The sequence below is a fragment of the Pseudorhodoplanes sp. genome (genome assembly GCF_059499825.1).
The window spans coordinates 164,685-218,204 of record NZ_JCABZI010000019.1 but is presented as its reverse complement, the minus strand read 5'-3'; the positions used below and the strand labels follow the sequence as shown (position 1 = coordinate 218,204).

Below are 53,520 nucleotides of genomic sequence, written 5' to 3'. Positions count from 1 at the left end.
GTTCTAGGGTCGATAGCGGATCGGAGCGGGGACGCAGGCATTGGCCTGCATCCCCGGATCGTCGTCGATTACTGCCCGGTCGCAGTTGCGGCGCGGCCGGCTTCGTACAGGAACCACACCCGCTTCTCGGCCTGGTCGATGTAGTTTTCCAGCAGGCTTGCGGTCGCCACGTCGCCATGCTCGTCGCAGATTTCATGCACCTGCCGCATCGCCTTGATGGCGGTCTGGTTGTCTTCGCGCAGTTCGGCCAGCATGTCCTGCGCATCGACGAAAGGCGCATCATTGTCGGAGATGCGCTGATGCTTGGCGATGTCGCCGATCGAACGCAGGGTGGTGCCGCCGATCTTGCGCACCCGCTCGGCAATCTCGTCGGTCATTGCGAAGAGCTGGTCGCCGTGCTCGTCGAACATCAGGTGATAGTCGCGGAAATTCGGCCCGCTCACATGCCAGTGGAAGTTCTTTGTCTTCAGGTAAAGCGCGAAGGTGTCAGCGAGCAGGGCGTTCAAGGCGCCGCTGATATCCTTGGTGGCGTTGCCGCCGAGATCGGTCGGGGTGGCGAGGCGGGCTCTGGTCTTTTCGGCGCTCATGGAAGGTCTCCAGGAAGGGGTGACGGCCTGACGTGACGGTCGCGGCCATAGATACCGACGGAAGTTGACACCCGGTTACATAATGCGGGTCATGCTCCCTGGAAATTGACCGAAAAGCGTTTGCGGCAGGTTTTCCGTGGTCGGAGCAATTTGTGCTAAGTCGCTCGGGTATGGAGTGAATTCATGCTGACATCGGGTCTCCGCCTGATCATCCTGCTGGGCCTGGCGGCTGCCTTGACGGGGCTGCATGCCTCGCAGGCCGCGGCGCAGACCCGCCGCGCGCTGGTGATCGGCGCCGACGACTACCGCAATGTCTCCAAGCTTCAGAAGGCGGTCGGCGACGCCCGTGCGATGAAGGCTGTGCTGGAGAAGACCGGTTTCGCCGTCGACCTGCTGATCAATCCGGACCGGTCCGCCTTCAATGCCGGCATTTCGGAATTTACCGCCAAGCTCGCTCCGGGCGACGTGGCGCTGATCCATTATTCCGGGCACGGCGTCGCGCTGGATGGTGAAAACTATCTGCTGCCGGTGGATGCGCCGCGGCCGGACCGGGTCGACAAAGAGGGGCTGAAGCTTGAATCCTTCGCGCTGATGCCGCTGATCGAACGCGTCCGCGCCACCGGCTCCAATGTGCAGATCGCCATCGTCGATGCCTGCCGCGACAACCCCTATGCCCAGAGCGGCACCCGTTCGGTCGGACGGCGGGGCGGACTGGTCGAGCCATCGCGGCGGCCGGCCAAGGGGCAGGGCGGCTTCTTCATTCTGTTCTCGGCCGGTTTCGGCCAGACCGCCGCCGACCGGCTGGATGACAACGACCGCGAGCCGACCTCGGTCTATACCCGCACCCTGCTGCGGAAGATTGCGGTGGAGGGCAAACCGATCACAGATCTCGCCCGCGAGGTGCGCGAGGATGTCGAGGAACTGGCCTCGACCGTGAACCATGAGCAGCGGCCGGCCTATTACGACGAATTGTCGGGACCGCTCTTCTACTTCGTGCCGCCGCGCGGCGGCGGTGTTGTCGCCAGCGCGCCGGCGCAGCCGCAGATCCAGCCGCAAGTGCCGCAGCAGGTCGCACGTCCCGAAACGCCGCGGCTGCCGCAACAATCAGCGCCGGCCACGCTGGATGTGCGGCAGCAGGCGCTGGCCGCCGTCACGCCGAGCTTCGATTGCACCGCCGACACCAAGCCGGTGGAGCAGGCGATCTGCAGCGATACGTCGCTGTCGGCGCGCGACCGCAAGCTGTCCGAAAGCTATTACCGGCTGGCCGACGGCCTGTCCTCAGGCGATCGGATGGCGCTGCGGGACCAGCAGCGCGACTGGATCCGGCGGCGCAACGCCTGCGGCAACCAGGCGCCATGCATCGCGCAGGCCTATGACCAGCGGATCGCACAATTGCAGGCGATGGCGGGCGGACCGCCGCAGCAGGTCGCGGCCGTTGCTCCACCGCCGCAGCGCAATGTCGGCGCGCCGGTGACCCCGAGTTTTGCCTGCAGCGGCAAACTCACCCGCATCGAGCAGGCGATCTGCGACGACCCCGCGCTGGCGCAGCGCGACCGCGATCTCGCCGCGCTCTACCAGACGGCACGCACGCGACCGGGCATCGCCGAGGGCCAGCGCGCCTGGATCAGGATGCGCAACGCCTGCAACGATGCGCCTTGCGTCGCGCGCGCCTACGACCAGCGCATCGGCGAATTGCGGGCGGCGCTCCGATAACACCATGAAAATCACCCTCGATCTGTCGAAGCTGGTCGAAGACGGCAAGCTCACTGCTGCCGAAGCCGAACGCCTGAAGGCGCTAGCCGCGCAGGAGACCGGCCATCTCGGCCTCAACATCCTGACCGGCTTCGGCGTAATCGCTGCGAGCGCCGGTGCGGTCGCGATCCTGCTGACTGCATTCCAGTTCACAGCCGGCTCGGCCGCGATCATCGGCGCCTGTGTGTTCGTGATCGGCCTGGCGCTGCTCGGGATGCGCGGCGAGGTGATGAGCCTGCTGTCGCAGACGCTGATCATCATCGGCGCGCTGACCGGGGCGGGGGGCCTGCTGATTTACGACGACGGCTCGCTGCGGGCGGCCCTGTTCGTCACCGCCGTCTTCACCGGCACCGCGATCCTGGCGCGCTCCAGCCTGATGGCGGCGCTGGCGGTGGTGTCGCTCGCCGGCTGCCTCGGCGCGCGAACGGGCTACGTGCACGCGATGTATTCGCTGTCGATCCAGGAGCCGACCCTCACCATCGTGATCTTCTCCGCGCTGGCGCTCGCCCTCTACCTGATCTCGCTGCGGGTGCGCGCCGACTACGAACGGATCGCGCTGATCGCCGCGCGGATGGCGATCGTGCTGGTCAATTTCGGCTTCTGGATCGGCTCGCTGTGGGGCGACCGGCTGCGGCTGTGGCGCTACATCACGCTCAACGACCCGCAGGGCGGGCCGAATTTCACCGCCCGCGGCGCGGTGATCCCTGATTGGGTGTTCTCGATCGGCTGGGCGATCGCGCTGATCGCCGTCGGCGTCTGGGGCGTGCGCGCCGGGCGGCGCTGGGTGGTCAATGCCGCGGCGGTGTTCGGCGGCATTCACTTCTATACGCAATGGTTCTCGATCCTCGGCGCCAACGCGTTCTCGGTGCTGCTCGCCGGGGTGATCCTGATCGCCATCGCGATGGGGCTGCGCGCGTTCAACAAGGCGGCGCTTCCTAACCCTCCCCCCGCGTAGCGGTGGGGAGGGTCGATCGACTGAGCGATAGCGAAGGAGATCGGGGTGGGGGGCCGTCGTGCTGTAACGTCGCCCCCCACCCCGACCCCTCCCCACCATTTCGCTTCGCTCATGGGGGGAGGGGAGTCAGTGACGCCCGTTCCCGGCCCGTGCTATCCCTTGTCCCGGCCGGTTTCCAGGCACGGGGACACACTTGAAAGACATCATCGAGAAGCTCGACCTCCGCCGCAAGGACGCCAAGCTCGGCGGCGGGCAGACCCGCATCGAGGCGCAGCACAAGCGCGGCAAACTCACCGCGCGCGAGCGGATCGAACTCCTGCTCGACAAGGGCTCGTTCGAGGAATTCGACATGTTCGTGGAGCACCGCTCCAACGACTTCGGCATGGAGAAGCAGAAGATCCCCGGCGACGGCGTGGTCACCGGCTGGGGCACCGTGAACGGCCGCACCGTGTTCCTGTTCTCCAAGGACTTCACCGTGTTCGGCGGCTCGCTGTCGGAGACGCACGCGCAGAAGATCGTCAAGGTGCAGGACATGGCGCTGAAGGCGCGCGCGCCGATCATCGGCCTGTTCGATGCCGGCGGCGCCCGCATCCAGGAAGGCGTGGCGGCGCTCGGCGGCTATGGCGAAGTGTTCAAGCGCAACGTGATCGCCTCGGGCGTGATCCCGCAGATCAGCGTGATCATGGGCCCGTGCGCCGGCGGCGACGTCTATTCGCCGGCGATGACCGACTTCATCTTCATGGTGAAGGACACGAGCTACATGTTCGTCACCGGCCCCGATGTGGTCAAGACCGTGACCAACGAGGTGGTGACCGCGGAAGAACTCGGCGGCGCCTCGGTGCATGCGACCAAGTCCTCGGTCGCCGACGGCGCGTTCGAGAACGATGTCGAGTGCCTGCTGCAGATGCGCCGGCTGATCGACTTCCTGCCGTCGAACTGCACGGCCGGCGTGCCGGAATGGCCTTCGCTCGACGATCCCGACCGCATCGACAATTCGCTCGACACCCTGATCCCCGACAATCCGAACAAGCCCTACGACATCAAGGAGCTGATCCTGAAGGTGGTGGACGAGGGCGACTTCTTCGAAATCTCGCCCACGTTTGCCAAGAACATCGTCACCGGCTTCGGGCGCATCGCCGGCCGCAGCGTCGGCTTTGTCGCCAACCAGCCGATGGTGCTGGCGGGCGTGCTCGATTCCGATGCGTCACGCAAGGCCGCGCGCTTCGTGCGCTTCTGCGATGCGTTCGAAATCCCGATCGTCACTTTCGTGGACGTGCCGGGCTTCCTGCCGGGCACGGCGCAGGAATATGGCGGGCTGATCAAGCATGGCGCCAAGCTGCTGTTCGCCTATTCGCAGGCGACGGTGCCGCTGGTGACCGTCATCACCCGAAAGGCGTTCGGCGGCGCCTATGACGTGATGGCGTCCAAGCATGTCGGCGCCGACCTCAACTATGCCTGGCCGACCGCGCAGATCGCGGTGATGGGGGCGAAGGGCGCAGTGGAGATCATCTTCCGCGGCGGCGACGCCGACACCATCGCCGCGCGCACCAAGGAATACGAGGAGCGCTTCCTGTCGCCGTTCGTCGCCGCCGAGCGCGGCTATATCGACGACGTGATCATGCCGCACTCGACAAGGAAGCGCATCGCGCGGGCGCTGGCGATGCTGCGGACCAAGAAGGTGGAGATGCCGGCGCGCAAGCACGACAATTTGCCGGTGTGAGGGGCGATGTCTGATTTTCGAACTTACGAGCCAAAGGAGTTTTTCGAGAAGTTGGTTAAGCCAACTTATGATGAATATCTAGCCGATCCCCTGATGCATCATCGAGTGAAAAACGCTGTTGCTCAATTGGACACTATGGCTGAAAGGTCTTGGCATTGGTGGTCTAAGGCGGACCCGCAACGAATTGCATTTACTAATTCGCCGAGGGCTTATCGGCAATATCTAGTGGATACTGAATGCCCGGATTATCAGTTTGTTTGGGACATACATGATGGTCATAAGCACGTCGAGCTTTCGAGGCCTAATCGCAAAGTGACGAGTTCATCTCAGACGGGCGTTGCATTGGTTGGTGGCGCATTTAGCGCAGATGCTTTTCAGCACGATGCATTCGATGTGGGTATTGGAACGTTTTTGGTTAAACTCGACGATGGCTCTGAAAGGGAGATGGCGAGCGTACTCGCAAGTGTTTACGAAATGTGGGCGCGGATCGCGACTTGATTGTTACGCATGACTTGATTTGCAAAATCGTGCCAATGCCTCCGATTGTCATCCCACCATTTGTTGCCAACTCTTGGTGACGTCGTCGGGAGCACGTACACATTTGTTGGGCCAATTGTTCCTTGGAAGCCAAACGCAACGCGGTGTCCAAACATCGCTTTTCCAGCTGTTTTGCTGGTAAACGCCAAGAATTCTGGACGAAATTGTTCGATAGTGGACCTTAGCCGTTCGCAGTTGACGGCCGCTATTGGCAGTTCATCATCGTTGCCGCTGGCAAATTTGCAAAGATCCGTGAGGCCAAAGCCAAATTGACCTAGTCGCGAAAATTCTTCCGGCTTTAGCAAGGTGGGAGTCAGCTTGGTCGCGTGAAGTATGTGCCAGAACCGATTTAGTGGATGGGCATAGTATGCCCCGAGTCGCGCTGAGGTGTTGCCTGCGGCGGTTCCACAGAAGATGATTTTCAGATTATCTCGCAAAACGTCCGGAAGTATATCGTTGCTGACGTTTGTCATGTTGATTTGGCTGATTGAGCGGATGTGGCTGAGTCGGAGGCTTTATCTTGTCGCTTCTATCGCTGGATCGAATGTAGAATGAAGAGTTTAATGGGACCCATGGCGTTATAGAGTAAAATGGAGCGAAGTGTTCAACCCGAATTCCGCTGCGCTCCATGCGGGGTACAGTCTCACCATCCGACGCACCCCATGCACCTCATCCTCCTCGCCATCCTCTTCATCTCCGTCCCCGCGCATGCGCAGCTGAAGAGCGAGAACCTGCTGGTCGCCATGCCGGACGGCTATGTCGTCGGCTTCCAGGACAAGAACAATAACCAGCAGATGACGGAGATGGTGCCGCGCGGGCAGTCGGTCAAAGACTGGACCGAGATGGTCACCGTGCAGATCTTTTTCAACATGACCAACGTGACGCCGGAGGCCTACAAGCAACGGCTCGAAAAACTGTGGGTCGAAAACTGCAAGGGCGCGCAGTCGAGCCCGATCGGGCAGGGCGAGGAGCGAGGGCTTCGGGTGATCGTGTGGCTGCAATATTGCCCGCTCAACAAGGACACCGGCAAACCCGAAGTCACGCTGCTGAAGGCGATTGCCGGCAAGGACAGTTTCTATGTCGTGCAGAAGGCATTCCGGTTCCAGCCCGACAAGCCGCAGGTGGAGCAATGGTCGCGCTATCTGCGCAACGTCTCGGTGTGCGACTCGCGCGTGCCCGACCGGGCGTGTCCGACGACGCAGTGACCGCAGCCCGGATGGAGCGCAGCGCAATCCGGGACGCTCGGCCGCGCGAATCCCGCATTCCGCTTTCGCTCCATGCGGGCTACGATGGCCTCGTCTCGTACTCCGACAAGGCCTGTGCCATGCGTTCCTGTTTCCGCGTCCTGCCTCTGGCTCTCTTTGCCGCGCTGCTGACGCTCGCCGGCTGCGCCGGCACGCCCGATCCGGCCGTGCCCGCCGCGCCGCCGGTGCCGCAAATGACCACCACCACGCCGTCCGGCCTGCAATATGCCGATACCGTGCCCGGCAAGGGCCGCGCGCCGCGGCGCGGGCAGACCGCGGTGGTGCATTATACCGGCTGGCTCTATGTCGACGGTGCGCGCGGCAAGAAGTTCGATTCCTCGGTCGACAAGGGCACGCCGTTCGAATTCAAGGTCGGGCAGGGGCAGGTGATCAAGGGCTGGGACGAGGGCGTCATCACCATGAAGACCGGCGGCAGGCGCACGCTGATCATCCCGCCCGGGCTTGGCTATGGCGCGCAGGGCGCCGGCACCGACATTCCGCCGAACGCGACGCTGATCTTCGATGTGGAACTGATCGCGGTGAAGTGAGGCGCATCAGAGCGGGCACGCCTTCACATCGGCAGGCCTGGTCCGCGCCTGCGCCGACGGCGCCTCGAACACCACGAAATTCCCGAGGTTTCCGGACAAGGCCGTGAATGACACCTCGCGATAGCCCACGGCCGCGAGTTCGCAGCGCATCAGGCCGGGCGGCGTGCCGTGAAATTGCGTCGGCCGGTCCGGATCGAGAATGCCGACAAGGCCGCCGGGCTTCATGGCGAGGCCGAGATTGTGCAGGAACGCATAGGGCTGCGCGATCTCGTGATACATGTGGATGAGCAAAGCGGCATCGATCGAATTCGGCGGCAGGCGCGGGTCATGCGGCTCGCCGCGCGCGATCACCACATTCGCGAGCTTCGCCTTGAGCACGCGCGCATTCAGCATGCTCAGATAATTCGGCGTGATGTCGTTGGCGTAGACCTTGCCGTCGGGACCGAGCAGCGTCGACAACCGCATCACGTAATAGCCCGAACCCGCGCCGATATCGGCGACGCTCATGCCGGGCTTCAGCTTCATCAGCGCGAAGACCTGCTCGGTTTCCTTCGCCGCGTCGCGATTGGCTTCGGTATCGAAGATCGGGCTGATGATTTCGGCGACCGGCCGGGCCGGATTTGGAAACGCGCTGGCCGGTGCGCCGGGCGGGGCGAGATATGCGTCCTGCGCGAGCGCGACGGACGTCATCGCCATGATTGCCGATAGCGTCAATGCAGCGGCGCGTCTCATGTTGGTCCTGCACTCAGTTTGCTGTGGTCGTGGTGGTAACACTGCATCAACGCGTCCGGAACGCACAGGTTGCCGTCGCAGCGAGGCGATCACAAAATCGGGGGACCCGGAGCCGGGTTTGGTGCCTGCGCGCGCCTGGCGCCGGGGATCGGCTTGCTGAAAAAGCCATCATCCCGACACAAGCCGCGGCCAGAAGTCCGCGCCCCGGCCTTGTCCTCGCGTCTTGCGCTTCGCCCGCAGCGGGTTACAAGACGCCGGTATCGATCAGGGAGAAACGACCGATGCGCGCTTTTTCACGACGTCACCTGATGGCTGCCTGCGCCGCCATCGCAACCGTAAGCATCGTGTCCACAGGAATTCTGAGCATGACTGACGACGCCTCCGCCCAGTCCGCCAAGCCGGTCACCACCTCATCCGGCCTGCAGATGATCGATACCCAGGCCGGCACCGGCGCGTCCCCGAAAGCGGGGCAGACCGCGGTGGTGCATTACACCGGCTATCTCAACGACAACGGCAAGAAGGGCAAGAAATTCGATTCGTCGGTGGATCGCGGCTCGCCGTTCGAATTTCCGGTCGGACAGGGTCGGGTGATCAAGGGCTGGGACGAGGGCGTCGCCTCGATGAAGGTCGGCGGCAAGCGCACGCTGATCATCCCGCCGGATCTCGGCTATGGCGCGCGCGGCGCCGGCGGCGTGATCCCGCCGAACGCGACCCTGATCTTCGACGTCGAATTGCTCGGCGTGAAGTAAGGTTCTGTTTTGCGTCGGGTGGGTTGACGCCCAACGGGTCCGCGCGAAGCGCGGCCCGATGACAGGCTCAGGCGCGCAACCCGCCCGGTCGCGCTACCTATCTCTGCAGATCCTTGAGGGTCTGCGCATTCGGACAATATTGGTCGAAATTTCCGGCCGCGCGGCCATGGCCGATTTCATCGGCGCAATGCAGCTTGGCGATGCAGGACGCGCAATTGCGCTCCAGTTCCCGGGTCATCGACTGCGATAGCTTCTGCGCGTCGACGCCGGTTACATCCAGCATATGGGGCAGCATTTCGGTCGAACCGGGTTCGCGCCCGACCAGCCAGCGCAGGTCTTCGGGGCGTCCGCGCACATGCGCGCGCATCCGCTCCATTTCCTCGCCACGGGCGTGCTCGAGAAATTCGAGATCGCGCTGATATGGGCTCGGGCTCAGCCAGTCCCGGAGCTTCTGCATGATCGGCCATTGCGCCTGAACGGATGACATCGGGTGTTCCTTCCGTATTCGATATCGGAAGGAAGTCTGTCAGGACCGCGATTCGACGCCTTGATCCGGATCAAGCCGAGGACGTCCAGCTAGCGCGCCGAATCGGATTCGACCACGCCCGGCTTGACCTGATGCGGCACCGGCTCCGTGGCCGGGATCTGCTGCGGCATCTCGCCAGCGGGCGCGACGTTCTCTCCGTCCGGTACGCTGGCGCCGGTCTGCGGCGCGGCTGGGTCCGCTGCAGGTTCGGCCGGGGCCGCAGCGCCGGTGGTCTCCTGCGCCGGGGGCGACGAGGCCATAATATCGCCGTCGGTCGCGGACGGACGCCCAAGCCCGTACACGGTGATGCCGACGATCATGATGCAGGCGAACGCCACCGCCGCGATCTGCAGGACGCTCGCGCGCCCTTCGGACAGTTGCAGTTGCGGATCGGCCTGAACCGGCTCTGGATTGAGCGGCCGCTCGCGGATGGGCTCGTCACTATGGTCCTCGGGTCGATTCATGGCGCACTCCTCTGTCGCAAGGACAACGGGATGGCGGTGAGCCGGTTCCTCTATCGGGACCATCAGGAGAACGACAGATTGACACGGCTCAAGGCGCGCGAGCGAGCGTCATATTCAATTGCGCGAAAGTATCTGCGGCGCGACAATGCCATCAAGGCTGCGCTACTGCGAGAGCGTTCAGTCCAAACCAGTCGAACAGGGAGCCAACGTCATGACCCGTGCAACATTCCGGTCCGTCGCAGCTATCGCGGTCTGCGCTGCCGTTACCTCGGCGCAGCCGGCTGCCGCGCAGGAAGCGCTTGTCACGTACAAAAGCCTCAGCCCCGAAATCGCGCTCGATCTTGCGCGCGCGACCCTTGAGGATTGCCGCAAGCGCGGCTTCCAGGTTGCGGTAGCGGTGGTCGACCGGTTCGGTCAGACCCAGGTCATGATCCGCGACCGCTTTGCCGGACCGCATACGCCCGCTACTGCCGCCGGCAAGGGATGGACCGCCGTCAGCTTCCGCACCAACACCACCGACCTGATCGGCATCAGCGAGCCCGGCATGCCACAGGCGGGCCTGCGCGATCTGCCGGGCGCGGTGATCCTCGGCGGCGGCGTGCGGGTCGAGGCGGCCGGCGTTACCGTCGGTGCGGTCGGCGTATCGGGCGCGCCCGGCGGTGACGCCGACGACGCCTGCGCCAAGGCCGGGATTGCTGCGGTGCAGGACAAGCTCGATTTCTAGCCAGACGGTGCCGCATCGGTTCTACTTGCCGGTCCGGCACGGCAAGCGCAGTCTTCCGTTAACGCCGCAACAAGCGGCGAGCGGAGGAAGTCCATGTCTGAACGCTTGATGTCTGAACGCTCGATGTTTGCTCGATTGCTATCGGCACGTTCGCTGCGCGCGGTGACGTCCGCGATCGCCTTGCTCGGTGTTGCCATCGCGTCGCCCGCATTGGCGCAATATCCCGAACGCAATGTCACGCTCATCGTGCCGTATGGTGCCGGCGGCGGCACCGACATCACCGCGCGCATGCTCGCGAAAGATCTTGAAGCCGTGCTCGGCAAGCCGGTGACAGTCGAGAACCGGGCCGGCGGCGGCGGCTGGGTCGGCTGGGGCGGCCTCGCGAAGGCGGCTCCCGACGGCTACACCATCGGCTATCTCAACGTGCCGTCGATGTATGCCGGCTATCTCGACCGGCAATACAACCGGTCGGAATCGCTCGACAGCTTCACGCCGCTGATGAACCACGTGCTGGATTACAATGTCTGGGCGGTGAAGGCGGATTCGCCGTTCAAGTCGGTGAAGGACATCGTTGAGGCCGCGAAGAAGGCGCCCGAGACGATCAGCGTATCCGCATTCGGCGCCGGCTCGGACGATCATCTCGCCATCCTCTCGATGCAGAAGGAGAACGGCATCAAGTTGATCACCGTGCATCACAAGTCGACCGCCGATGCGAAGACCGGCGCGCTCGGCGGACATATCCAGGTGCTGGGTGCCAATATTTCCGAAGTCGCCGAAGAAGCGCGCGCGGGCACTATCCGCATCCTGGGCGTGATGGCGCCGGAGCGCTCGCCGTTCCTGCCCGATGCGCCGACCTTCAAGGAACTGGGCTTCAATCAGGTGTGGTCGGTGTCACGGGGGATCGCGGCGCCTGCAGGGCTGCCGAAGAACGTGCAGGATGCCTTGACGGCGGCGCTGGAAAAGACGCTGACCTCGCCGGAGCACCAGCAGAAGGCCAGGGCATTGTCGCTCGAGCCGCGTGTTATCAAGGGCGACGACTACAAGAAATTCCTGAAGGACAATGAAGTCAGCACCAAGACGCTGATGGGATGGTAGGAGCGGTGATGATTGGCGAGGTCGATTCAGTCGAGATACAGGTCCTCGTCGATAACGCGACCGACACGCTGTCCTCGACGCCTTCGCATGTGGAAAGCGAGGGCGCCGGCCTGATGCGGCGCGGCGTGCGCATGATGGGCGGCAAATGCCTGTGCTGCGCCGCGCACGGACTGTCGTGCCTCATCACCATCGAACGCGCCGGCATGCGGCGGACCATGCTGTTCGATACCGGCCCGGAAGAATACGCCTTCGAGCGCAATGTCACGCGGCTCGGCGCCGATCTCGCGCCGGTCGAGGCGATCATGCTGTCGCATGGTCACTGGGATCATGCCGGCGCCATGCTGCTGGCGCTGACCATGATCCGAGCCCGGAACGGCGGCAAGGAGATTGCCTTCGACGCGCATCCCGACATGTTCCACACCCGTGCCGTCCGGATGCCGAATGGCGGCTTTCGCCAGATGGAGGATGTCCCGGGTATCGACGACCTCACCGCCTTCGGTGCGAAGGTGATGGAGAGCCGCGAACCGCATGCGCTGCTCGACGGCATGATCCACGTCAGCGGCGAAATTCCGCGGGTCACCGCCTACGAACGCGGCTATCCCGGCCAGGTGCGCCGCACCGCCGACGGGCAAGACTGGGAGCCGGACGAACTGCTGATCGACGAGCGCTGGCTCGGCATCCATGTGAAAGGGAAGGGGCTCGTGGTGCTGTCGGCCTGTTCGCATGCCGGCATCGTCAATGTGCTTCACCACGCGCGCGCGAGCTTCCCCGACGTGCCGCTGCACGCGATCATGGGCGGGCTGCATCTGTCCGGCGCCAATGAAGCGGTCATCCCGCAGACCGTCGGCGATCTGAAACAGTTTGGCCTGAGCACGATCGCGGCCGGGCATTGCACCGGCTGGCGCGCGATGACCGCGCTCGCCAATGCGTTCGGCGACCGGGTGCTGGCGCCGACCGCCGTCGGCAAGCGCTATTCGTTCTGAGCTATTTCGACCCGCATACCGATCCGATGGCGCCGGTCCCGCGACGGCGGGGCGTAAGAGCCGCCGTCGACTGATCCGCTTGCGCGGGACTGAACGGAGACGAACCTACCGCTTCGCCACGTTGACCTTTTTCGGCGGCTGCTTCTTGGCGGCGGCGCTGACGTTGTTGGTCTTATTCGTTGCCTTTGCGGTCTTCACGTCCTTTCCGCCCTTCTTGTTCTTGGCGGTCTTTTTCTTCTTCAGCGACGCTTCGTATGTCTTGCACTCCTCGTGCTCGGACTGTTCGAGCGCGCGGCGTTCGGCGCGTGTGGCCTCGCGGAAGAATTCATGCCGCCCGACCTGCACCACCGGCACGAATTCCTTGCGGAAGCGGCAGGCATTCTTCGGCGGCGTCAGCGACGCATTCATGTAATAGCGCAGCAACCGGTCCTCGAGCCCGCTGCGGCCCTCGATCTCGTCGCGCGCGATCTCCATGGAATAGCGCCAGGCCTTGCCGCCGCGCACCGTGCGCTTTTCGATCGCGAGGCAGGCAAAGGAAAACTGGCAGACCTTGCCGCGCTTGTAGAATACGACGTCGCAGATCCTGTTGCCGCCCCAGATCTGCCGGTTGGCCTTTGCGCGTTCGACCACGACATGGGCGATGTGGCGCTGGCCTTCTTCGGTTTCGTCGGTCGATCCGCCTTCGAAATACACCGCAAGCGCGAGACAATAGAGATCGGTTTCGTAGGCGATGTCGCGGCTGCGGTTGATCGGGTCACCGAGCGCGACTTTGATTTCCTCGACCGGCGCCTGATACGCGATGGCCGGTGTGCCGATGACGGTTGCTGCGATAGTTGCGCATGCAAGGTAGAGCGATGCGATGATGCCCCGCATAAGTCCCCCCAAAATAACTTGCCGCAAAAATCGATACGCAAATTGCGACGCTACAAAACGCAGGACCCCCGTCGCATGCGTGAGAGTTCGCTTTGAAAATGTGGCGGTCGAAGGGCAAAAGGTTAACAGACACCGCTGTTTTCACAGCCTGCTTCATGGCGCGGCGGCCCCGAAGCCGCTTAAGATGCTGAATTGTCAGCGCGAAACGCGCATTGCGCCCTTGTGACGACGGGCCACAATGTCGCACACTCGTTAACCATGTGCGTGCCCGGCATTGTGCTGCGCACACCTGATCCGGAAGCCCTATGCCGACATCTCCGATTCAATACGAAGACGCATCAGCCGAAGTCCGCGCGGTGTTCGACGACATCAAGGCGTCGCGCAATGTGCCGGACGTCAACAATTTCTGGAAATATCTCGCCCGCGATCCGGCTGTGCTCAAGCGCACCTGGGAAAGCGTGAAAGAGGTGATGGCGCCAGGCAGCCTCGATCCGCTGACCAAGGAGATGATCTATCTCGCGGTCAGCGTTACCAATGGCTGCGGCTATTGCATCGCAAGCCACACCGCCGCGGCGCGCAAGGCCGGCATGACTGACGCGATGTTCGGCGAGGTGATGGCGGTCACCGGCATGGCGAACGAAACCAACCGGCTGGCGAATGGCTATCGGGTGCCGATCGACAAGATGTTCGAGTAGGCGATGACTACCATTCTTCCGGGCAGGGCAGCAGCATCGACCAGAGATCGGGGCCGTTCTTGACCACCTTCATCTCCGGGGTGAGACCGCCATTGCGGTCGATCCAGTCGAGCACCGGTTCGGAATAATACGTGAGCAGGTCACGGGTCCCGGCCGCGTGGGCGACCTTCTTGCGGATCGGCCATTCCACCATCGTATAGGCCTGGTGGAAGCCCAGGCTGGCGCGCGGCGTCACGCAAATCTTGTTGCGCGGCACGATCCCGATCACCAGCGTGCAGGCCGAATTGCAGATTCCGTCGATGATGACGCGTTCGCCGCGTTCTGCGATCCGCTTGTATTTCGCCTTGTATTTCTCGACTTCGCCGCCGTGATCGCGCGTGATGCGCAAATCGGCGAAAGCCGACAGGGTCGAAACACACAAGATCGCAACAGCTACCCCCAGCCGCCGCATACCCACCCCGATTTCAATCCAGACGCGTGACAAACTGGAGGCCGGGAAGGGCCTCAGCTAGGCAAGACTTTGGCGAAATCCGGTTTTCAATTGGTTAAGGATGCGGCGGTTTTAACCATGTGCAAGTGGAACCGCGACCGGCAGTTCCACTGGTCACACGCCGCTGGCGATCCGCCGCACCGCGAGATGATCGTTCACGCCCCGCACGCCCGGCGTCTCCTCGACCAGCACCCGGACGGCATTGCGTTCGGTCGGGGACAGCACCATTCCCCACAGCTCGACGACGCCATCGGTGACGATCGGATTGATCAGGCTCGGATGCGCCCATGACTGCGCCGTCAGGCGATCGGTGATGGTGTCGCGCAATTCGGCATCCGACGGCTGCGCCGCGACGGCCTGCGGCTTCGCACTGGCCAGCGCCTGCAGCAGGTTGGCGCGGCTGACCACGCCGATCACCAGATCGCCCTCGACCACGGGAACCCGCTTGATGCGGTTGTCCTCGAGCAGGCGCGCGACCTCTCGCAGCGGGGTATCGGGCTTCGCAACCACCACGTCCTTCGACATCACATCCGACACCTTGGTGCCGTGCGCCTTGATGAAATCATAGGCCTGCTGGTCGGCGCCGGAGATGAAATTGAGCCACCACGACGACTTGCGTTCGGTTCCGGTCTCGGCGCGCCGCACGAGGTCGCCCTCGGAAATGATGCCGATCAGAGCGCCGCGCTTGTCGACCACCGGCAGCGCGCTGACGCCGCGCTCCAGCATTAGTTTTGCGGCCGCCTGCACGGTCGCGTCCGGTTCGATCGTGACCACGCGGACCGTCATCACATCGCTAGCGTTCATTTGGCTTCTCCCGGTTTTTCGGGTGCAAGCCTAGCTGTGGCCGCGCGCGGGCAATTTGACGTCAGTCAAACCGGTGATGTTTTGCGAAGGACGTTCTGCAGGGACGCTCTGCAAGCGACACTTCGCAAACCGGTTCCCGCGATGCCGACGCCTGCGACACATGCGCATTTGCGCGATTAACATCCCGGCAACCTCTCCAATTTACTCGAAGAGACTGGGAAATCGGGTGTGGAATGCAATTGGCCGCAAATGGCCGCTGGCTGGACGGCGGAATCATCGCTCTGCTGCTGGCCGCAGGGATCCTCGTACAAACCGGTGCGGTTGCGAAACCTTCGGCGCCCGACGGTAGCCGGGCGGTCGCGGTGCTGTTCGCGCCGTGGGTCGATGCCGGCAGCGCGTTGCAGCGCGTGGGCGACGCGGGAGCACGCATTGTCGGGCAGGGCGCATTCCCGTTCATCGTCGTGGTCGAACCCGACCGGCCGGATTTTGCCGCCCGCGCCGCGGCGCACGGCGCCGTCCTGCTCCTCGATCTGCGCGCGCTCGCTGCCTGCTTCACCCTGGGGCGCCCATGATCACGCCAATCAACAGCCTTGCGAGCCTGCAGCGCACGGTTGCCATCGCGCTCACGATCCTTGCCTTCGTGCATGTCCCCGTCCTCATCGGACTGGCCAGCCTGCGCGGCTACGGCATTGCGGGCGTGGCGGGTCTCTCGCTCGTGCTGGCCGCAGCGCCGGCCTTGCTGCTGATGGCAGGGCGTCCGGTTGTCATCGTCGGAGCGGCGCTAGCGGTGGCGCTGGTCGCGCAGACCTCGCTGATGGTCTATCTGATGGAAGGCCATCCCTGGCAGGTCGAAACCCATTTCTACTACTTCGCCATCCTGGCGATGCTGTCCGGATTTTGCGATCTGCGGATTCTGATTCTCGCTGCGGGGTTGATCGCCGTGCAGCATCTCGGCTTCAATCAGATGCTGCCGGCCGCGATCTATCCCGGCGGCACCGATTACGGGCGCGTTGCGTTGCATGCCTTCGTGGTGGTGATCGAGACCACGATGCTCGCCGGCATCGGATGGACGATCCGCAACGCATTCCAGCAGGCCCAGACCCAGCGCGAGACCGCGGAAAAGGTGGCGGCGAAACTTGGCATCGTGCTCGACGAGCGCAGCCATGAGCTGAGCGCGACCAACGATCGCGTGCAACTCGTCGAGCAGACCTTGCAGGCCTTCAAGCTTGAAATGGCGCAGGCGGTGAGTGTGCTGCACCAGACCGCGACGGCGCTTCACACCAATGCCGACAAGCTCAATGCCGCTTCCGCCCAGTCGAACGCGCAGACCTCCACCGCAATCCTCGTCGCCGAGGACACCACCGCCCGGGTGAAACTGGCCGCGCATGCCGGCGACGAACTGGCCGCGACGATCACCGAAGTCGAAAGCAACGCCACCCAATCGCTGCAGCTTGCCAGCACCGCGGTGGAGCAGGCGCGGCGCGCCAGCATCACGATCGACGATCTTGCCGAAGTTGCGGCCGAGATCGGCAAGGTGACCGACCTCATCAGCGCCATCGCCAGCCAGACCAATCTGCTGGCGCTCAATGCCACCATCGAAGCGGCGCGGGCCGGCGATGCCGGCCGCGGCTTCGCAGTGGTGGCGCAGGAAGTAAAGGCACTGGCGGCTCAGACCGCAAATGCGACCCAGGAGATTTCGCGCCGGATCGCCGCCATCCAGCAGACGACCGGCCGTTCGGTCGAGGCGATCGGGTCAATCAGCGAGAGCGTACTCGCGCTCGACGCCTCGCATGCGCGGATCGCAAGCGCCGTGCAGCAGCAGGCGGTGGCGACGCGCGAGATCGCAGGCAACGTCAATTCGGCAACCTCCGGCGTCGGGCGTCTGGCGGCGTCGGTCTCCGAAATCGAACGGGTCACGGCCGAAGGCGCAATCGCCATCGCGCAATTCAGCGAAGCGGCAGCCGAGGTGACGCGTCAGGCCGGTACGATCCGTGCGCGGGTCCACGAATTCACCCGGCAGATCCAGCATCTCGAAACCGACAGCGGCAGCAGCGTCACCGCTGCTGCCTGAGGATGCCTTCGAAGCGCGACACCGACCGCGCTAATAGACCACCACGCTGCGGATGCTTTCGCCCTTGTGCATCATGTCGAAGCCCTTGTTGATGTCCGACAGGGGCAGGATGTGGGTGATCATCGGATCGATTTGAATCTTCTTGTCCATGTACCAGTCGACGATCTTCGGCACGTCCGTGCGGCCCCTGGCGCCGCCGAAGGCCGAGCCCTTCCAGACCCGCCCGGTCACCAGCTGGAACGGGCGCGTCGAAATCTCCGCGCCGGCGGGCGCAACGCCGATCACCACCGAGACGCCCCAGCCGCGATGGCAGGCTTCCAGCGCCTGCCGCATCACCGTGACATTGCCGGTGCAGTCGAAGGTGTAGTCCGCGCCGCCGATCTGGTCGGCCGGCGTCTTGGTCATGTCGACCAGATACGGCACGAGGTCCTTGCCGATCTCCTTCGGATTGACGAAGTGGGTCATGCCGAACCGCTCGCCCCAGGCCTTGCGGTCGTTGTTGAGATCGACGCCAATGATCATGTCGGCGCCTGCGAGCTTGAGGCCCTGGATCACATTCAGGCCGATGCCGCCAAGCCCGAACACGATCGTCTTCGCGCCGATCTCGACCTTCGCGGTGTTGAACACGGCGCCGATGCCGGTGGTGACGCCGCAGCCGATGTAGCAGATCTTGTCGAACGGAGCGTCCTCGCGCACCTTGGCCACTGCGATCTCCGGCAGCACGGTGTAATTGGCGAAGGTCGAGCAGCCCATATAGTGATAGAGCGGCTTGCCATCGAGCGAGAAGCGCGAGGTCCCGTCGGGCATCAGGCCTTTCCCTTGAGTGGCGCGGATGGCGGTGCACAGATTCGTCTTGCGCGACAGGCAGGACGGGCATTGCCGGCATTCCGGCGTATAGAGCGGGATGACGTGGTCGCCCTTTTTCACCGAGGTTACGCCCGGACCGACATCGACCACTACACCCGCACCTTCGTGACCCAGGATCGCGGGGAAGATGCCTTCCGGGTCGTCGCCGGACAGCGTGAAGTCGTCGGTATGGCAGATCCCGGTCGCCTTGATCTCGACCAGGACCTCGCCGGCCTTCGGGCCTTCGAGCTGAACTGTCATGATTTCAAGGGGCTTACCCGCCGCCACCGCCACTGCCGCACGCACATCCATGTTTCGGTCTCCAGATCCGCCGCGGACCGGTCCGCAGCATTTTTAACCTCCCACTCATGCACCGGATGGCGCGAATCGCGCAATGCCGCACTGCGCCATGGCTTCCCGGGCACCGGGGCGGGCGCCTCCGGAGGCAGCTTTTTCTTGAAACGCGGCATATCCCTGAGGCGCGAAGTGCTTTACAAAGGGGGTTCTACCCACACGGCACCGGAGACTTTAAGTGGCTACAGGCACTGTTAAATGGTTCAACGCAACCAAGGGATACGGCTTCATTCAACCGGACGGCGGCGGGAAGGATGTGTTTCTGCACATCTCGGCTGTTGAGCGCGCGGGTTTGAGCTCTGTTCCGGAAGGCGCGAAGGTCGAATACGAAATCGTGTCCGACCGCGGCAAAGAATCCGCTGGAAACCTCAAGATGAAGTGACGCTGCGGCGTTGCTTCTAACCTGAGTGTGCCCCGCTTCGGCGGGGTTTTTTTTGTGCTGCAGGAGACGCTGCGAGCGTGCAGGCGCTGTGAACATGAGACGCCTGCGCCGGATGAATTTGTGCCGCCCGCATCTTGTGCGTTAGAGACCGGCCGCCGGGATTGTACTTGTGAAAACCTCCGTCACCGACATCGCCATTCGCGCTGCGCCGATGACTTTCGTGCTGCTGTGGTGCACGGGATTCATCTCGGCCAAATACGGCATGCCCTATGCGGAGCCGCTGACCTTCCTGTTCGCGCGGATGGGGCTGGTGGTGCTGGTGCTCGCCGCCATCGTGGCGGTGATGCGGGTGCCGCTGCCTGGTCCGGTCGATGCCTGGCACAGCCTGGTGGCGGGCTTTCTGTTGCAGTCACTCTATCTCGGCGGGGTGTTCGTGGCGCTGTCGCAGGGCGTGCCGGCCGGCATATCGGCGCTGATTCCCGGCCTGCAGCCGATCCTGACCGCGACACTCGCCGGGCGGTTTCTCGGCGAACGAGTCACGCCGGTGCAGTGGGGTGGTTTCGCGCTGGGGCTGGTCGGCGTGCTGCTCGTGCTCAACGACCGCAATGTCAGCATGACCGGGACGCCGATCGGCTGGACCGCGAGCGTGATCTCGCTCCTGGGCATCACTCTCGGCACGCTCTATCAGAAGCGCTATTGCGGCGCGATCGACTGGCGCTCGGGCAATCTCGTGCAATTCGCCGGCGCGACATTGTTGTTCGCGATCGGCTCGTGGGCGATCGAGACCCGCCCGATCGACTGGACCCCGCAATTCATCCTCGCGCTCGGCTGGTCGGTCATCGTGCTGTCGGTGCTGACCGTCGCGCTGATGTATTGGCTGATCCGGCGCATCCCGGCGTCGCGGGTGGCGAGCCTGTTCTATCTCGTGCCGGCAACGACGGCTGTGATTGCCTGGCTGATGTTCGGCGAGACGCTGAACGCTTTCGCCATTGCCGGCATGGTGCTGTGCGCGGCCGGGGTGTTCATTGTGAACTACAAGCTCGCGCCAAGTCCTAGTCCCTGATGAAATCCCAACCCCTGATCGAGTCCTAACCCTTGATCCTGTCGAACGCGGCGAGCGCGCGCTTGCGCGCCATGTCGTGATCGACCATCGGGTCCGGATAGGTCTTGCCGAGCGCGACCTTGGATTCTGTCAGTTCGAGGGGCGTCGCCATCCACGGCTTGTGGATGAAGCGGTCGGGCAGGGCAGCGATTTCCGGCACCCAGCGCCGCACATAGTCGCCGTGCGGATCGAAGCGTTCGCCCTGCAATATCGGATTGAAGATGCGGAAGTAGGGCGCCGCATCGGCGCCGGAGCCCGCGACCCATTGCCAGCTTGCGGTGTTGTTGGCCGGGTCGGCATCGACCAGCGTGTCCCAGAACCATTGCTCGCCGAGCCGCCAGTCGATCAGCAGATGCTTGATCAGGAACGACGCCACCACCATGCGTACGCGGTTATGCATCCAGCCGGTGTGCCAGAGTTCGCGCATGCCGGCATCGACGATCGGATAGCCGGTCTGTCCGCGTTGCCACGCTCTCAGCGCGTCGTCGTCGGTCCGCCACGGAAACGCATCGAAGCGCGATTGCAGGTTCACGGTCGCGAGATCGGGAAAATGATGCAGCAGGTGATAGGAGAATTCGCGCCAGCCGAGTTCGCTCAGGAATTTGTCGACGTCGCGTGATGGGGCGCCCTGATCCGCGGCGAAGCGCGCGGCGTGATAGATTTGCGTGGCGCTGATTTCGCCGAAACGCAGATAGGGCGACAGACGCGAGGTTGCCGGCTTGTCCGGGCGGTCGCGCTCGTCGGCATAGCCGCGGATGGTATCGAGGAAGTCGGCCAGCCGCTCACGCGCCGCCGCTTCGCCAGCAACCCAGGTCTCGCGCATGCCGCCGGCCCAGTCGGGTTTCGTCGGCTCGAGGTGCCAGTCTTCAAGCGTCTCGGAGGCCACGTCGGCCGGCGGCGGCAATCGCGTCGGCGCCGGCACCGGCTGGCGGGGATCGCCGAGCGCCAGCACGCGCTTCCAGAACGGCGTGAAGACCCGCAGCGGTCCGCCATCCGCGGTGAGCACCTTGCCCGGCTCGACCAAGAGATTGGCGGGGAAGGTGCCGCCGGTCACGCCCTGCGCTTTCAGCGCCGCGATCACCGCGTCGTCGATCGCGATCCCGGCTCGGTCGCTGCGCCGGTTGAAGTAGACTTGCGTGGCCTTCGCTTCGCGCGCCAGACGCGGGATCACGTCCGCCGCCTTGCCGCGGCGCAGCACCAGTCGCTGCCCAAGTTTTCGCAGATCGCGGTCGAGCGCCCGCAGCGACTGCGCCAGCCACCAGCGCGACGCGCCGCCATGCGGACGCAGGCCGGAACTGTCCTCGTCGAGGACATAGATGCAGGTCAGTTTGGCGGCCTTGGCGCCGGCGGTCAGGGCCGCGTGATCGGCGAGCCGCAGATCGTCGCGAAGCCAGACGAGTGCGGAGAACTCCGCCGACGATTGCAGATGGTCTGCCATAACAGATGCCGACATTCCTGTTTTGACGGTGCTATTTGCCGAACTTGCCGGCAATCACGAGCTGGGTCTGGGTCACGATCGCGGCGAGCTTGCCGTCGCTGGCGCGGGTGATGCGGGTCTGCCAGACCATGGTGGTGCGGCCCTTGTGCAGCGCAATGCATTCGGCGCGGGCGGTGTCGCCGACATGGATGGCGGCGAAGAAATTCGTTTTGCTTTCGATGGTTGCGGTGGTCGCACCGTCCGGCAGATTGACGATGGTGGCGGCGCCTCCGAGGTCGTCGGCGAAGGCCATGACGGCCCCGCCATGCATGTTTCCGTTGCGGTTTCCGAGGTCGGGCCGAACGCTGAGCTCGGCCTCGATCCGGTCCGGCGTGTTGCTGATCACCTTGATCCCGAGCATATCGGCGAACGGCGGCTGGGTGTCCTGGCGCATTCTAAAAGTCCTGCAAGATCGCGGGAAAAGTCCGCTTGCCATAAACCGGTGCCGGTGAGAAGCGGACCAAAAGCCGGGACGGCCGGTGAAACCATTGGGGGCTGTCAGGCGTAACTAACGACTGTCATTCATCGGGAATTGCCATGAAACGCGCCGTCATTCTCTATTTCACGACACTGGTCGTGATGCTGCCGCTCGATTTCCTGTTTCTCGGCGTGATTGCCAAGAATTTCTTCCAGTCGCAGGTCGGTCCGCTGCTCGGTGACGTACGGATCGTGCCGGCTGCGATTTTCTATCTGGCCTATCCGATCGGCATCGTGATTTTCGCGAGCTACGCCGCCGGGCAGAACTGGCAGCACGCGCTGCTCTACGGCGCGCTGTTCGGGATGTTCTGCTACGCAACCTTCGATCTTACCGCGTTGGCTCTGATCAAGGGATGGACCTGGCCGGTGACATTGGTCGATATCACCTGGGGCACCGTGGTGACCGCGACCTCGGCGACGCTTGGTCTGCTGCTCGCCAATCTGGTCCTACGTCCCGACTGATCCGGACATCCGCTTCAGCCAGGCGTGGGCGAAGACCAGGTCCTGTTGCGTCAGGGCATGTCCCGCCGGCAGCAGTTCAAGCGTGACTTCGGCGCCGGCCTCGCCGAGCAAGGCCGCGAAATACGGCGGCCGGTCGGCGGGCACCAGCGGATCGTCCTTGCCGGATAGCAGCAGCACCGGGAAACCGGTCAGGTCTGGCAGCGGTCGCGGATCGAAAGGCAGCGTCGCCCGCATCAGCAGCGCGCCGGCGATCAGCGACGGATCCTGGCGCATCAGGTTCCAGCCGATATTGGCGCCGTTGGAGAAGCCGAGCACGACCGGGGGCGGCAGGCCGTAGGCCGCGCGGGCGCGCATGACGAAGTCTGCCAGTTCCACAGTGCGCGCGTTGAAATCGTCGAGGTCCCAGGCGCCATCTTCGTCACGGCGGAAGAAGCGCAGGACCGAACCTTCCTCGAGCACCTTGCCGCGCGGCGACAGCAAGGCAGATCCGGGCGACAGCATCTCCCCGAGCGGGATGAGATCATTTTCGTCGGCACCGGTGCCGTGTAGCAAAAGCAGCGGCGGGCGGGTGGCGTCCGTCGCGGGGATGTAACGATGGATGAAGCCGAGATCGGGTGCCTGTGCCACGGTTCATGATGGCACAGGCTCGCCGCTTCGCGAAAGGTGCTACTTCGGCTGGGGCACGATCCGGATGTAGGGCTTGGGCGACTTCCAGCCCTGCGGAAACAACGTCTTGGCGTCGTCGTCCGATACCGAGCCTGCGATGATCACGTCGTCGCCCTGTTTCCACTGGGCGGGCGTCGCGATCTTGTGCTTGGCGCCCAGCTGGAGGGAATCGATAACCCGGAGCACTTCATCGAAGTTGCGGCCGACCGTCATCGGATAGACCAGGATCAACTTGATCTTCTTGTCCGGGCCGATGATGAAGACGTTGCGGACCGTCTGGTTGTCGGCCGCGCTGCGCTTGGTCGGATCGCCCGAGATCGCCGCCGGCAGCATGCCGTAGAGCTTCGATACGTTGAAATCGGTATCGGCGATCATCGGATAATTGGGCTCGAAGCCCTGTGTCTCGCCGATGTCCTTCGCCCAGTCGGCATGGCGGTCGACAGGATCGACCGAGAGGCCGATGATCTTCACGCCGCGCTTGTCGAATTCCGGCTTGATGCGGGCCATGTAGCCGAGTTCGGTGGTGCAGACCGGGGTGAAGTCCTTCGGATGGGAGAACAGCACGCCCCAGGAATCGCCAAGCCAGTCGTGAAAGCGGATCTTGCCCTGCGTGGTTACGGCTTCAAAATCGGGGGCGGTGTCGTTGATCGCGAGAGCCATGTTGGTCCTCCATGGGTCGCGCCTCCGGGACGGGACGCGGCATTGCTGGGGTCAGAGAATGAGCGGGCGCCGGATCGCGTCCGGCGGGTATATACAGCCTTCGAGGAACAAATATAAGACGCCGGATGTTTCGGATTTCGATTGATCGAGAGATGATTTTTCCGGCCGTTCCTGGTTCGCAGCAAAACCTTTCTGGCTGCACGCGAGATCGGGCCCGATTGAAATGGATATTACAGACCTGCTCTCGCATTTTGCTGTGGCGCTCGGAATCGGGCTGCTGATTGGCATCGAGCGTGGCTGGCGCACCCGCGAGGAGAAGCCCGGCAGCCGTACGGCGGGGGTCCGCACCTTTACCATCATCGGCATTCTGGGCGGCACCACGGGCGTGCTTGCGGAGGCGGCCGGCACCCCGTTGACGATCGCTGGATCCCTCATTCTCGGATTGGGCTTCGTTGGCTTTGCCGTGACCTTCGCCTTGATGTGCCGCGAAGAAAATCGGGCGGACAACAGTTACTCTGCGACCACCGCGATTGCCGGCATGCTGACCTTCGCGCTGTCGGCCTACGCCATGATCGGCGACATTCGGGCCGCAGCCGCCGCTGCGGTGGCGACGGTCGGTGTACTCGCCCTGCGAGCGCCCTTGCATGCTTGGCTGACGAAAATCGAGGAGCGCGAGATCCGCTCTTCTCTGATCCTTCTCGCCATGACCTTCATTGCACTGCCGCTCATACCCGATGAGCCGATCGGTCCGTTCGGCGGGGTCAATCCGCGCGAAATCTGGTTGATCGCGATTGTTCTCGCGGGCGTGTCGTTCGCAGGCTACGTCGCCGTGAAGGTGCTGGGCTCCCGACACGGCATCATGCTGGCCGCGGCCGCGGGCGGTCTGGTTTCGTCGACTGCAGTGACGGCTTCAAACGCCAAACGCGCAGCGGCCGGTGAGGGTGCGCCGCATCTGCTCGCGGCCGGTGTGGCGCTCGCGACCGCGGTGTCGTTTGCGCGGGTGCTTGTCATCGCCGGATTTCTGAAGCCGGAACTTCTGAAGCTGCTCGCGCCGCCTCTCATTGCGGCGATCGCGGTGGCGGTGGGTTGGGCCTTTATTTCCGTCTATGGGCGCAAGGCAGACGACAGGGAGGAGCAGACCGTCGAATTCAAGAACCCGTTCGGATTCTGGTCGGTCATCGGCTTCGCCATCTTGCTGGCGGCCATTGTCATGCTCGGTCGGGTGCTCGGGGAAAATCTCGGCGCCACGGGCGCCATTATCGGGGCGCTGGCACTGGGCCTGGCCGATGTCGACGCGGTGACCGTGTCCATGTCGCGGCTTGTCCCCGACACGTTGTCGCTGAATGCAGCAGGGCTGGCCATTCTGGCTGCCGTGGTCTCCAACAATGTCAGCAAAACCATGATCGGAGCCGCAGCCGGGCGAGGGGCCTTTGCAATTCAGATCGCGGCCATGACCGCATTATGCTTCACGGCCGGGGGTGTCGCGTACTGGCTCGCCACCCTCATGACCCCCGCCTGAATCCGAATTGACATTTTTGTTGCAGCGCCGAAAAGTCTGTCTGTTGAGGGGGCGGGCGCCGTATGTTCAAGCGTATCCTGATTGCAAATCGCGGCGAGATTGCTTGCCGGATCATAAAGACCGCGCGGCGTATGGGTATTTCCACGGTGGCGGTCTATTCCGACGCCGACCGCGACGCGCTGCATGTTGAGATGGCGGATGAAGCCGTTCACATCGGCCCTCCGCCGGCGGCCGAAAGCTATCTGCTGATCGACAAGATCATCGCCGCCTGCAAGGCGACGGGCGCGGAAGCCGTCCATCCCGGCTACGGCTTCCTGTCCGAGCGCGAAGCCTTTCCGAAAGCGCTGGAAGCCAACGGCATCGTCTTCATCGGGCCGAACGCCAAGGCGATCGCCGCCATGGGCGACAAGATCGAATCCAAGAAGGCGGCCGCCGCCGCAGGCGTCTCCACCGTCCCCGGTTATCTCGGCGAGATCGCCGACGAGGCGGAGGCGGTGAAGATCGCTAACCAGATCGGCTATCCCGTGATGATCAAGGCCTCCGCGGGCGGCGGCGGCAAGGGCATGCGGATCGCGTGGTCGGAAAGCGAAGTCGCCGAAGGCTTTGCGCGGTCTAAGTCGGAAGCCAGGTCGTCCTTTGGTGACGACCGCATGTTCATCGAGAAATTCATCGTCGATCCGCGCCACATCGAAATCCAGTTGCTGGGCGACAAGCACGGCAACGTCATCTATCTCGGCGAACGTGAATGCTCGATCCAGCGCCGCAATCAGAAGGTGATCGAGGAGGCACCGTCGCCGTTGCTGGATGAGACGACGCGCAAAAAGATGGGCGAGCAGGCGGTCGCACTGGCCAAGGCGGTCGGCTACGACTCGGCCGGCACCGTCGAGTTTGTCGCGGGCCAGGACCGCTCGTTCTTTTTCCTAGAAATGAATACCCGGCTGCAGGTCGAGCATCCGGTGACCGAGCTGATCACAGGCATCGACCTGGTCGAGCAGATGATCCGCGTCGCCGCGGGCGAGGTTCTCTCGATCAAGCAATCCGATGTGACGCTCACCGGCTGGGCGGTCGAGAGCCGTGTTTATGCCGAGGATCCCTATCGCGGCTTCCTGCCGTCGACAGGCCGGCTGGTGCGTTACCGTCCACCGGCGGAGTCGCAAAGGGACGGCATCACCGTCCGCAACGACACCGGCGTCTACGAGGGCGGCGAGATTTCCCTCTATTACGATCCGATGATCGCAAAGCTCGTGACCCATGGTCCGGACCGGTTATCGGCGATCGACGCGCAGGCCGATGCGCTGGATGCCTTCTATGTCGGCGGCATCCGCCACAATATTCCGTTCCTGTCGGCGCTTATGGCGCATCCGCGCTGGCGCGCGGGAACGCTGTCGACCGGTTTTATCGCCGAGGAATTTCCGGATGGCTTTCACGGCGTGGCACCGGAGGGCGAAACCGCGCATGTGCTGGCGGCGGTCGCAACCGCGGTCGATCATGTGCTGGGCGAACGAAAGCGCCGGATTTCGGGTCAGATGACGCACCGGCTGGTGACGCGCGAGCGCGAACGCGCGGTGTGGCTGAACGAAACCGAATACAAGCTCGAGGTGACCCGCGCGAACGGCAGCATCGAGATCGCGTTCAGGACCGGTGCGGAGCATGTGCACAAGCTGGAATCGGACTGGAAGCCCGGTGATCCGGTCTGGTCGGGGAGGGTCGATGGCAAGCCGGTGACCGTGCAGATCAATCCGGTGCCGAACGGCTTCGATCTGGCGTACCGTGGCGTGCAGGCCAGGGCCTTTGTCTATACCGCGAGCGAAGCCGCCTATGCGCGCCTGATGCCGGTGAAGAAGGCGGCCGATACCGGCAAGTCGCTGCTGTGTCCGATGCCCGGACTTGTGGTCTCGATTGATGTGAAGGAAGGGCAGGAGATCAAGGTCGGCGAAACCCTCGCGGTCGTCGAGGCGATGAAGATGGAAAACGTTCTGCGCGCCGAGCGGGATGGAACCGTAAAAAAGATCCACGCGAAAAAGGGCGACAGCCTCGCGGTCGATGCCGTGATCATGGAATTCGCCTGACCGGATTTGTTGCGCGGAACTTCCAGACCCTTCATGCCGTTTCCTCCGCGCAACAAGCCGGAGGGACTATCATGGCGGACAACGAAAAAGCTCTGGGCAAGAGCGACCTCCCGGACGATCTGCGCCGGCACGATGCTCGTCCCGATCGGCCGGATTCCCTTCCGGAGATTGCGGACGACACGGCCCATGCCGGCATCAGCCCGCCGCCGGACGGCGGCAATCCCGAGCACCCGATTCACGACGAGGACATCGAGGATCTCGGCCCTGAGGATTTCGAGGAGATGATCGACAAGGGCGAACCCCGTCCGGTCGACAAGGTGATGCCGAAATAGACGGTATGCGTCACAACGCGCGCAGATTGGCGTTCGCGGGCCGCCATGCGACCATGCGCGCATGAATATTTTCGAATCGCTCGTCCCGTCCGGTGATCTGGAACAGGGGCCTTACACGCGGGCACTGGTCGGCCTCCTGATCGGTGCCGTGCTGTCGAACATGCTGAGCGCACCGGTGGTGACCGCGTCGTTCGGAATCTGGCCGTTTGTTGTCACGCAATTCGCTCTGCTCTGGTTCTGGTTCGCGCTTACCGCAAAGCGGCTGCGTAATGCGGAGCGCAGCGTGCTCGGCGTGACTGCGGTCGCCATGATCGCGCTGATCGCGGTGGTGCTGCTGGCGGTGATGCTGGCGTTGCAGGCGAGCGACCTCGAAGCTGGCACGGCAGCCCCATTCATACCGGCATCGATCGGCACGCTGATCTATCCGTTCGTCTTCCTTTTCAATCTCGCCACCGGACCGTCGGCCAATGCGCAGGACCTGACGATCGCCGTGCTCGCGACCTTTACGGTGGCACCGTTGCTGCTGATGACGTGGTATTCGGCCTGGGCCGCGCTGCAACCGTCCGAATTGCACGCGAGCGAGCCCGACGCGTGAGGCTCTATTTCGCCTATGGCTCAAACATGAGCCGCGGGCCGATGCGCGTACGCTGTCCGACGGCGAAGGAGGCCGGTGTGGCGATCCTGCGAGACTATCGCTTTGTCATCATGGCAAATGGATATGCGTCGGTGGTGCCGGCGGCGGGACAGGACGTGCACGGGCTCGTCTGGCGGATCGGCCCGCAGGATCTCGCAGCGCTCGACGACTATGAAGATGTCGCCGGCGGGCTTTACCGCCATGCGACGCTCCCGGTCCTTCAGGACGGCCGGCCGACCGATGCGCTGGTTTATCTCGGCTGCGAAGCGCGCGAGGGCCGCCCGAGCGCGGCCTACATGGCACTGGTGGTCGAGGCCGCGCGCGAATGCGGCCTGCCCGCGGATTATGTCGAGAAGCTCGCGCGGCTTGCACCGGGAGCCGGGTGATGGGTGAGCGTGCGATCCGCCGCGTCGTCATTCATGGCCGGGTTCAGGGCGTGGGTTACCGCGACTGGACACGGCATGTCGCGCGCGGGCGCTCGATCGAAGGCTGGGTGCGCAACCGCACGTATGGCAGTGTCGAGGCCTTGTTTGCGGGTCCGGCCGAGGCCGTCGCCGGCATGATCGAAGCCTGCCGGACGGGGCCGCCAAGTGCCCGGGTGGAGCGGATCGACGAGCAGGATGCGGCGCCGTCGGACCTCGATCTCCGCCGGCCGGGCGAAAGCTTCAGCGTCCTCGGGACCGTGTAGAAACGTTACGCGGTCGCTGCCCGCGGCGACCGTCGACGCAGCTTTCGGCGCCCCCAGACAATCAGCCCGGTGGCTAGAAGCCCCACGAAGGCAATCGAGATCAGGACATTGACGAGCGCCGATGTGATCCCGAGCCAGTTCCCCTCATGCAGAAGCCGCGGCCAATTGCGGGGTGTCGGGGTCAGCCCCTGGCCGGTGATGGCGAACACGCGCATTTCGCCGCCGTCATTCAGCCGCACCAGCAACCTCGGTCCGATCGACCGGATCCATATCACTTGGCCGAGATCGTAATCCTTCGCGACGCGTTGCACCGCCTCGCGCAGCGGCAAGGGTCTGCCCTCCGGAGCGGAAGGGGCGGGCCCCGCAAACGACATGCCGAATGCCAAAAACAGGCCGGTGAGCGGACTAAGGATCAGGAGCGGCAGCAGGAACCAGCCGATACCCTTGTGCCAGCCGGATACGGTGTTTCGGAGCCGCGGCCATCCCATCGCGATCCCGATGGCGATCAGCATCAGCAGCGCGATCGTAGACGCGGTGACCAGCCATCCGAGATCGAGCAGCAGGGTCTCGTGCAGGCGTCGCGAAATCGCAAATGTCTCGGCCATGGCGCCCGGCGAATCAACGCGCTCGTTGGTCGACAGAACGACATGAGTTGCGTCACCCCGGCGGGCACCACCGATTGAAACGATGCCTGAATAGCCTCGGACGACAAGCGAGCGCGCGGCGCCGGTCGGATCGTGTTTCGCAAGGACCGCATCGACCGTCTCAGCCGTCAAGGACCCGCGTGCATTGTGTTGGACGATCGGCTCGAACGATAGCATCAGTCCGGTGACGATCAGCACGGCAAGCGGAATCGACAATGTCAGCGTGATCCAGCGATGGAAGCGCAAAAGCCAGAGCTGCAGCATGGTTGGTACGTCCTGGAAACGGACCGCGACCGTATCGCACGGCAGCCCGGACGACGATTGATCCTGCTCAAAGGGCGTTATGCGAAGCGGCCAGTCTGCGTTGCGATGGGTGCAGACATAGCGTGGTCTTCAATCCGGTTCGACACGCCGAACAGGCCATCGAACTCGGCTTTCAGCGCGGCGTCGAGGTCGTCCATCGTCACCGGCAGGCCGAGATCGATCAGGCTGGTCACGCCGAACTTTTGCTCGCGGACGCCGCAGGGCACGATGCCTCCGAAATGCGACAGGTCCGGCTCGACATTGATGGCGATCCCGTGCAGCGACACCCAGCTCTTCAGCCGAATGCCGATCGCGGCGATCTTGTCCTCATAGCCGTCACCCTTGTCGGGGCGGCGTACCCAGACGCCGACCCGGTCGTCGCGCCGCTCGCCGACCACGTTGAAATGCGCCAGCGCCCGGATGATCCATTCCTCCAACGTCGCCACATAGGCGCGCACGTCCTGCCGCCGCCGCTTCAGGTCGAGCATCAGGTAGACCACCCGCTGGCCGGGCCCGTGATAGGTCATCTGGCCGCCGCGGCCGCTCCGGTGGACCGGGAAGCGCGCATCGAGCAGTTCCGCGTCGGCGGCACTGGTTCCCGCGGTATAAAGCGGGGGATGTTCGACCAGCCAAACCAGCTCATCGGCCCGGCCGGCCGCGATGTCGGCAACCCGGGCGTCCATGTCCGCAAGGGCCGTGTCATAGCCGGTCAGGCCCGGTTCAATCCGCCATGCGGCGGGCGGACTGCCGGGGCGGGCTTGGAGCCCAAGCGGAATGGCGTCGCGCGTGTTAACCATCGATTCACCATAGCATGGTGACACTGGCCGTCCGATCCGGCATCCGGACGGCCGGAAAGGACATAGCCACGTGCCCACGCTCGACAAGGTCTCGCTCGATATCTCGGTTGTTCTCGGCACCTGCATCATGCCGGTGCATCAGGTGCTGCGGCTCGGCCGTGGCGCCATCATCGAGCTGGATGCGGGGGAGGACGACGACGTCAAAATCCTGGCCAACAACCTTCCGGTGGCGGAGGGGACGGTGGTCGTCAACGGCAACAGGATTGCGGTCGAGGTCAAGCGGTTGCTGCAGAAATCGCCCGACATGCGCTGAGGGCCTGGATCCGGGCGCCTTGGGAAAGCCGCGCGGCAAGCCCTTGTCGCTGCGGATCGCATTTGTTACATGCTGCCGACCTCACGCCGGGATGACCGGCGCTAGACCCCAAAACGCGGCCGTGGCGGAATTGGTAGACGCACTGCCTTGAGGTGGCAGCGGGTAACACCGTGGAGGTTCGAGTCCTCTCGGCCGCACCAAAATTTGGCGAGTCCCATCGGCTCCAACCGCACCGAATCAAAGGGGCCGCCCAACGGAAAGCGGCCCCCCGAGACTGTCTGGTCCGTGCCGTCTGGTACAGCACGTCTGGCATTCGCGGTCTGTCTGCTAACGACTGCGTTCTGCAGCGATCGGATCATGCCCGCGATGGCGCTGACGCTCGCTCGCGGAGACCCCCGCATCTGACTGGCAGTAAGGCCGACAGGTTGGTGCGGTTCGAAAAGCAACTTGCGCGCTAAATTCTAAGAACTGCTCACCCAGGCCTGGACGATTTTAACGGAACCGGAATTTCCCGATGATTTCCGCCGGCACCCGATCACACTGTCGGGAGACCGCTTCGGACTGCACCGGATCGAAGTGGGCTCACGGATCCGACGTCAGGCTGCCACGCGATCGAGCACCGGTAAAAGCCGCGGGTGCAGGTGCGCCTGAAGGCTCTTGAGGAAATTGATCAGCGCCAGTTCGTTGTCGTGCAAACGGCCGGTCCTGCCGATCCGGCTGGCTGCCCACAACACGTCTTCATCGGTTGCGCGTGGGGTTTGCCAGCGATACTCGGCGCCGGCGTCGTCCGTCGTGGGCTCGCGATAGGCGTCGCGGACTGCACCGACGCCGCCCGATACCATGCGCTGCATGAATGAGGCGACACCGGGCGGCGGTTCGTCGAGCCACGCTTCGCGCCGGAGCGCCTCCTGCCGTGAGGGAACCTGATAGCCAGACGCCGCCATCAGGAAATTGGCTGCGGCCTTGACGAACAGATCCGACCACGCGGGATCGTTGAGCGGGTGATGCGTCGCGTCATTGATGTCGAAAAGGATCTCGGCCTCGGGCCGCGTGATCGCGACATTTCCGTCGCCGCCGAAGGCGTAGAGAATACGCCGCACCAGTTCGGTCTCGTGATCCTCGACCGTCCCGACATTGCATGTCCGGCGCGCGCCGACCGTGCCTGCGCGGGTGATCACGCCGATCTTGACCTGCTCGAGCGCGAAGCGAACCAGTTCCACTGGGCTTTGCTGCGAGCGTTCGAGCACCTTGATCAGCAATTCGAGCTCGCAGGCGGTATCGACATGGCCCAAGCGTCCGATCCGCTGCATCAGCCAGGCCGCGTTCTGCTCGGAGACATAACCGGAGGGGTGCGCCTGGTTGACGACATAATCGGTCAGGGCCTCGACGAAAAAGCCTGGCCAGGCAGAATCCGCCTGCTGATGCAGGCGATCGTTCAATGCGAAGGCGAGCTCTGCGTCAGCCTCCGTGACCACGCCTTTCCAGAACACGCGATGGCGCAGCGTGAGGATGTCGTCGGCGGTAATGACGCCGCGCGACAGGATGGACTGGACGTGCTCGCTGTTTGGCATGATGTCGGCTCGCGATCCCGGAGCCCCGAGTGTTCCATATCCGCGTTGCGTTTCGGCTAAACCGAACGGTGAACACTCCGCATGCTTTTGCCCGGGAATTGACAATGATGCGGTAAGCACTCGGCAACTGTCGGCTTTAGCGGGAGAGAAGCGAGATTGCGGCGGAACCGCATCGGTTTGCGGTGATCGGCGCGATTCTTCCTGTTGTCACCAACACTTGCCACGCCTACAAGCGGCCGATTGCGTCACGGTATCGGTGCTGGGACGGCGCGTTGTGGGGAAATCATGGTCGGGCAGGACGCGCACGAGGCGGACGTGGATCGTCCCGATCCGAGCCCGGACGCCGATTCCTTCCGCGACGACACCGGCGCGATCCGTCCTGAAATTCTGGAGCGGGTGACGGATGCCATCCGTCAGCATGACAGCGCGGCGCTGAACGAACTGGTCGGCGACCTGCATGAGGCCGATACCGGCGATCTGCTCGAGGCGCTGGATACCGAATTGCGGCCCCAGCTGATCGAGCTGATGGGCAAGGACTTTGACTTTTCGGCGCTGACTGAGGTCGACCACACCGTCCGCAGCGAGATTCTCGAAGAGCTTGAGCCCGAAACCGTCGCCGAGGGCGTTCGCGAACTCGATTCCGACGATGCCGTCTACATCCTGGAGGATCTCGACCGTCAGGACCAGGTCGACATCCTGAACCAACTGCCGCCGATCGAGCGTATCGCGCTGGAACGCAGTCTGCTCTATCCGGAAGAATCCGCCGGACGGCGGATGCAGACCGAGTTCATCGCGGTCCCTCCGGACTGGAATGTCGGCCAGGCGATCGACTACATGCGGGAGACGGTCGATCTGCCGGATCGCTTCTATGAGCTCTACATCGTCGATCCGGCCGGCAAATTTCTCGGAGCGGTCGCGCTCGACCGACTGCTCCGGGCAAAGCGGCCGGTTCCTGTAATCGACCTGATGGATCCGGATCGCCGAAAAGTCCGTGCCGTTGAGGACCAGGAAGAAGTGGCGCGGCAATTCGAGCGCTACAATCTTGTCGCCGCGCCGGTGGTGGACGAGGACGACCGGCTGGTCGGCGTGCTGACTTTCGACGACATCGTCGACGTGATCGAGCAGGAGGCCGAAGAGGACATCAAGGCGCTCGGTGGCGTCAGCGCCTATGAAGAGCTGTCCGACTCGGTCTGGGACATCGTCAAGGCGCGCTTTCCCTGGCTGCTCGCCAATCTCGGCTGCGCGCTGGTTGCGGCCTGGGTCATCGGACAATTCTCGTCGTCGATTGAGAAAATGGTGGCGCTCGCGGTGCTGATGCCGATCGTGGCGTCGATGGGCGGCAATGCCGGAACCCAGACCATGACGGTCGCGGTGCGCGCACTCGCGACCCGCGAATTGTCGGATACCAATGCCTGGCGCGTGGTGCGGCGCGAACTTCTGGTCGGCATTTTCAACGGCATTGGTTTCGCGATCATCATCGGCGCTGTGGCGGCGGCGTGGTTCGGCGTCACCGATCTGTTCCTGGTGATGGGACTGGCGATGCTGACGGTGCTTGCAGCGGCGGCGCTTGGCGGCATCGTGATCCCGCTGATCCTCACAAAGCTCGGCGTCGACCCGGCCGTGTCGTCAGGACCGTTCGTGACCACGATAACCGACGTCGTCGGTTTTTTCGCGTTTCTCGGGATCGCAACGCTCTGGTTCAGGCTCGGCTAGCTGAAGTCGGCGGCGCGAGCAGAGCGTCCAGCGCGAGCGCTGTGTCGGCCGCGCTGACCGATTTCGGATCGAGCAGGCTCTGTCCGAACAGGAAAGCGTAGACCGTCATGGCCCGGGCAGAGGCGTCGCGCGCCGGCCAGCCAAGCCGTTCGAACAGGGCAGCGACGAGCTGTAATCGTTCGGCATCCACAATGCGTATGGCGCGTGCGGCGTCGTCGTCGTTATGGGCGAGCGCGCGGATGGCGAGCTCGATGGCAAGCCCCTTGGCATTGCCGCGTTTAGTATAGAGATCGGCAAGCCGGCGGAGCGAGAGGGCAGGGTCACCATCACGCGGTGCCTGCTCGCGGATCGCGAGGATGCGTCCGTCCGCCCATTGCGCCAGCATGGCATCGATCAGCGCGCGCCGGTCGGCGAAGTGCCAGTAGAAGCTCCCCTTTGTGACGGACAGCGCCTTGGCGATCGGTTCGACCCGGACGGCGTCGATCCCGTCGCTGGCCAATACGTCGAGTGCGGCTGCCACCCAAGCTGCCGCGTCCAGCGGACCGGACCGGGAAACGGCCTTGGCCGAAACATCTTTGGTGCGCGCCACTCGGCTTGACTCCAACCATACGGTGCCGTATTGAAACATACGCTACCGTATGGGTCAAGCAGGAAGCCATTGGCATGAGCGCGTTCGAGCCCCGCAATCCGCTTTGGGAGCAGCGCGTGCGCGAGAGTTTTGCACGGCAGCCCTTCATGACGCTGGTCGGCGGCGAGATCGCGTCGCTGTCGCCCGGCGCCTGCGCAGTGGCGCTGAAGGCGCGGCCTGATCTGTGCCAGCAGCGCGGATTTCTGCATGGCGGGGTCACCACGGCGCTGGCCGATACGGCGGCTGGATTTTCCGCTTATTCGCTGATGCCCGAGGGATCGGCGCCGCTCACGGTCGAACTGAAAATCAACCTGATGTCGCCTGCGGTTGGCGAGCGGTTCGTCGCGCGGGGCAGGGTCTTGCGCCCGGGCCGGACCCTGACCATCGTCGAAGTTGATGTCGATGCCGAGCAGGGGGCGGAAACCAAGTTGATCGCGCGCATGCTCGCGACCATGATCTGTCTGGAGAATACGCCCGACGCGCCGCAAGAGCCTCAAGAAGACGCGCGCGGCTAAGGTGCAGGAGCGGCCCATGATTTCCAACAGCTGGACCGGGTTCGATTTCGGACTTGGCGAAGACGTCGACATGCTGCGCGATAGCGTCCGCCGGTTCTCGCAGGCGAAGATTGCGCCGCGTGCCGACGAGATCGACCGCCAGAACGAATTCCCACGCGACCTGTGGCCGAAGCTCGGGGAGCTTGGCCTTCTCGGCATCACGGTCGAGGAGAAGCTAGGCGGGGCTGGGCTCGGCTATCTCGAACATTGCGTGGCGATGGAGGAGATTTCACGCGCCTCGGGCTCGGTCGGTCTGTCTTATGGAGCGCATTCCAATCTCTGCGTGAACCAGATCCGCCGGAACGGGACCGCCGACCAGAAGAAGCGCTATCTGCCGAAGCTGATATCCGGCGCCCATGTCGGCGCGCTGGCGATGTCGGAGCCGGGATCGGGCTCGGACGTGGTGTCGATGCGCACCCGCGCCGACAGGAAGGGCACGAAGTACATCCTGAACGGCTCCAAGATGTGGATCACCAACGGTCCGCTCGCCGACACCATCGTGGTCTATGCCAAGACCGATGCGACCGCCGGCGCACGCGGCATCACCGCCTTTCTGGTCGAGAAGAAGTTCAAGGGCTTCTCCACCGCCCAGAAGCTCGACAAGCTCGGGATGCGCGGCTCCGACACCAGTGAGATCGTGTTTCAAGATTGCGAGGTGCCGCAGGAAAATGTGCTCGGCGCTGTCGGCAACGGCGTCAACATCCTGATGTCCGGCCTGGACTACGAGCGCGTCGTGCTCGCCGCGGGTCCGCTCGGACTGATGCAGGCCGCAATCGATCTGGTGATCCCGTATATCCACGACCGCAAGCAATTCGGCCAGTCGATCGGCCGCTTCCAGCTCATGCAGGCCAAGATCGCGGATATGTATGTCGGCATGAACGCGGCAAAGTCTTATGTCTATGCTGTGGCCAAAGCCTGCGATGAGGGCCGCACAACCCGCGAAGATGCGGCCGGTGCGATCCTGTTCGCATCGGAGCGCGCAACCCAGATGGCGCTGGAAGCGATACAGGCGCTCGGTGGCAACGGCTATATCAACGAATTCCCGGCCGGCCGGCTTCTGCGTGACGCCAAGCTTTACGAGATCGGCGCGGGGACCAGCGAGATCCGCCGCATGCTGATCGGACGGGAGATTTTTGAGAAGACGCGGTGATCGTTGCGATGAAAAGCACGACGCGCGCCGAGCGCAGCCACCGGGCCACAGCGTTAATGGTTCATTGAACGATTGCGTGGATCATGCGGGCATGACTGGAAAGCCCGATCTGCGATTGCGCCTCAAGGCCGACGGCCGCATCGTCGAAGTTCTTCCCGATGGCAGCGAACGGACGGTGTCCGAGTCCAGCCATTTCCCGCAATTCACCGCGACCGCTTCACCCGGTCCTGCTGGAGGCGACGCCGCTTATGCACGCGCCATCCGTGCGGCGGCGCGCATGACGCAGGCCGAGTTTGCCGCCCGCATCGGCGTGCCGGTCGAGACCGTGCGAAACTGGGAGCAGGGCAAGCGCTCGCCGCGCGGTCCCGCACGCGCTTTGCTGCGCGTTATCGAAGGCGCGCCCGCGGTCGCGTTCGAAGTTCTCGGCAAGAAGCATTAGTCTGACGTGATTCAGTCTCGCGCCGCGTCTGCCGCATCGTAGACTGTGCGAGCCGCTGCGATTTTGGTCTGGGTTTTCTCGGCCCAGGTGATCAATGCGACCAGAGGTTCAAGCAGCGACTCTCCGAGTTCGGTCAAACGATAGTCGACGCTCGGCGGCTTGGTCGGGAAGACGCGGCGCGCAATCAGCCCATCGCGCTCGAGGTCGCGCAGCGTCTGCGTCAGCATGCGCTTCGAGATGTCCGGGATTGCACGTTGGATTTCGCTAAAGCGATGGGGCTTGAGCGCCAGCACGATCACGATCAGCGTCGTCCATTTGTCGCCGAGGTGGTCCAAGATACTCCGCACCGGACACCGCACCGGGTCGAATTTCATGCCGCTCCAGGCATCGAACCGCTTGGCAAGGCTCTCATGAGCCCGGCGGAGGTTATTGGTGCGTAACCCGGTCACGAAATTCTGCCTCCTTCCCTAATTCGATTAGGTCTCATAAGTGGACAAGGTCTCAAATATAGACCTGGAGTCCAACCATGACAACGACCGAAACAATTGCCATCACCGGAGCGACCGGCCACTTGGGGCGGCTCGTCATTGCCAATCTGCTCACGCTGGCGCCTGCCGTTCGCGTGATCGGCCTGGTGCGGAACGCGGCGGCGGCACAGGATCTGGCTGATCGCGGCGTCGAACTGCGTGTTGCCAATTATGACGACCCTGCGAGCCTGAGAACGGCGCTCCAAAGCGTCGACAAGTTGCTCCTGATTTCTTTGAGCGAGGTGGGGCGCCGCGTACCCCAGCATCGCAATGTCATCGATGCCGCGAGGGCGGCTCACGTCAGGCTCCTGGCCTATACGAGCATATTGCATGCGGATGTCAGCCCGCTTGCATTGGCGGTGGAACATCGCGAGACCGAAGCGCTGATCCGCGCATCCGGTCTTCCATTCGTGTTGTTGCGCAACGGTTGGTATACGGAAAACTATACCGGCAATATCGCTGCGGCCATTCAGTACGGTGCCGTACTGGGTTCGGCGCAGAATGGACGCATCTCATCCGCCGCGCGCACCGATTATGCGGCCGCCGCAGCGGCGGTGCTGTCAAGTCGCGAAAGTCAGGCCGGCAAAATCTACGAGCTTGCGGGCGATACGAGCTTTACACTTTCGGACTACGCGGCCGAGATCGCGCGGCAATCCGGCAAGCCGGTCATCTACAGGGATATGCCGGAGCCTGAATACAAGGCTGCACTGCAGAATGCCGGTTTGCCGGAAGCGTTTGCCGGGTTGATTGCCGAAAGCTCCGCAAAGTCCGCGAACGATTCGCTGTTCAACGGCGGACGGCAGTTGAGCTTCCTGATCGGGCGTCCGACCACCCCAATGGCGCGATCCGTGGCCGCTGCTCTCGCCGGTTGATCGAGTTTTCCCGGGCGCATCGCGGCCACGCTTGGCAGCGGCCGTCCGGCACGGCATTCTCCCGCGCGATTGAAATAGGGGGCGTGCGAATGGTTCCAGTGGTCGAAGTCAAGGGGGCGCGGATTCCGGCCATTGGGCTCGGCACGATGACGCTGAAGGGCGACATCTGTGTCGAGGCCGTCGCCGCTGCCCTGAAAATGGGCTATCGCCATATCGACACCGCCGCCTTCTATGACAACGAGGCCGAGGTCGGGGAGGGCATCCGCAAGTCCGGGGTGCCGCGCGACGAGATCTTCCTGACAACCAAGGTCCGTCACATTGACCTTGCCCCGGGCGACTTCGAGGCGTCGGTCGAGGCCAGCCTGAAACGGCTCGACCTTCCGCATGTGGACCTGCTGCTGATCCACTGGCCCAATCCCGATATTCCGCCGGAGATCTATATCCCTGCCTTGTGCAAGGCCAAGCGCAACGGACAGACGCGCCATATCGGCGTCGCCAACTTCACGATGGCGCTTCTGGAAGAAGCCGAAAAACTCGCCGACGAGCCGATCGTCAACAATCAGATCGAGACGCATCCGTTTCTCGATCACCGCACCATCCTGGCCTATTGCAAGGGCCGCGGTATTTCGGTGACCGGCTATTGTCCGCTGGGGCGCGGACGCATTCCCGGCAATGCGGTGCTCGAACGTATCGCCAAGACGCACAACAAAAGCGAGGCGCAGATCGCGCTCCGCTTCCTGGTGCAGGAAGGTGTGATTCCGATCCCGCGCACCGCGACGCCGGACAAGCTCAAGGCCAATGTCGACATTTTCGATTTCATGCTGGCGGAGTCGGAGATGACGGCGATCCGCAATCTCGCCGAGCCGGACGGTCGCATCGTGAAGCCCGCGCAATCTCCAAAATGGGATAGCTGACCGCGATGATGTATCTCGACGCCAAGGGCGCGCATATTCCGGCCATCGGCCTTGGAACCTGGGAACTGCGCGGCCGCGATTGCGCGCGGATCGTCGAGCAGGCGGTACGGCTGGGCTACCGGCATTTCGACACCGCGCAGATGTACGGCAACGAACGCGAGGTGGGCGAGGGTATCCGCGCCTCCGGCATCAAGCGCGACGAGGTGTTCGTTACCACCAAGGTTTCACCCGACAATCTCGCGCCGATGCTGCTGGCACGATCGGTGAAGGAATCCGTCGGCGCATTGCGGCTCGGCGAGATAGACCTGCTTCTGCTGCATTGGCCCAACAAGGGTATTCCGCTCGCCGAGACCATCGATGCGCTGGTTGAAATGAAGCGCGACGGCCTGGTGCGCAATATCGGTGTCTCCAATTACACGGTGGCGCTGATCGAGGAGGCGAGCCGGCTGTCGGGCGATCGCCTGGTCTGCAACCAGTTCGAGTTTCACCCCTATCTCGACCAGTCCAAGGTTCTTGCCGCATGCCGCGCGCATGGCATGGCGGCGGTGGCTTATTCTCCGATCGCGAAGGGCAGCACGAAAAGCGATTCCGTGCTCACCCGCATCGGCCAGTCCTATGGCAAGACCGGGGCACAGGTCTCTCTGCGCTGGCTGGTCCAGCAGGGGGTCGGCGCGATCCCGCGCACGAGCAAGGTCGAACGGCTGGCCGAGAATATCGCGATCTTCGATTTCAGTCTGACCGAGGCGGAAATGGCAGAGATCGGAAGGCTCGCGCATGCCGGCGGGCGGCTGGTCGACTGGGCCTGGTCGCCGAAATGGGACTGAGCGGCGAAACCGCTTTGGTGCTGTTTTCCGGAGGACAGGATTCGACAGTCTGTCTAGCCTGGGCTTTGCAACGGTTCGAAACGGTCGAAACCGTCGGCTTCCATTATGGTCAGAGGCATGCCGTCGAGCTGGATGTCAGGCCGGCCTTGCGCGAAACCCTGCGCGGGCTCGACGCAAACTGGGCGCAGCGTCTGGGCAACGACCATATGATCGATCTCGCGTCGCTCGGTCAGATTTCGGATACCGCACTGACCCGCGATGTCGCGATCGAAATGGCGGATAGCGGTCTGCCGACGACATTCGTGCCCGGCCGCAACCTGGTTTTCCTCACCTTTGCGGCCGCGCTGGCCTATCGCCGCGGCGCCCGGCATCTGGTCGCCGGGATGTGCGAAACCGACTATTCCGGCTATCCGGATTGCCGCGACGACACCATCAAGGCGATGCAGGTGGCGTTGACGCTTGGCATGGACCGCCGATTCGTGGTGCATACGCCGCTGATGTGGATCGACAAGGCGGCCACCTTCGCGCTGGCTGAGGAGATCGGCGGCGAGCGGCTGGTGCAGGCGGTCGTCGAACTGACGCATAGCTGCTATCTCGGTGACCGCTCGCTCCGCCATGATTGGGGCTATGGTTGCGGCGAGTGTCCGGCCTGCGAATTGCGCGCGGCGGGTTACGCCAAATGGAAAGAGGAATGCAAACGTCAATGACGAACGAGACGCGCCGCTGGGTCGAGGGCTCGGTATTTTTTCTGCTGTTCTGTCTGACCATTCCGGTGGCGAACTGGATGATTTATAATGTCGGCACCGTCTGCACCCGTGACGGTCCCTGTCTCATTCCCGTCGCGCCCGGATTGATGGCGCCGTCCGGCGTGCTGATGGTCGGTGTGGCGCTGGTGCTGCGGGATCTCGTGCAGAGGCGTCTCGGTCTGATCGCGGCGGTCGCCGCCATCCTGATCGGTGCCGGGATCTCCGGACTGGTCGCGCCGCTCGCGCTGGTCACGGCGTCGGCCGCCGCGTATCTGATCTCCGAATTTGCAGACCTTGCCGTCTACACGCCGTTGCAGGAGCGCCGGTTTCTGGCGGCGGTCGTCGCATCGAGCATTGTCGGTCTCATTGTGGATTCGATCGTGTTCCTGTGGCTTGCTTTCGGCTCGCTTGATTTCCTGGCCGGACAGGTGGTGGGCAAGGCCTGGATGGTGCTGCTGGCCGTGCCGTTCATTCTTTATCTGCGGCGCCGCGACGAACAGATCGGCCTCAGCCCGGCGTGATCGAGGGATAGACAAATGAGTGCGCTCGACGACCTGCGTCACATCACCACCGGGACTATCACGACGATCCTGCTCAAGCGCGGTATCCGTCACAGCTGGATGAGCGGACCGATGCCGCTCGTGCCCGGCGGCAAGCGCGTCGTGGGGCCCGCCTTCACGCTCCGCTTCGTCCCGGTGCGCGAGGATCTCGCGACGCCGGAAAGCTGGGGCAAGCCGATTTCTACGCGTGCCGCGATCGAGGCCATGCCGGAGGGGTGTATCGCGATCGCCGACGCGATGGGGGTGCAGAGCGCCGGAATTTTCGGTGACATTCTCGTCATGCGCATGGTCAAGCGCGGCGTGCAGGCGCTGATCACCGACGGCGTGATGCGCGACAAGACTGGCGTCCTCAAGACCGGATTGCCACTCTGGTGCGCCGGCATTGCCGCGCCCGCATCGGTCAACGGCCTGACCTTCGTCGGCTGGAACGAACCGATCGGTTGCGGCGGCTGCGCGATTTTTCCAGATGACGTGATTGTCGCCGACGACGATGGCGCGGTGGTGATTCCGCAGGCGATGGTCGAGACCGTCGCCAAGGAGGGCGCGGAACACGAGATCTATGAGGAGTGGGTGGTCCGCGAGGTGGAAAAGGGCGTGGCGCTGCCCGGCCTCTATCCGATGAATGACGAAACGCGGAAGCGCTACGAAGCCGAGCGGGCGAAAAAATAGCTGTGCGATGGCCGGAGCCACGAAGAGATAGCGATGTTCGGGCTGTCGAAAATCCTCGGCTTCTTCGCGCTGCCATCCAATCTTCTCATCGTATTGGCGCTCGCTGGCATCCTGCTCATGCGCACGCGCTTTCGCAGGTTCGGGCAGGGGCTCGTGATCGGCGCGATTCTCCTGCTCGTGGTTGTCGGCATCGCGCCGGTTGGCAATGCGCTGATGCTGCCGCTGGAAGAGCGCTTCCCGAAATGGGATGCGAAGAGGGGCCCGCCGCACGGCATTGTGGTCCTCGGCGGCGCCGTGTCTCCCGACGTCTCGGCCGCCCGTAACGAGATTGCGCTCAACGAGGCGGCGGAGCGAATGACGGCAACGGCGAAGCTTGCGCGTGAACACCCGAACGCGCGGATCGTCTTCACCGGCGGCAGCGGCCGGCTATTCGGGGGCGCGACCGAGGCCGATTTCGTCACTGATCTGTTCGAAAGCTTCGGCATTCCCCGCGATCGCATCACCCTGGAGAACCGTGCCCGCAATACGGTCGAAAATGCCGTCTTCACCAAGGAGCTGGTGCAACCCAAGCCGGCCGAGCGCTGGTTGCTGGTAACCTCGGCCCATCACATGCCGCGCTCGGTCGGCATCTTCCGCAAGGCCGGCTTTCCGGTCGAGGCTCACCCAGTGGATTTTCGGACAAGAGGCGTGGCCGATCTCACCGGGCCCTTCGGCTCGCTCGCCGCCGGGCTCGCCCGCACTGACGCGGCGATGCATGAGTGGGCCGGCCTGATCGTCTACTGGCTCACCGGGCGGACCAGCGAACTATTCCCGGGCCCGCACGCGTCGGCTGGCTGCGACAAGGCTGCGGACGGCTGCCGGCCTTAACGCCGCGTTACGGTTACCAATTCGAAAACATTTTTGCCGAGACTCCGATTCGTCAGGGCGGAGGGCTCGGAATGCGGATCGAGGCACGCGTTATACCGGTCGACGGAATTTCGGCGGTACCCGGTGTCAGCCAGGGCATCGACCAGGAGATGGAGGATGCCGAGGCGCGGCGGCAGAAGCGCGAATTGCTGCTTCTGAATATCGCGACCGGGTTGTCCGTGGCACTGGTGTCCTGCGCGTGGATTGCGATCGCGCTCGACTGATCATTCCGCAGCCACCGATTTGCTGGCGTCGGACGTGAATTGCCGGCCCCACATCACCACGACGATCGCTGCGGTGCTCGCGAATAGCAGCCAGGGGGACACGAACCACCCGAGATAGCCGAGCGCGAAGAAGAACGCGCGCTGGCCGCGGTTGAAGTGCCGGCCTGCCGACTCGCACAGCCGGCTGGTCCTGAGCGCGTGCTGTTTCGCTTCCGGCTGGTCCTTTTCCGCAGACGGCGGCATCGCGCCGATCATGATCGCAACATAGTTGTAGAGCCGGTACGACCAGGCGAATTTGAAGAAGGCATAGACGAAGATTACGGCCAGTCCGATCGCCTTGATCTCCCACAGCATGCGCGTCGTCTGAACGCCGAATGGCAAGGTCGACACGATAGTGATGAGATCGTCGGTCGAGCGCAGGATGGTGAGGGTGCCGCCGACCGCGATCAGGGAGGTCGACGCAAAGAACGCGGTGCCGTTCTGCAGCGACGCCATGATCTGGGCGTCGACCATGCGCATGTCGCGCCGCAACATCTCCTGCATCCAGTTCTCGCGATAGACGTGCATGCGGGCGTTGAGGCCGGTTTCTCCATGCTTGGTCCATTCGAGAACCAGCGCGTAGCCGAGCCAGCAGACGACGAAGAAGGAGAGCGCGAGAAGATCGGGGATCGTGAACAGGGGCATGGGCGACTCGATATGCAGCTCGGTCAGCATCCTCGCGAATTGTCGCACCTGTGCAAATGCAACCTGTAATTGTAATTAAACTGACCTGCCTATGTTAGACTAAAGTCGTAGTATGGACTACGGTGGAGCCACGAGCTCCTTGCAGTGGCCCTCCGCAGCAAACGAGGAGACGGCCTATGGCACACGACCAGACCCAACAACCGCAGCACCTCAGGGATCCATGCTGTCCACGGCTCTGTGGACGGGCGGGGCGCTTCTTGTCGTCCTGGTGGTCGCGGTTTACGCCGCGATGTAACGTTCGCAAGCGTCAATCCGGATCATGGCGGCGCGGCGTTTCCGCGCCGCTTTTGTTTTGACTTGAACGCCGACCCTGATTTTGGGAGTTACGACGTGACCGGAAAAGGTTGCGCCATGACTCAAAGCATCACCAAGAGCGTCAAGTCGCTTGTCGAAGAAGCCGAAAAGGACATCGAAAATCTTTCGGTTGAGCAGGCCATCGGTCTGCATGGCAAGGAGGACGTGCTGCTGGTCGATATCCGCGACATCCGCGAATTGCAGCGCGACGGCAAGGTGCCGGGCGCCTTTCACTGTCCGCGCGGCATGCTGGAATTCTGGATCGATCCGGAAAGTCCGTATCACAAGCCGGTTTTCGCGCAGGACAGGAAATACGTGTTCTTTTGCGCAGGCGGGATGCGCTCCGCGCTCGCCGCTCATACCGCGCAGACGATGGGGCTGAAGCCGGTCGCACATATCCGCGGCGGTTTCGGGGCGTGGAAGAAGGCTGGCGGCCCGATCGAGGAACCGCCTGCCAAGGCGTAAGTGACTGGCTCCATTCACGCGCCTGATCGACGCAATCATTTCTTTTCGCTTGCGCGGGAACGGAGAGGCACCCATGCAGGATCGTTCGCTTGCATCGAGAGGCACCGATGGCGCTGAAGCTCATTCTCGGTAACAAGAATTATTCATCCTGGTCGCTACGGCCGTGGATCGCGATGCGCCATGCAGGGCTCGACTTCGAGGAGGAAGTGATCCCGCTCTATGAGCCCGGGAGCCGCGAGCGGATCCTCCGCTATTCGCCCACCGGCAAGGTGCCGGTCCTGATCGACGGCGACATGACGGTCTGGGAATCGCTCGCGATTCTTGACCATCTCGCCGAGCGTTTCCCCAAGACGCAGCTTTGGCCCGACGATCCGCAAGCGCGCGCGCACGCCCGCGCCATCTCGGCCGAAATGCATGCGGGCTTCGGACCGCTCCGGCGACATTGTCCGATGAACATGCGCCGCACCAGAAAGCGCGACCTTACCGCCGAGGTCGATGCCGACGTGACGCGGATTTCGGAGATCTGGACGGACTGCCGGGCGCGCTTCGGGGAGGGCGGGCCTTTCCTGTTCGGACGCTTCAGTGCTGCCGACGCCATGTATGCACCGGTCGTTTCTCGCTTTGCGAGCTACGAGATTGGCGTCGGGGCGGCCTGCGAAGCCTATATGGCGGCCATGATTGCTCTTCCCGCGTGGCAGGAATGGCGAGCCGCAGGGATCGCCGAACCCTGGGTCATGCCCGGGAACGAAATGGATTGAGGTGACGCGGACGGAACCTCTGCTGCATCGCGGCGTTTTCCTGTTCCATACGAACGTGAACGCGTGCAATGCCGACCAGTCTGCTGCGCAAGAACAGGAATGTCTGGCGCGTGGAGCGCGCCGGTCGGGCAGCCATGCTGGTCGATGGCGCTGCCTATTTCGCGGCGCTGCGCGAGAGTCTGCTCAAAGCGAAACACTGCATCTATATCGCCGGTTGGGACATCGACAGCCGCATGCGCTTGGTCGGTGCGTCCGGCAAACCCGATGATGGCCTGCCGGACACCCTGGCGGAATTTCTCTCCGCCATCGCGCAACGCCGGCCAGACCTGACGATCCATCTGCTTCTGTGGGACTTCTCGGTTCTCTATTCCCTGGAGCGCGAGGTTTTTCCGACCCTGTCGCTGAACTGGAGAACGCCGGACCAGATCCGCTTTTGTCTCGATGACGACCTGCCGCTTGGCTGCTCGCAGCATCAGAAGATCGTGGTGGTGGACGACGCTGTCGCCTATTCGGGCGGGCTCGATCTGACGATCCGCCGTTGGGATACGCCGGATCACGACATCAACAACGACTTGCGGCACGATCCGTCGGGCCATCCCTATCGGCCCTTCCATGACGTACAGGCCGTGATGGATGGCGCGGCGGCGAAGGCCCTGGGCGATCTCTTTCGCGACCGCTGGCGCCGGGCGCGATGCCTGGAACCGGAGGTGCCGGCCGTTGCCACGGATTGCTGGCCGGACAGCGTCGTCCCCGATTTCACCGATGTCGATATCGGCATCGCGCGTACCTATCCGCAGCGCGAGGGGGCGCCGGAGATCCGTGAGGTCGAACGCCTTTTCCTCGACATGATCGACGCTGCAGAGCGCACCATCTATGTCGAAAACCAGTTCATGACGTGCGATGCCATCGCCCGGCGTCTGGCGCAGCGCATGCGCCAGCGCCGCGACCTCGAGGCCGTATTGGTGGCGCCGAACACGCCGGAGTCCTGGATTGAGTCCCACACCATGCGCAACGGGCGCATCCGCTTCCGTCGCATTCTGGAGGACGCAGGCGTGTTCGACCGCGTGCGGTTCGTGCATCCGCAAGTCCAGCAGGACGGCGCGAGCGTCGACACGATGGTGCATTCGAAGGTGATGGCGATCGACGACCGGTTGCTTCGCATCGGGTCCGCCAACCTCAACAATCGCTCGATGGGGACGGACACCGAATGCGACATTGTGATCGAGGCAGGCAACGAGACACAGCGCACCGCGATCGGCGAACTCAGGAACAGACTGCTCGGCGAGCATTGCGGCGCGAGCGCGCATGATGTTGCCGAACTGCTGGACGACGGCGGATCGATCACACAGGTCGCCGATATTCTGTCGCGGAACGGCCACGCGCTGCGCCCGATCGACGACGGCGAACCGGATAGCACCGAACCGGCCTATATCGAGGCTATTGCCGATCCGCCAAAGCCGCTGTCATGGCGATGGCTGACGGGATGGCGCCGGAGTTCCGCGGCCGGGATGTTTTCCAGTCATGCGTGGAAGTTTGCGCTCGCCGGTCTCGTTGTGGTGGCGCTGACGCTGGCCTGGAATACGACGCCACTGGCCGAATTGGCTGACGTGGATCAGTTGCAGGATCTGGCCGCCGATGTGGCGGAGACGTCGTGGGCCCCGTTCGCAGTGATCGCGGCTTTTGTCGCCGGCGGGCTCGTCGCCTTCCCCGTGACGATCCTGATCGCGGCAACGGCCGCAAGTTTCGGGCCTTGGACCGGCTTCGGCTACGCGCTCGCGGGTGCGCTGGCGAGCGCGATCCTCACCTATGGGATCGGGGCCGCCGTCGGCCGCGACGCCCTGAAAAGCGTGCTCGGCAAACGCCTGAACGAAATTCGCAACAAGATCGCACGGCAGGGACTGATCGCGGTTGTTGCGATACGGCTGGTGCCGATCGCTCCGTTCACGCTGGTCAATCTTGTTGCCGGCGCGAGCGGTATCAGGCTCTGGCATTACATTGTCGGTACCGCGCTCGGGCTGCTTCCCGGTCTGGTCGTGATGTCGCTTCTCGGCAGCCAGATCATGCGCCTGTTCACGTCGCCGAACCCAACGGAGATCGCTATCGCAGCGCTGCTATTCGCCGTCTGGATTGCGATGGTTTTCGGCCTCCAGGCCGCCGTTTCGAAATATGGAAGCGCTTCTTGAGTGTCGAACGGCGGCGCGCCATCCGCGTGATGACCTGGAATATCCACGGTGCGCTCGGCCGCAATCCGCGCTTCGACCTGCAGAAGGTCGTGGCGCTGATCCTGCGCGCCGATCCCGATATCGTTGCGCTGCAGGAGGTGGATTCGCGACGGCAGGCGGGGATCGACCCGTTCGTGATGCTGCAGGAGGCGCTTGGCCATTACGGGATCGGCGCGAAGTCGATCGTCACCGCGGACGGCGCCTATGGCCAGATGCTGATGAGCCGCTGGCCGCTGCGCGACAGCGAGGTGCGCGATATCTCCTATGGCGAATTCGAGCCGCGGCGCGCCATCCGCGCCTGTATCGACACGCCGCAGGGGGCCTTGCACGTCGCAGCCACCCATCTTGGCCTCAGCATGCGCGAACGCCAGCGTCAGGTGCGGGTGCTGCTCGATATCATCGGGGAGCACACGCCGTTTGTCCTGCTGGGCGATTTCAACGACTGGTTCTGGCCGGGTTCGGTGCGCCGGGTTCTCGCGCGCGTCCTGCCGGACCGATCCCGGCATCGCACCTTTCCATCGGGCTGGCCGCTGCTGCGGCTCGATCGTATCTATTGCCGACCGCGCGGCATCCTGGTCCAGACCTGGAGTGACCCGGAGGCGCAGAGCATCTCAGACCATCTGCCATGCATCGGCGATCTGCTGATTGCGGAGGAGGGCGAAGACATGATGCTCGCCCCGAGCATCGCACCCCCGATGGCAGTCCCCTGAAACAGAAAACCCGGCCGCTGGCCGGGCTTCCCATCCGACGCGCGACACCGGGAGTACATCCGTCCCGCGCGCATCGAAACTTTACAGACTATCGCAAGCAATCATTAACAATTTGTGACCGTCCACGAGGGCAACGCCCGAGTCGGTACAGGGTTCCGCCGGAGCCTTGAATTCGCCCCGGCGGATTACCCAGCTCAGCAGGCTAGGCGTCGATGACCGCGACAATCCGGTAGCTGCTCGGCTCGATGATGATGATTTCATCCTCGACCAGCACGAAGCGATAACCGCGCCACTGCGGATAGACCTCGACGACTGTAGGCGGCAGCGCATGGAGCGTGACCGTACGCGGGACCGTCGTCCCGACCGAGATGTTGAAGTTCACGTTAGTTTCGCGCTTCACGTTCGTCTGGCGAATGTTCGTGGAAATCTTGCTGCGCTGTTCGCTGGTCAGCGAGGCGCTGCCAGAACCGGCGGCACCCTGTCCGGTCGTCGCGTCGCCCTTGCGATCCGACTTGGTGTCAGTGGTGTTACGGTCAGCCTTCGGCGAGGATTTGTCCTGTGCGCGATCCTGACGCTGTTCACGCTGTTCCTGCGTGCGTTGCTGCTTCTGCTCGCCGCGATTCATGTCCTGCTGGGCGCGGGCCGGAGGCGCTTCCTGGCGCTGCTGCATCTGTCCGCCCGGGGCCCCGCTGCCACCCGGCTGCGAAGGTGTGGTGGATTGCTGCGCCGGCGAAGTGGTCTGCGGCGCTGCGGCCGGGCCCTTGTCCTGCGCATGCGCGAGCCCTGCGCCCGCGATCAGTGCTGCGGCGGAAACTGAAACGAGTAATCGAGACCTCATGGGGTGACTCCTGTCGTTGCTTTTGTTCATGAACCCCGTGCTCCGGCACGCACCGGTCGCGCTTTCAACGTGCTGCGGAAGGCACCGTTCCCCATGCGTGCGGCGAATTGCGGCTGCGCGATCACTTCCGGCAACATTGTGTTTCATTGCTCCCGCTTGTGGCCAATCGCTTCGCATCGCGGCATAGTTCCGTTCCTTGAGAATCGGGGAGGGTGGCGTGGCGCGCATCGAATCTGTGGTCGACACCCGCTCGCGCGAGTTTCTGATCAATGCCGGGCAATGGCAGCTGCTGATCGACGAAGTGAGGGCGGCGCGCGCGGCCGCAGCACTCGGCGGCAATGAGAAATCGCGCGAACGCCATGTGTCACGCGGCAAGCTGCTGCCGCGCGAGCGCGTGATGCGCCTGATCGATCCGGGCTCGCCGTTTCTGGAACTGTCGCCGCTTGCCGCCTACGGCATGTATGACGACGACATCCAGGCCGCCGGCATCATTACCGGGATCGGCCGGGTGTCTGGCCGCGAATGCATGATCGTGTGCAACGACGCTACCATCAAGGGCGGCACCTATTATCCGATGACGGTAAAGAAGCATATCCGCGCGCAGGAGATCGCGCGCGAGAACCGGCTGCCTTGCATCTATCTGGTCGATTCCGGCGGCGCCAATCTGCCGAACCAGACGGACGTGTTTCCCGACCGCGATCATTTCGGCCGGATCTTCTACAATCAGGCGCAGATGTCCGCCGCCGGGCTTCCGCAGATCGCGGTGGTGATGGGGTCCTGCACCGCGGGCGGCGCCTATGTGCCGGCCATGTCGGACGAGTCGGTGATCGTAAAAAATCAGGGCACGATCTTTCTCGGCGGCCCGCCGCTGGTGAAGGCGGCGACCGGGGAGGTGGTGTCGGCGGAGGACCTTGGCGGCGCCGACGTGCATACGCGAAAATCCGGCGTTGCCGATCATCTTGCAAACAATGACGAGCACGCGCTGGCGATTGCGCGCCGCATCGCAGGCAATCTCAACACGGTCAAGCGGGTCGACATTCCGTTGATCGCTTCGCGCGAGCCGCTATATGACGCAGCCGAGCTGCAGGGTCTGGTTCCGACCGACTTGAAGAAGCAATATGACGTGCGCGAGATCATCGCCCGCATCGTCGACGCGTCGGAATTCGACGAGTTCAAGAAGCTCTACGGCACCACGCTCGTCACCGGCTTCGCGCATCTGTCCGGCATGCCGGTCGGGATCATTGGCAATAACGGCATTCTCTATTCGGAAAGCGCGCTGAAGGCGGCGCATTTCATCGAGCTGTGCTGCCAGCGCCGGATCCCTCTGTTGTTCCTGCAGAATATCGTGGGCTTCATGGTCGGGCGCGATTACGAGGCCGGTGGCATCGCCAAGGACGGCGCCAAGATGGTGATGGCAGTGGCCAACGCGCGAGTGCCCAAGATCACCCTCATCGTCGGCGGCTCGTTCGGCGCCGGTAATTACGGCATGTGCGGGCGCGCCTATGGCCCGCGCTTTCTCTTTACGTGGCCGAATGCCCGCATCTCGGTGATGGGCGGCGAGCAGGCCGCCTCTGTGCTTGCCACCGTGCGGCGCGACAATATCGAGGCTGGCGGCGGCGCATGGAGCGAGGTGGAGGAGGAGGAATTCAAGCAACCCATTCGCGAACAATACGAGCGGGAGGGCAGCCCGTATTATGCCACGGCGCGGCTTTGGGACGACGGAATCATCCTGCCCGGCGAGACGCGCCGCGTGTTGTCGCTTGCGCTGTCCGCAGCACTGAACGCGCCGGTGGAAGAGACGAGGTTCGGAGTGTTTCGGATGTGAGAGGAACCGGGATGTCGGCTTTGCGTTGACTTTCTCAGGCAACGACAACACGGAGGACCGCCATGTATCGCGTCTATTCCGGGCCCGCAGGTTCCGAAACACTCAGCCCGCTCGACAAGGGCCGCCATCTGTTCAAGGAATGCGCCTCGATGGACGAGGCCGTCAGCTTTGCCCAGCACCTGAAGGCGACCGGGCGGGTTGCGCTTTTGATAGAAGGCGACGACGGCACCCATCTTGCCCGGTCGGCACTTGCGAAAACGCTGCATCATCGCGGCAGCGAGCAGGTGCACGGCGCCGTGTAGCCAACCGATACGGCCTGCGCGTTCGCCCGTCCGCGTCGCACTGGACTGCGCAATCTTAACTTGCATAGGATGCCGCCCGCGAAATAGGGGGACGTCCGATGCGAGTTCTGTCCGTAGCATGCATACTGGTTTGCGGCCTAGGCTCAGCCCAAGCGCAGCATGCTCAAAAAGTTGCAGCGTCGGGAATGCCGATGTTGCTCACTCAGGCATGGGCGGCAAATCCGGATTGTACGCCCACTGGAGCGATTACGATGCGGGTCGTCTCTTCCCCAACGCATGGCCGCGTTAACATCGTACGCGGTAAGGTGTTTCCGAATTTTCCGGCTCACAACCCGCGCTCTCGTTGCAACGCCCGAGGGGTGACAGGTGTGAAGGCGATCTACGTCTCGCGACGCGGCTATACCGGCCCGGACGCAGCCGCGTTGGAAGTGATCTTTCCGAACGGAATTTATCGTCGTGGTACATTCGGGATTTTGGTGCGCTAGGCGTAGTTTCAGAAAACAGGAATTCTTTAGATGTCCGCAGCGGTATACCGCACTGCCCTGATCGTGGGCGCAGGATCCGGCCTGAGCGCATCCCTCGCGCGGATGCTTGCGAAGGCCGGGCTCAAGATCGCGCTGGCCGCGCGCTCGCCGGACGACCTCGCCGCGCTTGCCGGCGAGACTGGCGCGAAGGTTTTCAAATGCGATGCGTCAAATCAAGGGCAGGTCGAGCGCCTATTCACCGACGTCGAGGCCGCGCTCGGCGCACCGGATGTCGCGATCTACAATGCGAGCTTCCGAACGCGCGGCGCGTTGGTCGATCTGGTGCCGGCGGAGGTCGAAAAAGCCATTGCGGTGTCCGCCTTCGGCGCTTTCCTCGTCGCGCAACAGGCCGCAAAACGCATGCTGCCCAACCGGCATGGCGCCATCTTCTTCACCGGCGCGTCGGCCAGCGTGAAGGGCTACGCGAAGTCGGCGCCGTTCGCGATGGGCAAGTTCGCCTTGCGCGGGCTGTCGCAAAGCCTTGCGCGCGAACTGCAGCCACAGGGTATCCATGTTGCGCATTTCGTGATCGATGGCGGCATCCGCTCGGAGCGCCGGCTGGTGCCGGACGACAAACCTGATTCGTTGCTCGATCCCGATGCGATCGCGCAGACCTATCTCGATGTGCTGCGCCAGCGGCGTAACGCCTGGACCTCGGAGGTCGAATTGCGGCCTTGGGTGGAAAATTTTTGAGGGAGGGTCGTGCTCTATACTCAGCTCATTCCCGCGGAAGCGGGAATCCAGCTCTCGACTCTGGGTCCCCGCTTTCGCGGGGACGAACGGAAGGAGATTGTGGCTACACCTCCACCACCAGTCCATCCACCGCGCATTCGAGCTCCACATCGGCCAGATGTGCCAGCATGTCCTCGCTCAGATGCGTGAGGATGACGCGCTTTGCGCCGATCGCCGGCAGGTGTTGCCGTAGCACGGTCAGCGTCATGTGCGACTTCCGCAGCTTTTCGTACATGTAGCATTCGCAGATGAAGAGGTCGGCGCCGCGCGCGGCGTCGATGAGCGCGTTGGTCCATTCGGTATCACCGGAATAGCATAGCGTCTTGGCTTCGCTCTCGATCCGATAGGCGAGGCAGGGACCGGCGCGGTCATTATGCTTCACGTGAATCGGAGTGACCTGCATTCCGGCGAGCGGCTGCGCCACACCGATGTCGACCTCGCGCAGGTCAAGCTCGAATGCCAGCGTCCGCTCGCCCGGAAAAGCCAGTGCCATGGCGCGTGCGTACCAGTCGCGCAGGCCCGGAGGCCCGGCGAT

At 63.6% G+C, this 53,520-nt stretch carries 63 protein-coding genes and 1 tRNA gene (1 of these 64 cut by a window edge); 43 read left to right on the top strand and 21 right to left on the bottom strand.

All coding sequences use genetic code 11. The annotated features are described in order from the left end of the window. Positions 1-68: 68 nt before the first annotated feature. Positions 69-587, bottom strand: coding sequence for a Dps family protein (locus AC5I5I_RS23950; protein WP_495977325.1), 519 nt, complete (start codon positions 585-587; stop codon positions 69-71). Between the two features lie 183 nt (positions 588-770). Between AC5I5I_RS23950 and AC5I5I_RS23945 the strand changes: the two genes are divergently transcribed. The 4 genes from AC5I5I_RS23945 to AC5I5I_RS23930 all read left to right on the top strand — a co-directional run bounded on the left by AC5I5I_RS23945 (position 771) and on the right by AC5I5I_RS23930 (position 5,512). After that, positions 771-2,300, top strand: coding sequence for a caspase family protein (locus tag AC5I5I_RS23945; protein ID WP_495977323.1), 1,530 nt, complete (start codon positions 771-773; stop codon positions 2,298-2,300). Between the two features lie 4 nt (positions 2,301-2,304). Continuing rightward, complete coding sequence (locus AC5I5I_RS23940; RefSeq protein ID WP_495977321.1) at positions 2,305-3,294, top strand: hypothetical protein; 990 nt, start codon at positions 2,305-2,307, stop codon at positions 3,292-3,294. 193 nt (positions 3,295-3,487) lie between these two features. Continuing rightward, positions 3,488-5,014: an acyl-CoA carboxylase subunit beta gene (locus AC5I5I_RS23935; RefSeq protein ID WP_495977319.1), complete on the top strand. Its 1,527-nt coding sequence runs from the start codon at positions 3,488-3,490 to the stop codon at positions 5,012-5,014. 6 nt (positions 5,015-5,020) lie between these two features. Beyond that, the gene (locus tag AC5I5I_RS23930; protein ID WP_495977317.1) at positions 5,021-5,512 is read left to right on the top strand and encodes a hypothetical protein; all 492 of its coding nucleotides are present in this window, start codon (positions 5,021-5,023) and stop codon (positions 5,510-5,512) included. On the opposite strand, the gene AC5I5I_RS23925 is transcribed toward AC5I5I_RS23930, so the two are convergent. Next, complete coding sequence (locus tag AC5I5I_RS23925) at positions 5,482-6,024, bottom strand: mismatch-specific DNA-glycosylase (protein ID WP_495977315.1); 543 nt, start codon at positions 6,022-6,024, stop codon at positions 5,482-5,484. The two genes, AC5I5I_RS23930 and AC5I5I_RS23925, sit on opposite strands and share 31 nt — an antisense overlap. A 189-nt stretch (positions 6,025-6,213) precedes the next feature. Between AC5I5I_RS23925 and AC5I5I_RS23920 the strand changes: the two genes are divergently transcribed. Beyond that, the gene (locus AC5I5I_RS23920; protein WP_495977313.1) at positions 6,214-6,756 is read left to right on the top strand and encodes a hypothetical protein; all 543 of its coding nucleotides are present in this window, start codon (positions 6,214-6,216) and stop codon (positions 6,754-6,756) included. Positions 6,757-6,875: 119 nt separating this feature from the next. Then, positions 6,876-7,343, top strand: a complete 468-nt coding sequence (locus AC5I5I_RS23915; protein WP_495977378.1) for an FKBP-type peptidyl-prolyl cis-trans isomerase — start codon at positions 6,876-6,878, stop codon at positions 7,341-7,343. 6 nt (positions 7,344-7,349) lie between these two features. Here the strand turns inward: AC5I5I_RS23915 and AC5I5I_RS23910 are convergent, their stop codons facing one another. Continuing rightward, a complete protein-coding gene (locus AC5I5I_RS23910; RefSeq protein WP_495977311.1) occupies positions 7,350-8,075 on the bottom strand; it encodes a methyltransferase domain-containing protein in 726 nt (241 codons plus the stop codon). A 359-nt stretch (positions 8,076-8,434) separates the two neighbouring features. On the opposite strand from AC5I5I_RS23910, the gene AC5I5I_RS23905 reads away from it, so the two are divergent. Next, on the top strand, positions 8,435-8,824 hold the full coding sequence (locus tag AC5I5I_RS23905; RefSeq protein ID WP_495977376.1) for an FKBP-type peptidyl-prolyl cis-trans isomerase: 390 nt from the start codon (positions 8,435-8,437) through the stop codon (positions 8,822-8,824). A gap of 97 nt (positions 8,825-8,921) precedes the next feature. Here the strand turns inward: AC5I5I_RS23905 and AC5I5I_RS23900 are convergent, their stop codons facing one another. Then, positions 8,922-9,311 (bottom strand): hypothetical protein, encoded by a 390-nt coding sequence (locus AC5I5I_RS23900; RefSeq protein ID WP_495977309.1) that lies wholly within the window; start codon positions 9,309-9,311, stop codon positions 8,922-8,924. Positions 9,312-9,400: 89 nt separating this feature from the next. Next, on the bottom strand, positions 9,401-9,814 hold the full coding sequence (locus AC5I5I_RS23895; protein WP_495977307.1) for a hypothetical protein: 414 nt from the start codon (positions 9,812-9,814) through the stop codon (positions 9,401-9,403). Positions 9,815-10,025: 211 nt separating this feature from the next. Between AC5I5I_RS23895 and AC5I5I_RS23890 the strand changes: the two genes are divergently transcribed. The 3 genes from AC5I5I_RS23890 (at position 10,026) to AC5I5I_RS23880 (ending at position 12,616) form a co-directional block, all read left to right on the top strand. Next, positions 10,026-10,538 carry a GlcG/HbpS family heme-binding protein gene (locus AC5I5I_RS23890; RefSeq protein WP_495977305.1) on the top strand — a complete coding sequence of 171 codons (513 nt, stop codon included), beginning with the start codon at positions 10,026-10,028 and terminating at the stop codon, positions 10,536-10,538. Between the two features lie 93 nt (positions 10,539-10,631). Then, positions 10,632-11,633 (top strand): tripartite tricarboxylate transporter substrate binding protein, encoded by a 1,002-nt coding sequence (locus AC5I5I_RS23885; protein WP_495977303.1) that lies wholly within the window; start codon positions 10,632-10,634, stop codon positions 11,631-11,633. A gap of 8 nt (positions 11,634-11,641) precedes the next feature. Then, the gene (locus AC5I5I_RS23880; RefSeq protein ID WP_495977301.1) at positions 11,642-12,616 is read left to right on the top strand and encodes an MBL fold metallo-hydrolase; all 975 of its coding nucleotides are present in this window, start codon (positions 11,642-11,644) and stop codon (positions 12,614-12,616) included. Between the two features lie 105 nt (positions 12,617-12,721). On the opposite strand, the gene AC5I5I_RS23875 is transcribed toward AC5I5I_RS23880, so the two are convergent. Then, positions 12,722-13,489, bottom strand: coding sequence for a cell wall hydrolase (locus tag AC5I5I_RS23875; RefSeq protein ID WP_495977299.1), 768 nt, complete (start codon positions 13,487-13,489; stop codon positions 12,722-12,724). A gap of 305 nt (positions 13,490-13,794) precedes the next feature. On the opposite strand from AC5I5I_RS23875, the gene AC5I5I_RS23870 reads away from it, so the two are divergent. Next, entirely contained in the window at positions 13,795-14,184 is a 390-nt protein-coding gene (locus tag AC5I5I_RS23870) for a carboxymuconolactone decarboxylase family protein (protein WP_495977297.1), read from the top strand. A gap of 7 nt (positions 14,185-14,191) precedes the next feature. Here the strand turns inward: AC5I5I_RS23870 and AC5I5I_RS23865 are convergent, their stop codons facing one another. Both AC5I5I_RS23865 and AC5I5I_RS23860 read right to left on the bottom strand, forming a co-directional pair. Continuing rightward, positions 14,192-14,635: a hypothetical protein gene (locus tag AC5I5I_RS23865; protein WP_495977374.1), complete on the bottom strand. Its 444-nt coding sequence runs from the start codon at positions 14,633-14,635 to the stop codon at positions 14,192-14,194. Between the two features lie 153 nt (positions 14,636-14,788). Then, on the bottom strand, positions 14,789-15,478 hold the full coding sequence (locus AC5I5I_RS23860) for a CBS domain-containing protein (RefSeq protein ID WP_495977295.1): 690 nt from the start codon (positions 15,476-15,478) through the stop codon (positions 14,789-14,791). A gap of 233 nt (positions 15,479-15,711) precedes the next feature. Here AC5I5I_RS23860 and AC5I5I_RS23855 point away from each other — a divergent pair, with 233 nt between their 5' ends. Continuing rightward, complete coding sequence (locus tag AC5I5I_RS23855) at positions 15,712-16,050, top strand: hypothetical protein (RefSeq protein WP_495977293.1); 339 nt, start codon at positions 15,712-15,714, stop codon at positions 16,048-16,050. Next, positions 16,047-17,549 (top strand): methyl-accepting chemotaxis protein, encoded by a 1,503-nt coding sequence (locus tag AC5I5I_RS23850; RefSeq protein ID WP_495977291.1) that lies wholly within the window; start codon positions 16,047-16,049, stop codon positions 17,547-17,549. Before AC5I5I_RS23855 ends, AC5I5I_RS23850 begins: the two co-directional genes overlap by 4 nt. Before the next feature lie 30 nt (positions 17,550-17,579). Here AC5I5I_RS23850 and AC5I5I_RS23845 read toward each other — a convergent pair whose 3' ends face one another. Then, positions 17,580-18,707 carry an S-(hydroxymethyl)glutathione dehydrogenase/class III alcohol dehydrogenase gene (locus AC5I5I_RS23845; protein WP_495977289.1) on the bottom strand — a complete coding sequence of 376 codons (1,128 nt, stop codon included), beginning with the start codon at positions 18,705-18,707 and terminating at the stop codon, positions 17,580-17,582. Between the two features lie 220 nt (positions 18,708-18,927). Between AC5I5I_RS23845 and AC5I5I_RS23840 the strand changes: the two genes are divergently transcribed. Beyond that, positions 18,928-19,131, top strand: coding sequence for a cold-shock protein (locus AC5I5I_RS23840; protein WP_428520788.1), 204 nt, complete (start codon positions 18,928-18,930; stop codon positions 19,129-19,131). Between the two features lie 211 nt (positions 19,132-19,342). Continuing rightward, a complete protein-coding gene (locus AC5I5I_RS23835) occupies positions 19,343-20,194 on the top strand; it encodes a DMT family transporter (RefSeq protein ID WP_495977372.1) in 852 nt (283 codons plus the stop codon). 25 nt (positions 20,195-20,219) lie between these two features. On the opposite strand, the gene AC5I5I_RS23830 is transcribed toward AC5I5I_RS23835, so the two are convergent. Continuing rightward, positions 20,220-21,671, bottom strand: coding sequence for a cryptochrome/photolyase family protein (locus AC5I5I_RS23830; protein WP_495977286.1), 1,452 nt, complete (start codon positions 21,669-21,671; stop codon positions 20,220-20,222). A gap of 31 nt (positions 21,672-21,702) precedes the next feature. Then, positions 21,703-22,104: a PaaI family thioesterase gene (locus AC5I5I_RS23825; RefSeq protein ID WP_495977284.1), complete on the bottom strand. Its 402-nt coding sequence runs from the start codon at positions 22,102-22,104 to the stop codon at positions 21,703-21,705. Between the two features lie 143 nt (positions 22,105-22,247). Here AC5I5I_RS23825 and AC5I5I_RS23820 point away from each other — a divergent pair, with 143 nt between their 5' ends. Further along, on the top strand, positions 22,248-22,649 hold the full coding sequence (locus AC5I5I_RS23820) for a DUF2177 family protein (RefSeq protein WP_495977282.1): 402 nt from the start codon (positions 22,248-22,250) through the stop codon (positions 22,647-22,649). Here the strand turns inward: AC5I5I_RS23820 and AC5I5I_RS23815 are convergent. Both AC5I5I_RS23815 and AC5I5I_RS23810 read right to left on the bottom strand, forming a co-directional pair. After that, positions 22,635-23,276, bottom strand: a complete 642-nt coding sequence (locus tag AC5I5I_RS23815) for an alpha/beta hydrolase (RefSeq protein ID WP_495977280.1) — start codon at positions 23,274-23,276, stop codon at positions 22,635-22,637. The genes AC5I5I_RS23820 and AC5I5I_RS23815 overlap by 15 nt on opposite strands. A gap of 39 nt (positions 23,277-23,315) precedes the next feature. After that, the gene (locus AC5I5I_RS23810; RefSeq protein ID WP_495977278.1) at positions 23,316-23,975 is read right to left on the bottom strand and encodes a peroxiredoxin; all 660 of its coding nucleotides are present in this window, start codon (positions 23,973-23,975) and stop codon (positions 23,316-23,318) included. 223 nt (positions 23,976-24,198) lie between these two features. On the opposite strand from AC5I5I_RS23810, the gene AC5I5I_RS23805 reads away from it, so the two are divergent. The 6 genes from AC5I5I_RS23805 (at position 24,199) to AC5I5I_RS23780 (ending at position 29,217) form a co-directional block, all read left to right on the top strand. Continuing rightward, entirely contained in the window at positions 24,199-25,494 is a 1,296-nt protein-coding gene (locus tag AC5I5I_RS23805; RefSeq protein ID WP_495977276.1) for an MgtC/SapB family protein, read from the top strand. A 62-nt stretch (positions 25,495-25,556) separates the two neighbouring features. Then, the gene (locus AC5I5I_RS23800) at positions 25,557-27,563 is read left to right on the top strand and encodes an acetyl-CoA carboxylase biotin carboxylase subunit (protein WP_495977274.1); all 2,007 of its coding nucleotides are present in this window, start codon (positions 25,557-25,559) and stop codon (positions 27,561-27,563) included. A gap of 71 nt (positions 27,564-27,634) precedes the next feature. After that, on the top strand, positions 27,635-27,895 hold the full coding sequence (locus tag AC5I5I_RS23795; RefSeq protein WP_495977272.1) for a hypothetical protein: 261 nt from the start codon (positions 27,635-27,637) through the stop codon (positions 27,893-27,895). 61 nt (positions 27,896-27,956) lie between these two features. Beyond that, complete coding sequence (locus tag AC5I5I_RS23790) at positions 27,957-28,490, top strand: hypothetical protein (protein WP_495977270.1); 534 nt, start codon at positions 27,957-27,959, stop codon at positions 28,488-28,490. Then, the gene (locus AC5I5I_RS23785; RefSeq protein WP_495977269.1) at positions 28,487-28,915 is read left to right on the top strand and encodes a gamma-glutamylcyclotransferase family protein; all 429 of its coding nucleotides are present in this window, start codon (positions 28,487-28,489) and stop codon (positions 28,913-28,915) included. The genes AC5I5I_RS23790 and AC5I5I_RS23785 overlap by 4 nt, the downstream gene beginning before the upstream one ends. Beyond that, a complete protein-coding gene (locus tag AC5I5I_RS23780; RefSeq protein WP_495977267.1) occupies positions 28,915-29,217 on the top strand; it encodes an acylphosphatase in 303 nt (100 codons plus the stop codon). Before AC5I5I_RS23785 ends, AC5I5I_RS23780 begins: the two co-directional genes overlap by 1 nt. A gap of 5 nt (positions 29,218-29,222) precedes the next feature. On the opposite strand, the gene AC5I5I_RS23775 is transcribed toward AC5I5I_RS23780, so the two are convergent. Then, entirely contained in the window at positions 29,223-30,125 is a 903-nt protein-coding gene (locus AC5I5I_RS23775; RefSeq protein ID WP_495977265.1) for a PepSY domain-containing protein, read from the bottom strand. A gap of 77 nt (positions 30,126-30,202) precedes the next feature. Then, entirely contained in the window at positions 30,203-30,961 is a 759-nt protein-coding gene (gene lipB, locus AC5I5I_RS23770; RefSeq protein WP_495977263.1) for a lipoyl(octanoyl) transferase LipB, read from the bottom strand. A gap of 70 nt (positions 30,962-31,031) precedes the next feature. Between lipB and AC5I5I_RS23765 the strand changes: the two genes are divergently transcribed. Together AC5I5I_RS23765 and AC5I5I_RS23760 are read left to right on the top strand one after the other, a co-directional pair. Continuing rightward, the gene (locus AC5I5I_RS23765; RefSeq protein ID WP_495977261.1) at positions 31,032-31,274 is read left to right on the top strand and encodes a FliM/FliN family flagellar motor switch protein; all 243 of its coding nucleotides are present in this window, start codon (positions 31,032-31,034) and stop codon (positions 31,272-31,274) included. 115 nt (positions 31,275-31,389) lie between these two features. Then, positions 31,390-31,474: transfer RNA gene (locus tag AC5I5I_RS23760), tRNA-Leu, on the top strand. Between the two features lie 396 nt (positions 31,475-31,870). On the opposite strand, the gene AC5I5I_RS23755 is transcribed toward AC5I5I_RS23760, so the two are convergent. After that, positions 31,871-32,845 (bottom strand): hypothetical protein, encoded by a 975-nt coding sequence (locus tag AC5I5I_RS23755; RefSeq protein ID WP_495977259.1) that lies wholly within the window; start codon positions 32,843-32,845, stop codon positions 31,871-31,873. Positions 32,846-33,130: 285 nt separating this feature from the next. On the opposite strand from AC5I5I_RS23755, the gene mgtE reads away from it, so the two are divergent. Then, a complete protein-coding gene (gene mgtE / locus AC5I5I_RS23750; protein WP_495977257.1) occupies positions 33,131-34,558 on the top strand; it encodes a magnesium transporter in 1,428 nt (475 codons plus the stop codon). Here the strand turns inward: mgtE and AC5I5I_RS23745 are convergent. Then, positions 34,545-35,147: a TetR/AcrR family transcriptional regulator gene (locus tag AC5I5I_RS23745; protein WP_495977255.1), complete on the bottom strand. Its 603-nt coding sequence runs from the start codon at positions 35,145-35,147 to the stop codon at positions 34,545-34,547. The two genes, mgtE and AC5I5I_RS23745, sit on opposite strands and share 14 nt — an antisense overlap. A 74-nt stretch (positions 35,148-35,221) precedes the next feature. Here AC5I5I_RS23745 and AC5I5I_RS23740 point away from each other — a divergent pair, with 74 nt between their 5' ends. From AC5I5I_RS23740 to AC5I5I_RS23730, 3 genes are all read left to right on the top strand, one after another. Next, the gene (locus AC5I5I_RS23740) at positions 35,222-35,701 is read left to right on the top strand and encodes a PaaI family thioesterase (RefSeq protein WP_495977253.1); all 480 of its coding nucleotides are present in this window, start codon (positions 35,222-35,224) and stop codon (positions 35,699-35,701) included. 16 nt (positions 35,702-35,717) lie between these two features. After that, a complete protein-coding gene (locus AC5I5I_RS23735; protein ID WP_495977252.1) occupies positions 35,718-36,890 on the top strand; it encodes an isovaleryl-CoA dehydrogenase in 1,173 nt (390 codons plus the stop codon). Positions 36,891-36,981: 91 nt separating this feature from the next. Beyond that, positions 36,982-37,329, top strand: a complete 348-nt coding sequence (locus AC5I5I_RS23730) for a helix-turn-helix domain-containing protein (protein WP_495977250.1) — start codon at positions 36,982-36,984, stop codon at positions 37,327-37,329. Between the two features lie 11 nt (positions 37,330-37,340). Here the strand turns inward: AC5I5I_RS23730 and AC5I5I_RS23725 are convergent, their stop codons facing one another. Then, positions 37,341-37,703 carry a winged helix-turn-helix transcriptional regulator gene (locus AC5I5I_RS23725; RefSeq protein ID WP_495977370.1) on the bottom strand — a complete coding sequence of 121 codons (363 nt, stop codon included), beginning with the start codon at positions 37,701-37,703 and terminating at the stop codon, positions 37,341-37,343. A 152-nt stretch (positions 37,704-37,855) separates the two neighbouring features. Here AC5I5I_RS23725 and AC5I5I_RS23720 point away from each other — a divergent pair, with 152 nt between their 5' ends. The 8 genes from AC5I5I_RS23720 to AC5I5I_RS23685 all read left to right on the top strand — a co-directional run bounded on the left by AC5I5I_RS23720 (position 37,856) and on the right by AC5I5I_RS23685 (position 43,571). Beyond that, positions 37,856-38,728 (top strand): SDR family oxidoreductase, encoded by an 873-nt coding sequence (locus AC5I5I_RS23720; protein WP_495977246.1) that lies wholly within the window; start codon positions 37,856-37,858, stop codon positions 38,726-38,728. 89 nt (positions 38,729-38,817) lie between these two features. Then, on the top strand, positions 38,818-39,642 hold the full coding sequence (locus AC5I5I_RS23715) for an aldo/keto reductase (RefSeq protein WP_495977245.1): 825 nt from the start codon (positions 38,818-38,820) through the stop codon (positions 39,640-39,642). A 5-nt stretch (positions 39,643-39,647) separates the two neighbouring features. Further along, positions 39,648-40,466, top strand: a complete 819-nt coding sequence (locus AC5I5I_RS23710) for an aldo/keto reductase (protein ID WP_495977243.1) — start codon at positions 39,648-39,650, stop codon at positions 40,464-40,466. Next, on the top strand, positions 40,457-41,173 hold the full coding sequence (gene queC, locus AC5I5I_RS23705; protein WP_495977241.1) for a 7-cyano-7-deazaguanine synthase QueC: 717 nt from the start codon (positions 40,457-40,459) through the stop codon (positions 41,171-41,173). The genes AC5I5I_RS23710 and queC overlap by 10 nt, the downstream gene beginning before the upstream one ends. Then, positions 41,170-41,733 carry a VUT family protein gene (locus AC5I5I_RS23700; protein ID WP_495977239.1) on the top strand — a complete coding sequence of 188 codons (564 nt, stop codon included), beginning with the start codon at positions 41,170-41,172 and terminating at the stop codon, positions 41,731-41,733. The genes queC and AC5I5I_RS23700 overlap by 4 nt, the downstream gene beginning before the upstream one ends. Before the next feature lie 15 nt (positions 41,734-41,748). Beyond that, complete coding sequence (locus tag AC5I5I_RS23695; protein ID WP_495977237.1) at positions 41,749-42,441, top strand: ribonuclease activity regulator RraA; 693 nt, start codon at positions 41,749-41,751, stop codon at positions 42,439-42,441. 33 nt (positions 42,442-42,474) lie between these two features. Beyond that, the gene (locus AC5I5I_RS23690; protein WP_495977235.1) at positions 42,475-43,308 is read left to right on the top strand and encodes a YdcF family protein; all 834 of its coding nucleotides are present in this window, start codon (positions 42,475-42,477) and stop codon (positions 43,306-43,308) included. A gap of 71 nt (positions 43,309-43,379) precedes the next feature. After that, on the top strand, positions 43,380-43,571 hold the full coding sequence (locus tag AC5I5I_RS23685) for a hypothetical protein (RefSeq protein WP_495977233.1): 192 nt from the start codon (positions 43,380-43,382) through the stop codon (positions 43,569-43,571). Here the strand turns inward: AC5I5I_RS23685 and AC5I5I_RS23680 are convergent, their stop codons facing one another. Further along, positions 43,572-44,255: a DUF599 domain-containing protein gene (locus AC5I5I_RS23680; RefSeq protein WP_495977231.1), complete on the bottom strand. Its 684-nt coding sequence runs from the start codon at positions 44,253-44,255 to the stop codon at positions 43,572-43,574. It abuts the gene before it with no gap. A gap of 411 nt (positions 44,256-44,666) precedes the next feature. On the opposite strand from AC5I5I_RS23680, the gene AC5I5I_RS23675 reads away from it, so the two are divergent. From AC5I5I_RS23675 to AC5I5I_RS23660, 4 genes are all read left to right on the top strand, one after another. After that, a complete protein-coding gene (locus AC5I5I_RS23675; RefSeq protein WP_495977229.1) occupies positions 44,667-45,074 on the top strand; it encodes a rhodanese-like domain-containing protein in 408 nt (135 codons plus the stop codon). Between the two features lie 107 nt (positions 45,075-45,181). Next, positions 45,182-45,832, top strand: a complete 651-nt coding sequence (locus AC5I5I_RS23670) for a glutathione S-transferase family protein (protein ID WP_495977227.1) — start codon at positions 45,182-45,184, stop codon at positions 45,830-45,832. Between the two features lie 68 nt (positions 45,833-45,900). Continuing rightward, a complete protein-coding gene (locus AC5I5I_RS23665; protein ID WP_495977225.1) occupies positions 45,901-48,015 on the top strand; it encodes a VTT domain-containing protein in 2,115 nt (704 codons plus the stop codon). Further along, positions 48,012-48,764, top strand: a complete 753-nt coding sequence (locus AC5I5I_RS23660; protein ID WP_495977223.1) for an endonuclease/exonuclease/phosphatase family protein — start codon at positions 48,012-48,014, stop codon at positions 48,762-48,764. The genes AC5I5I_RS23665 and AC5I5I_RS23660 overlap by 4 nt, the downstream gene beginning before the upstream one ends. 202 nt (positions 48,765-48,966) lie before the next feature. Here AC5I5I_RS23660 and AC5I5I_RS23655 read toward each other — a convergent pair whose 3' ends face one another. After that, positions 48,967-49,602, bottom strand: a complete 636-nt coding sequence (locus AC5I5I_RS23655; protein WP_495977221.1) for a DUF1236 domain-containing protein — start codon at positions 49,600-49,602, stop codon at positions 48,967-48,969. 262 nt (positions 49,603-49,864) lie between these two features. Between AC5I5I_RS23655 and AC5I5I_RS23650 the strand changes: the two genes are divergently transcribed. From AC5I5I_RS23650 to AC5I5I_RS23640, 3 genes are all read left to right on the top strand, one after another. Next, a complete protein-coding gene (locus AC5I5I_RS23650; protein ID WP_495977368.1) occupies positions 49,865-51,427 on the top strand; it encodes a carboxyl transferase domain-containing protein in 1,563 nt (520 codons plus the stop codon). A 62-nt stretch (positions 51,428-51,489) separates the two neighbouring features. Continuing rightward, a complete protein-coding gene (locus tag AC5I5I_RS23645) occupies positions 51,490-51,729 on the top strand; it encodes a hypothetical protein (protein ID WP_495977219.1) in 240 nt (79 codons plus the stop codon). A gap of 515 nt (positions 51,730-52,244) precedes the next feature. Then, on the top strand, positions 52,245-52,946 hold the full coding sequence (locus tag AC5I5I_RS23640; protein WP_495977218.1) for an SDR family NAD(P)-dependent oxidoreductase: 702 nt from the start codon (positions 52,245-52,247) through the stop codon (positions 52,944-52,946). 103 nt (positions 52,947-53,049) lie between these two features. Here AC5I5I_RS23640 and AC5I5I_RS23635 read toward each other — a convergent pair whose 3' ends face one another. Further along, positions 53,050-53,520, bottom strand: partial view of an MBL fold metallo-hydrolase gene (locus tag AC5I5I_RS23635; RefSeq protein ID WP_495977216.1) — the 3' portion only. It continues 261 nt past the right edge of the window; the window shows 471 of its 732 coding nt (coding positions 262-732); its start codon lies off the right edge, out of view; the stop codon is at positions 53,050-53,052.

Coding starts and splice junctions, on each gene's coding strand:
- AC5I5I_RS23950 (WP_495977325.1), bottom strand. CDS start 587: ATGAGCGCCGAAAAGACCAGAGCCCGCCTCGCCACCCCGACCGATCTC.
- AC5I5I_RS23945 (WP_495977323.1), top strand. CDS start 771: ATGCTGACATCGGGTCTCCGCCTGATCATCCTGCTGGGCCTGGCGGCT.
- AC5I5I_RS23940 (WP_495977321.1), top strand. CDS start 2,305: ATGAAAATCACCCTCGATCTGTCGAAGCTGGTCGAAGACGGCAAGCTC.
- AC5I5I_RS23930 (WP_495977317.1), top strand. CDS start 5,021: ATGTCTGATTTTCGAACTTACGAGCCAAAGGAGTTTTTCGAGAAGTTG.
- AC5I5I_RS23925 (WP_495977315.1), bottom strand. CDS start 6,024: ATGACAAACGTCAGCAACGATATACTTCCGGACGTTTTGCGAGATAAT.
- AC5I5I_RS23920 (WP_495977313.1), top strand. CDS start 6,214: ATGCACCTCATCCTCCTCGCCATCCTCTTCATCTCCGTCCCCGCGCAT.
- AC5I5I_RS23915 (WP_495977378.1), top strand. CDS start 6,876: ATGCGTTCCTGTTTCCGCGTCCTGCCTCTGGCTCTCTTTGCCGCGCTG.
- AC5I5I_RS23910 (WP_495977311.1), bottom strand. CDS start 8,075: ATGAGACGCGCCGCTGCATTGACGCTATCGGCAATCATGGCGATGACG.
- AC5I5I_RS23900 (WP_495977309.1), bottom strand. CDS start 9,311: ATGTCATCCGTTCAGGCGCAATGGCCGATCATGCAGAAGCTCCGGGAC.
- AC5I5I_RS23895 (WP_495977307.1), bottom strand. CDS start 9,814: ATGAATCGACCCGAGGACCATAGTGACGAGCCCATCCGCGAGCGGCCG.
- AC5I5I_RS23890 (WP_495977305.1), top strand. CDS start 10,026: ATGACCCGTGCAACATTCCGGTCCGTCGCAGCTATCGCGGTCTGCGCT.
- AC5I5I_RS23885 (WP_495977303.1), top strand. CDS start 10,632: ATGTCTGAACGCTTGATGTCTGAACGCTCGATGTTTGCTCGATTGCTA.
- AC5I5I_RS23880 (WP_495977301.1), top strand. CDS start 11,642: ATGATTGGCGAGGTCGATTCAGTCGAGATACAGGTCCTCGTCGATAAC.
- AC5I5I_RS23875 (WP_495977299.1), bottom strand. CDS start 13,489: ATGCGGGGCATCATCGCATCGCTCTACCTTGCATGCGCAACTATCGCA.
- AC5I5I_RS23870 (WP_495977297.1), top strand. CDS start 13,795: ATGCCGACATCTCCGATTCAATACGAAGACGCATCAGCCGAAGTCCGC.
- AC5I5I_RS23865 (WP_495977374.1), bottom strand. CDS start 14,635: ATGCGGCGGCTGGGGGTAGCTGTTGCGATCTTGTGTGTTTCGACCCTG.
- AC5I5I_RS23860 (WP_495977295.1), bottom strand. CDS start 15,478: ATGAACGCTAGCGATGTGATGACGGTCCGCGTGGTCACGATCGAACCG.
- AC5I5I_RS23855 (WP_495977293.1), top strand. CDS start 15,712: ATGCAATTGGCCGCAAATGGCCGCTGGCTGGACGGCGGAATCATCGCT.
- AC5I5I_RS23850 (WP_495977291.1), top strand. CDS start 16,047: ATGATCACGCCAATCAACAGCCTTGCGAGCCTGCAGCGCACGGTTGCC.
- AC5I5I_RS23845 (WP_495977289.1), bottom strand. CDS start 18,707: ATGGATGTGCGTGCGGCAGTGGCGGTGGCGGCGGGTAAGCCCCTTGAA.
- AC5I5I_RS23835 (WP_495977372.1), top strand. CDS start 19,343: ATGACTTTCGTGCTGCTGTGGTGCACGGGATTCATCTCGGCCAAATAC.
- AC5I5I_RS23830 (WP_495977286.1), bottom strand. CDS start 21,671: ATGGCAGACCATCTGCAATCGTCGGCGGAGTTCTCCGCACTCGTCTGG.
- AC5I5I_RS23825 (WP_495977284.1), bottom strand. CDS start 22,104: ATGCGCCAGGACACCCAGCCGCCGTTCGCCGATATGCTCGGGATCAAG.
- AC5I5I_RS23820 (WP_495977282.1), top strand. CDS start 22,248: ATGAAACGCGCCGTCATTCTCTATTTCACGACACTGGTCGTGATGCTG.
- AC5I5I_RS23810 (WP_495977278.1), bottom strand. CDS start 23,975: ATGGCTCTCGCGATCAACGACACCGCCCCCGATTTTGAAGCCGTAACC.
- AC5I5I_RS23805 (WP_495977276.1), top strand. CDS start 24,199: ATGGATATTACAGACCTGCTCTCGCATTTTGCTGTGGCGCTCGGAATC.
- AC5I5I_RS23800 (WP_495977274.1), top strand. CDS start 25,557: ATGTTCAAGCGTATCCTGATTGCAAATCGCGGCGAGATTGCTTGCCGG.
- AC5I5I_RS23795 (WP_495977272.1), top strand. CDS start 27,635: ATGGCGGACAACGAAAAAGCTCTGGGCAAGAGCGACCTCCCGGACGAT.
- AC5I5I_RS23790 (WP_495977270.1), top strand. CDS start 27,957: ATGAATATTTTCGAATCGCTCGTCCCGTCCGGTGATCTGGAACAGGGG.
- AC5I5I_RS23780 (WP_495977267.1), top strand. CDS start 28,915: ATGGGTGAGCGTGCGATCCGCCGCGTCGTCATTCATGGCCGGGTTCAG.
- AC5I5I_RS23775 (WP_495977265.1), bottom strand. CDS start 30,125: ATGCTGCAGCTCTGGCTTTTGCGCTTCCATCGCTGGATCACGCTGACA.
- lipB (WP_495977263.1), bottom strand. CDS start 30,961: ATGGTTAACACGCGCGACGCCATTCCGCTTGGGCTCCAAGCCCGCCCC.
- AC5I5I_RS23755 (WP_495977259.1), bottom strand. CDS start 32,845: ATGCCAAACAGCGAGCACGTCCAGTCCATCCTGTCGCGCGGCGTCATT.
- mgtE (WP_495977257.1), top strand. CDS start 33,131: ATGGTCGGGCAGGACGCGCACGAGGCGGACGTGGATCGTCCCGATCCG.
- AC5I5I_RS23740 (WP_495977253.1), top strand. CDS start 35,222: ATGAGCGCGTTCGAGCCCCGCAATCCGCTTTGGGAGCAGCGCGTGCGC.
- AC5I5I_RS23735 (WP_495977252.1), top strand. CDS start 35,718: ATGATTTCCAACAGCTGGACCGGGTTCGATTTCGGACTTGGCGAAGAC.
- AC5I5I_RS23730 (WP_495977250.1), top strand. CDS start 36,982: ATGACTGGAAAGCCCGATCTGCGATTGCGCCTCAAGGCCGACGGCCGC.
- AC5I5I_RS23725 (WP_495977370.1), bottom strand. CDS start 37,703: ATGAAATTCGACCCGGTGCGGTGTCCGGTGCGGAGTATCTTGGACCAC.
- AC5I5I_RS23720 (WP_495977246.1), top strand. CDS start 37,856: ATGACAACGACCGAAACAATTGCCATCACCGGAGCGACCGGCCACTTG.
- AC5I5I_RS23715 (WP_495977245.1), top strand. CDS start 38,818: ATGGTTCCAGTGGTCGAAGTCAAGGGGGCGCGGATTCCGGCCATTGGG.
- AC5I5I_RS23710 (WP_495977243.1), top strand. CDS start 39,648: ATGATGTATCTCGACGCCAAGGGCGCGCATATTCCGGCCATCGGCCTT.
- queC (WP_495977241.1), top strand. CDS start 40,457: ATGGGACTGAGCGGCGAAACCGCTTTGGTGCTGTTTTCCGGAGGACAG.
- AC5I5I_RS23700 (WP_495977239.1), top strand. CDS start 41,170: ATGACGAACGAGACGCGCCGCTGGGTCGAGGGCTCGGTATTTTTTCTG.
- AC5I5I_RS23695 (WP_495977237.1), top strand. CDS start 41,749: ATGAGTGCGCTCGACGACCTGCGTCACATCACCACCGGGACTATCACG.
- AC5I5I_RS23690 (WP_495977235.1), top strand. CDS start 42,475: ATGTTCGGGCTGTCGAAAATCCTCGGCTTCTTCGCGCTGCCATCCAAT.
- AC5I5I_RS23685 (WP_495977233.1), top strand. CDS start 43,380: ATGCGGATCGAGGCACGCGTTATACCGGTCGACGGAATTTCGGCGGTA.
- AC5I5I_RS23680 (WP_495977231.1), bottom strand. CDS start 44,255: ATGCCCCTGTTCACGATCCCCGATCTTCTCGCGCTCTCCTTCTTCGTC.
- AC5I5I_RS23675 (WP_495977229.1), top strand. CDS start 44,667: ATGACTCAAAGCATCACCAAGAGCGTCAAGTCGCTTGTCGAAGAAGCC.
- AC5I5I_RS23670 (WP_495977227.1), top strand. CDS start 45,182: ATGGCGCTGAAGCTCATTCTCGGTAACAAGAATTATTCATCCTGGTCG.
- AC5I5I_RS23665 (WP_495977225.1), top strand. CDS start 45,901: ATGCCGACCAGTCTGCTGCGCAAGAACAGGAATGTCTGGCGCGTGGAG.
- AC5I5I_RS23655 (WP_495977221.1), bottom strand. CDS start 49,602: ATGAGGTCTCGATTACTCGTTTCAGTTTCCGCCGCAGCACTGATCGCG.
- AC5I5I_RS23645 (WP_495977219.1), top strand. CDS start 51,490: ATGTATCGCGTCTATTCCGGGCCCGCAGGTTCCGAAACACTCAGCCCG.
- AC5I5I_RS23640 (WP_495977218.1), top strand. CDS start 52,245: ATGTCCGCAGCGGTATACCGCACTGCCCTGATCGTGGGCGCAGGATCC.